The sequence below is a fragment of the Erwinia psychrophila genome (assembly GCF_039023475.1).
Classification (GTDB): domain Bacteria; phylum Pseudomonadota; class Gammaproteobacteria; order Enterobacterales; family Enterobacteriaceae; genus Erwinia.
In genome coordinates, this window is the sequence record NZ_JBCHVB010000001.1 from 285,730 (window position 1) to 342,679 (window position 56,950).

The following is a 56,950-nucleotide window of genomic DNA, read 5'->3' on the forward strand; positions in this document are numbered from 1 at the left end:
GGACTGCTGACGGCCCGGCTTGGCATCAAAGCGATGGAGCTATGTCGTCCGCTTCCCTGGCTGGAGGGCGACAAGCCACGCCTGGGCGACTTCCGCCGCGATTTAATCGTGCAGCTGAAAGAAACGCTGCAAAAAGGGCCGGTCACCCCGGATAAGTAGCTAACTGTCAACTTTTCCTTCCGGATCTCTTCTGGCGTACGCGGTGATAGAGTATCATCAGCGGACGCCAGTTATTGAAGAAGGTTGCCACGCATGCGTCTGGAAGTATTCTGCCAGGACCGACTCGGTCTTACCCGCGAACTGCTTGATTTATTGGTGGAACGGAACATCGATCTCCGCGGTATCGAGATTGCCCCGATCGGCCGCATCTACCTGAATTTCTCGCCGGTTGAATTTCAACAGTTCAGCCAGCTGATGGCGGAAATCCGTCGTATTCCCAGCGTTACAGACGTCAGAACCGTCTCCTTTTTACCCTCCGAGCGCGAGCACCGGGCGCTGAGCGCCCTGCTGGTGGCGCTGCCGGAGCCGGTATTTTCGATTGACCTGAAAAGTAAGGTCGAGCTGGCTAACCCGGCGGCGCAGGCGCTGTTTTCCCTTAATGAAGAGAAAATGCGGAATTATGGCGCCGGAGCGCTGATTAGCGGCTTTAACTTTCAGCGCTGGCTGGAGAGCGAACAGATCGAACCGCAGGCGCATCATGTCGTTATTCAGAGCCGGGATTTCCTGATGGAAGTCACGCCGATATACGCCTCCAGCGTGGAGCAACAGCCTGAGGTGCCCGTTGGCGCAGTGGTGATGCTGAAGTCGACCGCGCGTATGGGGCAGCAGCTACAGAACCTGGCGGTAAATGATGACAGCGAATTTCAGCATATTGTGGCGGTGACGCCCAAAATGCGGCAGGTGATCGATCAGGCGCGCAAGCTGGCGATGCTCGATGCGCCGCTGTTAATCGTGGGCGATACGGGAACGGGCAAAGATATGCTGGCCCGCGCCTGTCATTTGCGCAGCGCGCGCGGGCAGAAGCCTTTCCTGGCGCTGAACTGCGCCTCGCTGCCGGACGACGTGGCGGAAAGCGAGCTGTTTGGCCATGCCGCCGGCGCGTATCCTAATGCGCTTGAGGGCAAAAAAGGCTTTTTTGAGCAGGCCAACGGCGGCTCGGTGCTGCTGGATGAAATTGGTGAAATGTCGCCGAGGATGCAGACCAAGCTGCTGCGCTTTCTTAACGACGGCACTTTCCGTCGGGTCGGCGAAGAGCACGAGGTGCATGTTGATGTACGGGTAATTTGCGCCACGCAGAAAAACCTGACGGAAATGGTGCATCGCGGCGAATTCCGTGAAGATCTCTTTTACCGTCTCAACGTTCTGACCCTGAATTTGCCGCCGCTGCGCGATCGTCCTCAGGATATTCTGCCGCTCACCGAGATGTTCGTGGCGCGCTTTGCGGATGAGCAGGGCGTGGCGAGGCCAAAGCTTTCGCCGCAGCTGAATGCGTTTCTGATGCGCTATACCTGGCCCGGCAACGTTCGCCAGCTAAAAAATGCGCTCTATCGTGCGCTGACGCAGCTGGAGGGGCATGAACTGCGTCCCCAGGATGTGATCCTGCCGGAATTCACGATGGAGCTGCCGCTGGGCGAGGATGCGATAGAAGGCTCACTGGATGAAATCACCAGCCGCTTCGAGCGCTCTGTCCTGACCCGTCTCTACCTTTCCTACCCCAGCACCCGCAAACTGGCGAAGCGCCTTGGTGTTTCCCATACGGCCATTGCGAACAAGCTGCGCGAATATGGACTGAGTCAGAAAAAGAGTCAGGAAGAGGGCTGATTTCATTACAGCTAAATCCAGGCCGCAGGAGTAATACGCCCGGCTAAGGGCCGGTAAACAATCCTGCGGCTGTTCAGCATTCCGGAGACCTTCCTGTTTCCGGATTCTTTATGCGTCTTTCTCCGGCTCTTAATGTTGCTCTTCATTACGTTCCTGCCGTAATTCACTTAATTCTTTAAGCGCTGCTTCAGACACTGGAATCGCCAACCGTCGTCCCGCCGGGGCTGGCGTCGTGCACGCTGTGAATGTGCCATAACAGCCGCCTCTGCCAGGTATTGATTTATCAGAGCATGCAACTACTATATGTACAGATGTACTTATAAGGAGGGGGAATGGCTGGCGAAGCTGAGGAAAACGTGAAAAGGACTCGTCGCTACGATCCTGCACGCAAAGAGAAAATTCTCGATAAAGCTTTTGAGACGGTTGCCGAGTTCGGTGTTGCAGGGGTTACGCACCGCCGCATTGCTGCGCTCGCCGGCGTGCCTCTGGGATCAATGACCTACCATTTTAAAAGTATGGACGAACTGCTGTTCATGGTTTTCAGCCGCTTTGCACAGGATGGCGCTGATTTTATTAAAACCAGGATGGAAAAAGCGGAGACGCCTGAGGATGCGATCGAAATTTTTGCCTCCATCATGACTGACAGAGAGTGGGTGAACAGTCAGAACATGGCTGTACTCTATGAGTTTTACTCTCTGGCGACCCGCGAGCCGGCCTGCCGCCAGATATTGACAGACTGGTCCAGTTCAACCAGACAGTGCCTTGAGCGTTTTTTTTCACCGGCTGCGGCCCGCGCATTTGACGTCTGCATTGAAGGGGTTTTGCTACAGAACTTTCTCAATCCTGACGGCGGCCTGCCACAGGACGAAATCATTGCGCTTCTGCGGCGCATATCCCTCACCGATATCCCCGCTAATGCTCAGGCCTCACAACAGCATCCCTGACCCTCATTTAAAAAAATCAACTCAGGAGAGACAATGAAACGAGAAACGCTGTTCAAATATGCCCGTGAGCACTACAAAGCAGAGCCAGAGTATTTATGGAGCAAACTTCCCGGCTATGCTGTTCTGCGGCATAACGACGGAGAAAAATGGTTTGCCGTAGTTATGAACGTGCCCGGTACAAAGCTGGGCCTCAGGACAGAAGATGTTGTGGACGTGCTGGAGGTCAAGGTCAGGCCAGAACATATCGGTTCCCTGAGGAAAAAAGAGGGCATTTTACCCGCCTACCATATGAATAAAGCGCACTGGATCAGCATTGTTCTCTCTGGTCCGTTATCGCCCCAGGAAATCCACGATCTCTTATCTGAAAGTCATGAACTGACCACAGGTTGAATGTCGAACGCCGCTCCAGGGCGACGTTATCACACCTAAGGGCTTAAGGCGTTGCCGCCAGGTAAGCCAATGTTGTTAAAATAGTCCATACGGGGCGTTAAAGCGGTTTCCTGCATCAAACCGCTTTTTCATGACCCGCAGTTTATTCAGCGACTCTCCATAAAATTTCCGGGCCCGTTCCTGACCATCAGATCCCGTCACGGCGGGATAGGCGCTGCCATCGCTGAAAGGCGCTATTATGTTCTGAATTTCCGAAATCCACTGATTACCCTGCGTTTTTTCTGCATCCGTTTGCCAGCCTGCCACAATCTGCATGTTGTAGTGATCGCGGCGATGAGAGAAAGCGGTTGCGTCTGAGGCAACGCGTGCAGCCCTGCCGCGAAAGTCGTGCAGCATGATACAGTTTTGCCCGGAGGGCATACGCAGACAGCAGTCAATGACTGCCCCGGCGGTCTCTTCGTCCAGACGGTTAAGGTTAAAAGCATCCATCTGATAGCCCCGGCCTTTGGGCCAGGCAGACCGATCGGAAGCGTCGTCGTAAATGTCTCTGTATTCAGACCAGCTCTTTTTAACCACGCTAGCACCCGGCAGGGATGATAGTTGCCGGATATACTCTTCCCCTGCGGCTTCATCTCCGGTCCACAGCGGTTCGAGGATCAGTCCTCTTCCTTTACCGGGAAGCGCGGAGAAGGTCGAGAAAACACTCAGCCTGTCGCCAGCCTCATCCAGGATTTCCTGCAGGTTCCGTAGCCCCTTCTGTGCGTATTCAGGTTTAATAAACAGGGTGGCGCTCAGCACCGGAGATAATCTGTGAATGGCAAACTCTGCCGATGCCAGTACACCGAAGTTTTTACCGGCGCCCTTTAGTGCCCAGAATAAATCCGGATTCTCTTTTTCGCTGACGGTGGCGAGAGAGCCATCCGCCAGCACCACTTGCGCTTTCCTGAGGTTATCGGCAACCAGCCCAAACCGGGCGTTGAGCTTTCCGTACCCTCCGCCCAGTGCCAGACCGGCCAGGCCGACCTGAGTATGCACTCCGGTAACCAGCGCATAGCCTTCCGGCAGAACGTCGATGGCATTTTTGACAATTGCGCCACCCGCAGCAGTTAGCGCTGAATTTTCACGGCTGACCGAAACCTGGCGCATTGCGCGGAGATCGAGAGTAATTCCTTCCTGAGAAACGGATCGCCTGTACCAGTCATGGCCGCCGCCCAGCACGGAGACGGGCATATCATATTCAGCCGCGATGCGAATCGCATTCTGTAAGTCAGATAGACCGGTACAGCAGACGGAGAGGGCAGCGTTTACCTCATCAATACCGTTCCACAGGCCGGTCCGCAGTTTTTGTCCGGCTTCCCGCCCTGAATGGATGTGTCCCTCAATATGTTTTTCAAGCTTGCTGATGATCCGGGCGTTCATTTTTACTCCCCTTATATGTACAAACGTACGTATAAACTTAGCAGAGTCAAACTGGAACGCCATCAAGAGGACGTTCTGTAAACGGAGCCTTAACCACGGAGATAAAATGCCCGTCACCAAGGCTGAGAAGAGGGTCTGTTACCCTGCATGATGCCTATTTTGTTCATCGCCCTGACCACATAGCGTGGCGCCATCGTATTGTCCCGGTGTCAAACCCTGGCGCTGAAATGGTGCTTTCAGGGCGCTATCCTTTAGCCCCGAAAGCAGAACGGCAAAAATGTCCGCCGCGCGAAGGCAAAGCGAATTGTTCTTAACTACGCTTTGAAACTGTGTTTACCAATCGCTTTACTGCTCTGAGCCAGCCTTCCACAGCCGTGGAATATCCAGCGTTACTCCATCCTTCCCACCCAGGGGGTTAGATCATGTCATTTGTCACCACGAAAGATAATGTCAGCATCTTCTTTAAAGATTGGGGCCCTAAGGACGCACAGCCGATCTTCTTTCACCACGGATGGCCATTAAGCGCCGACGACTGGGATACGCAAATGCTGTTTTTCCTGTCGAAAGGCTTTCGCGTGATCGCTTCTGACCGACGTGGGCATGGCCGTTCAAGCCAGGTCAGCGAAGGGCACGACATGGATCATTATGCGGCGGACGCCTCCGCCGTGGCAGAACATCTGGATCTGAAAAATGCGGTGCATATCGGACACTCCACCGGCGGCGGGCAGGTTGCACGTTATGTGGCGAAGTATGGTCAGCCGCAGGGGCGAGTGGCGAAAGCAGTGCTGATAAGCGCGGTGCCGCCGCTGATGGTAAAAACGGAAAATAATCCTGACGGCACGCCGCTTGAGGTGTTTGATGGCTTCCGCCAGGCGCTTGCCGCCAACCGGGCGCAGTTTTTCCTCGATGTCGCATCCGGCCCTTTTTACGGCTATAACCGTCCAGGCACCGAGGCCTCACAAGGCATCATTGAAAACTGGTGGCGGCAGGGCATGACGGGAAGCGCCAAAGCGCACTATGAGGGCATCAAAGCCTTTTCTCAAACCGATCAAACTGAAGATCTCAAGGCAATTACCGTGCCGACGCTCATCCTGCACGGCGACGACGACCAGGTTGTACCTTACAAAACGGCGGCGCTATTACAGGAAAAACTTCTCCCCAACAACAAAATGAAGATTTATCCCGGCTACCCGCACGGTATGCCGACGACGCACGCCGACGTTATTAATAACGATATTCTTGAGTTTATTCGTAGTTAAGCCATAAGCGGACAACGGGGCTTATCGCATGAATGGTATGCCCCATATCTGATTGCCAGATAAGCTTAAACAGCACACGGATGGGCTTCAGATTAACAAGGAGTCCGCCTGGAAAAGGGAAAATATCCTACGTAACGCCTGTTTCCTAAACAGATATGACGGTCCGCTCTGTGCCAGGAGCGGACATCATGTATCAGTTGCAACGCCGTCAGACAGTTTGAACATAGCCTTGCATTTTTATTAAGGAATTTTGGCTGTAAGCCGCCTCCACTTACAGTCGAAATGTCTGCTGCATGGCACGCGCCAGAAGTTCTACGGCTTCATCCCCATGAGATGCGGCGCTGCGTATGAATATAATGCTATGGTCTGAAATGACAGGCATCCCCTCGATGATCTGCATGCGCCCTGAGACCTTTGCACGATCAATCAGGCTAACGGCCAACCCTGCCTCGACACACGCTTTAACTGCCTGACTGGAGTGACTTTCAAGGACGATGCGCGAACGCCTGCCTGACGCTTTAAGTGATTCGGTTATGGCCTCGCGGTAAACGCAGGGTGCTGCGTAAACGGCAAGAGGCAATGGATCGTTGAGCGCCACGTCTGTGTTCAATGGACCAACCCACACTGGTGTGGTCGTCATTAACACCTGCGTATCCGGGCTGATTTCTTCCTGGGGCTGAACGACAACGGCCGTATCTAATTTACCGCGCTGGATCCACTCTCTCAGTACATAACTTGGTCCCATTTTGAGCTCAAGTACAACGTTTGGCCAGGCCGAGGTAAATGTCGGCAGTATCTCTCTGATGACTTGAGTAGCATATTCGTCAGGGACGCCCAATGTGATACGCCCGGCGAGGTTAGTGCCATAAAGGTCAGCCAATATCCGATCGTGTATGCGTAATAGTTCAGCGGTAGAGTCCAGGAGGCGTTTACCCAACATCGTAAGGGTGACGGACTGATTATCGCGATGCAGCAGCTGACCACCTGCTACTGCCTCCAGACGCTGAATATGGATGCTAACTGCCGCAGGGCTTTTGTGAAGATGATCGGCTGCCGCGCGAAACTTTCCAATTCGGACCACTGCATGAAAGGTGCGTAGCAGGTCAATATGAAGAATGCCGATCATGATTTAATCCTATTAAACTACTGCTGCATATAATTTTGATTTACCAGACTACACCTATTCCGTAGCCTTTGGAAATGAGCAAATTCAGCCGACTTCTAAAAGAAAAATCCCTGCGCCGTCATTGGCTTTATGCCGTCCCGCTGCCTTTGCTTGAAGCAGGGTTATTATTATCCTGGAGTTCGGGATTCATCGGTGCACGTTTTTCAATCCTGTATGCCCCGGCATTACTGGTAGTGTTCTGGCGCTTTGTGGTGTTAACACTTCTCCTGTTACCTTTTGTCTACAGACCGCTACTGAAGACACCTCTTTGGGTCCTGCTAAAAAATGCTGGAATTGGCCTGCTGGCGATGGTCGGCTATATGACAGGAGTGACGCAGGGTATCGCTTTTGGTGTTCCGGCAGGGCTCGCCGCGCTGTGCGCAGACCTGCTGCCGCTGGGAATGGCATTGCTGGCAGCAGCTTTTTTTGGCGAACGGTTAACGAGCCAGGTCTGGCTTGGATTGCTCGTCGGACTTCTCGGTGTGATATGGGTAACTCATGGCGTGCTGGCGTTGGGCAACGCGCCGCTGTGGGCCTACGGCTTGCCTGTAGCCGGCATGTTGTCGCTTGCAGTGGCAACATTATGGCAGAAGCGCAGCAATGCCTCACAATCAATGGGAATCCTGCCCAATCTCTGGCTTCAGTGTCTCGTCGCGAGTTTCGCCTTCGCCGTTATTGAGGGCAGTCAGGGAAGCCTGGCTCCGATACCCACGATGGGCTTTACTCTCAGCGTGTTATGGACGGCAAGTCTGCCTACCTTTGGTGGTTATGGGCTGTATTGGATCTGCCTGCGCCGAAGCTCGGCAACCCGTGTTGCCACCGTTCTGTTTCTTAGCCCACCGATCACAATGCTGTGGGCCTGGGCTATGTTCAATGAACCACTGTCCTGGCAGATGGCGACCGGGATGGTAATTTCCTTTATCGGCATCAGGATGGTATTGCGTGCCGAGGCACGGCAGGCCGACCTTCCATCATGACCGCCATATCGATAAAGCCTTATATGTGTTCAGTAGGGCATTCTGAAATTGCACTTCACAGCAGCACAATGGCTAAGGAGAACGGAGTATTTTGTAATCCAGGCACTTCTATATCATGTCTAATGTATAAAAAATTTCTGCTATTCGCTCATAGCGCGCGTTGACCAGCGCCTGTCCGCACTGTGCCAGGAGCGGACGTTGTTGTACTTAATATCTGATGAATCACCGTGGCTCTTTTACGAAAGCTAGCTATGGCTAAAGTAAGGCCTTAGTACGTTTATACCACCCCAAACAGGTAATATTCGCTGCCTTCAGACACACCTAACCCTATGTGATATAATGAATGTTTGCATTTGTTACATGAGGGCAGGTTGTGAACACATACATTTTGCTTGGTGGGGCCATCGTAGCTGAAGTTATTGGTACAACCCTGATGAAATACTCTGAAGGATTTACACGCCTGTGGCCATCTGTAGCAACGATTGTTTGCTACTGTGCTGCTTTCTATCTTCTCGCCCAGACGTTGTCGACCATCCCTACAGGTATTGCGTACGCAATCTGGTCAGGTGCCGGAATCGTATTAATTAGCCTTCTGGGCTGGTTGGTGAGTGGGCAAAAGCTTGATTTCCCGGCGATAGCCGGCATGTTCCTGATTGTAGCTGGCGTTCTGGTTATTAATCTTTTTTCAAGATCCTCACCTCATTAAATCTCTTTGATGCGCGTCAGATATCTGGCTCGCTTCGGTATTGTCTTTAGTTAACTGAAAAGCCTGCAAATTCATTTCCCCTATGTCCGCTCCTCGCTCAAAGTGGACAGTTGCCCCGGACGCCGGTCCGCTTCGTGCCAGAAGCGCACGTTGGCGTTTTAGGTTACCTCCCTACGACTGTCGCATATGGCCTTGATGCCCGGATTTAACCAGCGATAGCAGCTAAGGAGGCCTTTGCTCATCAAGCCCGGAAGCTCTCCACAAACTGCAGGCAGTTGAGTTTATGCTACCCTACAATTCAGGGTTTTTGTGTGTTAAAAACTTTGTTAACCGTATTTTTCACAGGCTTATGTGTGCTAACCCTTTGAGCCGCAGATAACCGGGAAGACCCGGTTACTGAATTTTCATTACTGATATGACAACTCAATTTGTTGTCTGAATATAAGGGAAAATAATGTTAATGATATTCGATGAGTTATCTGGTACGCCTGCATGGGTGCCTGCTTTATTGCTCGTCACGCTTTCATTCTTAGTAGGGTTTTTGGCCAGGTTTGTATTTCTCATGTTCATTCGTTACTGGCAGAACCGTGACCGCAAGCTATTCAAATCACTTGAAAAGCATCTTCGTGGATCGATGTTCCTTTTCATTCCTTTGCTGTTGGTAAATATCGGGGTTAATTATATTAACCTGCAACCGCACTCCCTTTATTTCATTACCAACGTTGTTAACATCTTCATTATATTGTCGATTTGCTCCGTTTTGATTCGATTGACTAATGTGGCGCAGGATATGCTTTTTATCCGCTATGACATTAATCTTTCAAATAATCTTCGTGCCCGTAAAGTTCGTACGCAGATAATGTATGTAAAAAAGGTGGCTATCGTACTACTCGTCACATTTTGTCTTTCTCTGATTCTACTCAGTTTTCCCGGTGTCCGGAAATTCGGCACAACCATCCTGGCCGGTGCTGGGGTTGCTGGAATAATAATCGGTTTTGCCCTTCAGAAGTCGCTTGTTAACCTGTTTGCTGGCATTCAGATAGCCTTCACCCAACCTATAAAAATTGATGATGCTGTGGTGGTTGAAAAGGAATGGGGCTGGATTGAGGAGATAAACCTGACTTATGTTGTTGTGCGTATCTGGGATCTGCGCCGGCTGGTCCTGCCGATTACCTACTTTACAGAGAATGCCTTCCAGAACTGGACGCGTAATAACGCACAAATATTAGGCTCTGTTTTCCTTTACGTCGATTATTCAATGCCATTAGATCCCCTCCGCAAGCATTTTGAAAAAGTTCTCAGTGAAACAAAACTCTGGGATCAACAGACTCAGGTACTTCAGGTTACCGATACTAATGAAAAAACCATGACTATCAGATTGTTGATGACCGCTCAGAATTCCCCAATAGCCTGGGATTTACGCTGCTATGTCCGTGAAAAGATGATTGAGTTTATTCAACAAAATTATCCGCAAAGCCTGCCTCACGTCAGGGCTACACTGACCGATGCCGGTGATTGATAGTCCGTCAATTGCTTTTGTTTCTTGAAATATACAGCGGAACGTACAGTTACTCTTCGCGTGCTGTCTAAGCATCAGGATAACTGGACTTCCGCTTTTCGCTGTGAGGTCATTATTGTGAACCCCCGAGTCTCTGGATCTCGCAGCTGAAAGTCGAGAAAGCTAATGATAAGTTGTCAGCTATTTCCCAAATGCTGCGTTTTCTGTACTTCATTACAACGTCCCCTTTGTCCGGGGATGGTCTGGCATCGACCACTTCCACCCGCAGACTTAAGTAAATACTGGTACTAAAAATCTCTGACAAACTGCGATTGACATTATAGTTGATTTTAATTTATACCCGTGATTAACATCTGGAATTTTTATAATTTTAAAAGCACGTTATAACAACACTTATGTAAATAGGTTTCCTATAATAGCTGGTTTTTAACGATCGGGAAGAGGCATGTTTAATCATCCATTATTTGGGGTCAGGCTGGCATTTATTGTCTCTCTGGCTACTTTTGTATTATGGTGCGTGGCACCCACGGAAGCCCTCATTCATGTAATGGAAGAGGGGCAGCTAGTTGAGACGTTAACTTTATATCTTTACGCTGTTACGCTGCTGTATTTTATCTTTCGGCCTAATCTTCCCATTGCTTTGCTTACCCGTTGCTCAATAATTTTAGCGCTGTTTGCCATGTTGGCCAGAGAGGCGGATTTACACAAAGTTATCGATAACATGAGCCTGCTTAAATTGCGATTCTGGACCGGGGACCTGCCTCTGTCTGATAAGCTGTTAGCCCTTATGATCATGTTACCCATTGTTGCAGCCTGCCTTTACCTGCTTAAAAAGCATGCGAAAAATGTCTGGGTTCAGGCGAAGCGGCGTAAAGCTTATGCCGTTACCACGATGACATTTATTATATTGATACCGCTGACCAATATTGCTGACCGCTCGCTGGGTTTGCTGAAAGAGAGTTTTGGCTGGCATGCGCCCTTATGGCTAGTCGCGTTGCAGACGTCACAAGAGGAGCTGCTGGAGATGTCTCTGCCGGTATTAGCGCTGGTTGCGGCTTGGCAATTTCGCCGCGACAGAAACGCAAAGGGCGTTGAGCAGACTCACAATTAACTCAGTATCCATGAGGCAATATGCGTTTATTGCCTCTCTGTTTTTTCCTTACCCACCTGGTCTGTAGGTTATTTATGCTACATAAAAATAAATATAATGACTTTACGCTGTACTTTAAAGAAAGTCAGAGTCGCTATAGTCAGGTTTTTGAAAGTTTTGTTAAGTACCAGCTGCCGGTTATCAAGGTGTTACGCAGTCAGAATAAGACCAAGGTTATATTGACTGAGCATGATAAAAAACTCTATATATTGAAAGTATTCAAGCCCAACGGCAAGAGAGTGGAAAGGTTGTATAAGTCCTTTTTCAAAAAGGATTATTTCGTTAATCTGATTAAAAGAAACGATGTTCTCTGGGCTAAGGGAATGCGTTTTCAGAATGATGTTTACCTGTTAGCACAGCGCAAGAGAAGGCACTGTACCAATCTTTATATCATGCTGAATGAGTATATTCCGGGCAAAGTGCTGAACGAGTTTGACGAGGTTCCCGATGGCGTTAAACAGGACGTAAAGCGCAATATGTCGCTTTTGCACCAGCATAAACTCGTTTCTGGTGACGCGCATAAAGGCAACTTTATCCTTTCCAGAGAGGGGGTGCGCATCATTGATTTGTGCGGTAAAAAATTTACCCGGCGCAGAGTGGCTGAAGATCGTCTGGCGCTTGAGAACCGGCTCCATATTACCGATTTTGACAAGGATTTCGCCTATTACCTGCTAAAAGCAAAGTTCAATATCCGCAATAAAATTAAAACGGGTAAAAACAGGATAGTGAAGGTTTTTAGCTAATAGACAGTTGGCCATTATAACTGCGTAGCTATGGGGGTAGGATTTATCTGAAAAGTTCCGGGCTTCTTTTTAAGTGTAATGAAGATTTGGTTGGCCCGGTGGCGAATATGCGCGGAGGATCTCTACGGAAGGGGGGCGAAGGGGCATCATGCACACCATGATGAATCATGGATAAGGGCAGATAGTGAAGCCGGCTATCAATCATGTATCGGCAGCGTTGCGGGCTCGAAAAACTGATATGACCCATCACGTCGTGCTTTCGCCTGGTACATCGCTTTATCGGCATTTTCAAATAACATGTTGGCAGATGTTGTCCCGAACCGTGCAAGGCTGATGCCAATAGCCGCACCAATCTTTACCTCCATACTGTTGATAGCAAATGGCTCTTTCAGACTATCAATAAGGCGCTGGGCGATTGCCGACGCCGCCTCGCGATTGCTGCATTTCGCTGCTACCACAAACTCGTCTCCGCCCATGCGCGCCACCGAGTCGCCCGGGCGCATGCAGCGCTGTAGCCGTTTGCTAACCTGCTGCAGTAAGAGATCCCCCGTCGCGTGACCCATCGAATCATTGACTGCCTTGAAGCCATTCAGATCGATAAACAGGACAGTCGTATATGTCAGATCTTCGTCCTGCGCGAGCATGCAGCCGATCTGGTCATTTATCCAGGCCCGATTAGGCAATCCGGTCAACGTGTCGCGGGTTGCCAGCTGCTCGAGCTTCCGGAGCTTTTCCTTGTCATGAGTGATGTCGCGCGAAACCAGCACTGCACCGATGTTGTTGCCTGTGGAAGGATCGCTGACGCTGCAGGCCTTGGTGCCAAGCGTAACGTAGTGGCCGTCACGATGCAGCTTACGCACCTCGACTACGTCCGGCCGTACGCCACCGTTGAAGATGTTTAACAGTGCATCCGTGGCGGATGCGCGGTCGTCGGGATGCAGGAAATCCACCACCAGCTGACCTGTCATCTCATCGGCTGACCAGCCGATCATTTTGCTATAAGACGGCGAGATTGAAACGTACCTGCCGTCCGAGTCGCAATGGGCGATCAGGTCAGTGCTGTTTTCAATCAACAGACGGTATTCCGCCGCCGTGCGCAGCGCCTCCTCAAGCGCTTTGCGCTGCCCGGTGACATCAAGAATGAAGCCGCTGTACTGCAGATGAGAAGCAGTAGACTGGCAATCCGGCAGGCCTGAAACAATCACACGCCGCGTCGTCCCGTCCAGACAATGGATCGGCACTTCGATATGAAAAGGGGTCACAAATTCCAACGCCGCAGTCAGTTGCTGCGCGATCTTCGCATCATCTTCGGCCTGGGCAAACTTCAGCCATGCACTTAGCGTTACGCCTTTGAGTGCGGGCAGCAGGCCAGCGGGGCTTTCCTGACTGGCGATGCATATGCCCTGGGCATCCGTGGACCAAACGGCCGAAAGAGTAGGTTTGATCACAGTGTTCATGATGGTCGGATCCGTTGTTTGCTGATGATACTGAACAAGCTTAATACTAGTCGTTACAGCTCTCCCGATCGCCGCAATTGCCGCTCCCATAAAGCTGGAAGATGCTTCGGTGAGACGCCCTCAGTTACATCAGTGTCAGTCATAAGCGGTGGCTGACGCTACATCAGTTTCTACGGTGCCATTTTGCCCGCAGATATGAGCGGGAAACTATCTATGACGAGATTCAATGTCAGAAGTATTAGTCTGTGTTTATCGGCTGACTGGGCCACAATCTTTAGTGAATCCTTATGTAGTCTGCAACTGCTGTGCACCGTTCCCGGCAATTTATGAGATCTTTTATTGGCCAGCATTCTCTTTCGGAGGGTAACGATGGCGTGTGTATTCCTTACCCAGTACAAGAAGATTCACAAAAAATGAGAGCAAGAACACTGCGTTGATGTAACGAAATGACATGTGAACTGGCTTACATTTTTGACCTCCGTCACAATCTATAGTTACTGCAAATTAAACAGAGGCACAAAAACTCCTTATGGCATCCCTGAAAGACGTAGCAAAAAAAGCCAGAGTATCTACCGCTACCGTATCGCGCGTACTGAATAACCATCCGGGGGTAAACCAGGATACACGCCAGGCGGTAAAGGATGCCATGGATTTCCTCTGCTATGTGCCGATGAAAAGCGCTGTTCAGCTCAGCGGCAAATGTTCTGGCCTGATCGGTGTGGTTTTACCCAATCTGGTGAATCCACATTTTTGCGAATTACTGGCCACTTTTGAAGATGAGGCCAGATATACCGGCAAATCGGTGGTCGTTAAAACGCATCAGAATCAGCCGCAACAGGATAAACAAATCATTCATAGCCTGATTGGAATGGGGATCGACAGCCTGCTGTGGGTGCCTACCGAAGCGGAGGCGGAGTTGTCTGAATGGCTTTGCGTCACGAAAATACCGGTGGCGGTAGTGACGCAGGTGTCGAGGTTCTTCAATTCTGTCTCCATTAACCAGACCAGAGGTGCGGAGAATATCGCGGAGCATTTTATCCATACCGGGCATACCGCCTTTGGTTTCATCGCGCAGGAGGGTGTGGATAATCGCAAAGTCTCCGCCTACAGCAAAAAAATTACCGGGCATGGGCTGCGGCTGGTGCAGGCGCACCAGTTCTGGATCGGTAAAGGCGAGGGGGAGAAAACCTCCGGACATATTCATAACCTGGACGTGATCATCGATAAGTTGAAAAAAGACCCGGCCCGCTGTAGTTGCCTGCTGGTTTATAACGATGTTGCCGCCTGCTACGTTATCGACGGCCTGAAAGCGCAGGGCCTGTCTGTTCCGGACGATATCGCCATTGCCAGCTTTGATAATACGGTGCTGGCGCAAACCCAAAAAATAACCAGCGTCGCGCAGCCAGTAAATGAAATTGCGCACCTGGCATTTCAGATGGTGAAAAATAAAAGCCAGCAGGAAAGTATCGATATGTACGAAATTGTCTCGCGGTTAATTATCCGCGAGAGCAGCGTCAGGCTTAATATCACCACGCTGTGATGCGGTTATTCATTTACGCCTGACATTATTTATCCATGACATTTAACCCGCACGGTACAGGTCTGAAGACCCGTGCCCGGCGTTCACGACTGCGCAAAAAGAGGTAGGCTAAATTATGTCTGTACCAACAACACAAAAGCACAGCGCTTATGAAAAGCTTAGCCTGAGAGAAAAGGCGGGCTACGGTATGGGCGATGCCGGCTCCTGTATGATCTGGAGCGTGCTGGCACTTTATCTGACCTGGTTTTATACCGATGTCTATGGACTGGATGCTGGGGTGGTGGGAACCCTGTTTCTGGTGATCCGTATATTTGATGCCTTTAGCGATCCGGTGATGGGCGCAATATGCGATCGCACCAAATCCCGCTGGGGTAAATTTCGCCCGTGGCTGCTGTGGATGGCAGTGCCTTTTGGTCTGGGGGCGGTAGTCATGTTTACCACACCGGAGCTCACAATGAGCGGCAAAATTATCTACGCCTGGGTAACCTATCTGGTGATGTCGCTGATTTATACCGCCATTAATATTCCTTACTGTTCGGTGGCCGGGGTGATCACGCTCAATCAGAAAGAGCGGCTGGGCTGTCTGTCATGGCGCTTCTTTCTCAACGGGCTGGCGACGCTGATTGTTTCCTCATCCATTCTGCCGCTGACGGAGTGGCTGGGGAAGGGCGATCGCGCCTCTGGCTTTCAGCTGACCATGATGATTATGGGCGGTGCCGCGACGTTAATGTTTTTGTTCTGCTTCGCCAGCATTAAAGAGCGTGTGATATCGGTAAGAGCCAATGATTCATTAATGCGGGATCTGAAAGACATCATCAAAAATGACCAGTGGCTGCTGATGATCTCCATTACTTTTCTTAACGTCTTTCCGGCATTTATTCGCGGGGCAGTGACCATTTATTACGCCACCTATGTGATGCAGGCCCCGGTAGGATTTGTGACCTTTTTTATGGCGCTTGGCGTCGCCTGCAATATGCTTGGTAGCGTCATTGCCAAACCGCTGACTGACCGCTTCGATAAGATTAAGCTGTTCCGCATTATCAATATTATTCTCGGCATTCTGTCATTCGCGCTGTGGTTTGTTGATCCACAATCGCTGACGCCGCTGCTCACGCTATTTATCGTCATCAATATTCTGCATTTAATCCAGTCCGGCCCCATCCTGTGGGCAATGATGTCCGATGTGGATGATTACGGTGACTGGAAATATGGCAAACGCCTGACCGGCATCGCCTTTGCGGGCAATCTGTTTATGTTGAAAATGGGACTGGCGGTCGCCGGGGCGATTGTCGCCTGGACTCTCTCCTTTACCGGCTACGTCGCCAACCAGCCGCAACAAAATCCGCTAACTCTCCAGGGCATTATTATCATGTTCTCATTACTGCCGATGGTGAGCTATTTCATCAGCGCCTGGATGGTGCGTTATTTCAAACTCGACAATCAGCTTCTTGAAAAAATCAAAGTCGACCTGGCAAAACGCGAACTTTCTGTCATTTAACTGAGGATGTACTGATGACGTGTAATAACCATTACGATGTAACCCAGTGGCACACCGGCAATCCGTATAGCGATATTGGTGAGGTGATCAACAGCATCATCGCCGATATCAAAAGCCGGCAAACGCAAACCGACAGTAACAGCGGCGGAAAGCCGGGCGCGGTGATCGCTATTCCACCCGGTGATTACCACCTCACCAGCCAGGTGGTGATCGACATCAGCTATCTGAAAATCATGGGTGCCGGACATGGCTTTACCTCGTCCAGTATCCGCTTCAACGCGCCGGAGAATGAATGGCCGAACTGGCATGAAATCTGGCCGGGCGGCAGCCGGATTCTGGTGGATATTGCCGCCCGCAACGGCGAGGAGGAGCACAGGGGCGCAGCGTTCTACGTGGCGCGCAGCGGCGAGCCGCGCGTCAGTTCGGTGGAATTTTCCGGCTTCTGCATTGATGGACTGCATTTCGTCGATGACGGACTGGGTCATAACGATCCTGAAAACAGCTATGTGAATGGCAAGACGGGCATTTACATTGCCACCGCGCAGGACTCGTTCAGAATCACCGGCATGGGCTTCGTCTATCTGGAGCATGGCGTAACCATTTACAACGCCGATGCGCTGTCGGTGCATGATAATTTCATTGCCGAGTGCGGAAACTGCGTGGAGCTGCGCGGCGCGGGGCAGGCTTCCAAAATTACCGATAACCTGATGGGTGCCGGCTATAAGGGCTACACCATTTATGCGCAGAACTTTGGCGGGTTGCTGATTGCCGCTAACAATATCTTTCCACGGGGGAAAAGCAGCGTGCATTTCTCGGGCGTGGCACGATCGAGCATTACCGGCAATCGCTTCCACTCCTTCTATCCGGGCATGGTGATCTTCGGGGAGAATTGTACTGAAAACCTGATTTCAGCCAATCATCTGTTGCGCGATCGTGAGCCATGGCCCCCGATGCAGGGCTATGACAACGGCCTTGATGACACCTTCGGCATTATTCACCTCAATGGTGATAGCAACTCCGTGATCGGTAATCATATTTCTGAGTCCACTGATACGCCGTTTATCACCCCGCCCGGTGCCAGGCCAGTGATCATCCATGTCGTCACAGGCCGGGGGAATTACGTTGCTGGTAATCACATTGTCGCTACCCGTGACGCGGCTGATGTGCAGAATGCTGATGCCGCATCGTGCTTTACCACGCAGGTGGGGGCACTGCTGGCAACGGATCCCCGAACGGCACTCGATGTCACGGCCGTGCTGGTGGCGCCCGCAGCATCACAGAATACGGTGCTTGATTCGGGCAGCGAATCGCAGGTGATCCTCGATAAAAGCGTTAATGCCTTCCGTGCCACGCCGGAGCCTGCTCAGGCTTTTTAGTAGCTGAAACGATAAAGCTAATCGTGCATAGCCCCGCAGTTTTGACGCAATAGTGCGGGGTGTTTTCATTATAAACGCGATCCCTACCACAAACATTCTGTTGAAAAAGCGACTTTTCGCGCCAGGTGAACCCCGTCACATTACTTTGCCGGGCTAATCAGTAGATTTTTATCCGTCAAGCAAAAATCGATTCAGCAAAAAGGAAAAAAAATGAAAATCAAACTGGCTTTAACGGTACTTGCAGTGATGGTTTCTGGTCAGGCAGCGGCGAAAACATGGGTGCTGACAAGCGCTGAACAAGGCATGGATAAAGGAAACTGGAAGATTTCCAGCAGTGAGCTGAAAATTGATGGTCAAACGTTCAGCATCGAGCAAAAAGTCCTGCACGGCGGGAAGCAGGAGGGCAGTAAAATCCTTGTCATCACCAGTCAGAAGGGGTTGACCATTGAGCTGAGCCCGACGCGCGGCATGAACCTGCTGCGCATTGAAGGTTTCGGCTCAAAAATGGGCTGGGATTCGCCGGTGAAAGAGGTGGTCAACCCGGCGTTTATCAATCTGGAGAGCCGCAACGGCGTGGGCTGGCTGGAAGGTTTCAATGAAATGATGGTGCGCTGTGGCTATGAGTGGACCGGGCACCCGGTGACCGCTGACGGGCAAATCTATACCCTGCACGGTAAAGCCGGGAATACGCCAGCCTCGCAGGTCGAGGTCGAGGTGGCTGACGCCGCTCCGCATGAGATCCGCATTCGCGGACTGGTGAAAGAGAGCACCTTCAAAAAAGCGGATTTGCAGACGATGACCGAATTGCGCTATGTGCCCGGCAGCAACAGTTTCAGCCTGCATGATGTGTTGACCAACCATGCGGACTATCCGCACGATTACCAGATCATCTACCATAGCAACTTCGGGATGCCGATCCTCGAAGAGGGCGCGCGCTTCCTTGCCCCAGTGACGAGCATCAGTCCGTTTAATGACTATGCCAAAGAGGGGCTGAAGACATGGCAGACCTATGCCGGTCCGACCAAAGGCTTCGATGAGATGGTCTTTAACCTCCAGCCGCTTGCAGGTAAAGATCACCAGACGCTGGCGGCGGTCGTGAATAAAGCAGGTGACAAGGGTGCATCTATCCAGTTCGACACCCGCCAGCTGCCGGTGCTAACGTTATGGAAAAATACCGATACAGTTAAGCAGGGCTATGTGACCGGAATCGAACCGGGCACCAGTTACGCCTATCCGGTCACTATTGAACGCGAGCAGAAACGCGTGAAGCAGCTGCAACCGGGTGCCAGCACGCAGTTTGATCTCACCTACACCATGCTGCACAGCAGTGAACAGGTGACGGCCGTTGAGAAGAAAATCGCCGCTATTCAGGGCGAGACGAAAATCGAAGAGAACGCCACGCCGATAGCAAAAGAGTAATCTGCCTTTACCGCGCTTCCGGCCACGTTTTCCGGGAGCGCACTTTTACAGCGACTCGCGCAGCAACAGCGGGCTTTGCACGCGAACGGTATCGCTGTGTGTTTCCTGATTAATGATATGCAGCGCGCTCAGCCGGCCAATTTCATAATGCGGCAGCTGTACCGTTGAGAGCGGCGGGACGAACAGATCGCCGATACCCACCATATTATCGTAACCCATCACCGCGACGTCCTGCGGGATGCGTAATCCCTGTGCCAGCAGCGTCTGGTACACCATAAACGCAATGCGGTCGTTACCGCAGATCACGGAGTCGAACAGCGGCTTACCGTGACGCATATGCGCCAGCAGCAGGCCGGGCATATCGCGATAGTGCTTATCACCATATTCCATATAAACCTGGTCGAACGTTTCCGGATCGATGTTTGCTTCGCGGCACGCGCGCTCCAGCCCCTGCCGGCGACGGATAGTTGCCAGATGCTTTGCCGGTAGGTGCAGGCAGAGCGGACGACGATAGCCTGCGGCGAACAGTGCCTTCACCGCCGCATACTGGCCCAGTTCATCATCCGGAATATAGCTTGCCACCGGCTCGTGCAGGCTTTCACAGTTCGCCAGCACACAGGGCAGCGTCAGCAGCTTGGCGGGCAGTGGCACCTGACGCAGACCCATGGTGGTATAGATGATGCCGTCCGGGCGGTGAGAGAGCAGCAGGTCGACCATGGTTTCCGGGCTGTCATCAGAAAACATATTGACCACAAAACTGTTCCAGCCGTGGGCGCGGGCGGTTTCTTCGATAGAGAGGGTGATTTCCACCGAGAAGGGCGTGGTCACCGTATCCAGAGCCAGTACGCCAATGGTATTGGGTGTGTCATGAGCGCCGCGGATCTTCTTCGCGGACAGATCAGGCACGTAGCTGGTCTGCTCGATAGCCTGCTGCACACGGGCCAGAGTTTCAGGTTTCAGTCGTTCCGGGCTGTTCAGCGCCCGGGAGACAGTCATCAGTGATACGTTTGCCAGTTTTGCCACATCTTTCAGGGAGGCCATTCGTCTTACTCCATCACTGCCGCGTTGCTAAAGGAAGCCTAACTAAGTTGCTGATGTAAAAGGATCATACGCTATTCCTTTTCCGGTGTGTCGAAGGCTTTTAGCCGGAAATGTTGATCCCGATCTCATCTTCATTATGTTAACGTTAACCTTTGTGATTAACATCATAAATCGCAGCAAAACGACATGATGCGTGGCTTTTGTTAACGTTAACATATGATCATTACTTTACCATGAGATCGCCATGATGAAAGTCCATCACTCTCACAGTTACCCGTTACTCAGTGCTCTGCTGTTTTTCTTCTTTGTCACCTGGTCTTCCTCAGGCTCGCTGCTTTCCATCTGGCTACATCAGGAAGTCGGGCTGAAAGCGGGGGACTCGGGGATTATTTTTGCAGTGCTCTCGGTCTCGGCGCTGTTCGCGCAGATCTGTTACGGCTTTATTCAGGACAAACTCGGCCTGCGTAAGCATCTGCTGTGGTATCTCACGGCGATGCTCATCCTCTCCGGCCCGGCCTATCTGCTGTTCGGGCATCTGCTGAAGATCAACATTTTGCTCGGCAGCGTTTTCGGCGGCCTCTTTATCGGCCTGACCTTCAACGGCGGTATCGGTGTGCTGGAGTCCTATACCGAACGCGTGGCGCGTCAGAGCCAGTTTGAATTTGGTAAAGCGCGGATGTGGGGATCGCTGGGCTGGGCGGTGGCGGCGTTTTTCGCCGGGTTGCTGTTTAACATCGATCCGAAGCTGAACTTCGCGGTTGCCAGCTGCTCCGGGCTGGTGTTTCTGGTGCTGCTGGCGCGGCTACGGGTCTCTTCTGCGCCCCATGCTATGCAGGAGGCGGTGGCGGGCGGCAAGGTGACGCTTGAGGATGCGCTGCGTCTACTGACTCTGCCGCGCTTCTGGGCGCTAGTGTTCTTCGTCGTCGGCACCTGTATTTACAGCGTGTACGATCAGCAATTCCCGGTCTATTTCTCATCCCAGTTCGCCACGCCGGAGGAAGGGAATGCGATGTATGGCTATCTGAACTCGTTCCAGGTTTTCCTTGAAGCCGCCGGTATGTTTTGTGCGCCCTGGCTGGTAAATCGCGTGGGGGCTAAAAAAGGCCTGATATTCGCCGGCATGGTGATGGCGATGCGCATGATCGCCTCCGGGCTGGTGGAAGGACCACTGCTTATCTCGATGACCAAACTGCTGCACGCCGTGGAGCTGCCGGTGCTGCTGGTGGCGATCTTTAAATACAACAGCCTGAATTTCGATAAACGCCTGTCATCCACGCTCTATCTTGTGGGCTTCGCCTGCACCAGTTCAGTGATCGCCTCGGTGCTGTCGCCACTGGCAGGCTACTGCTACGAAAAATATGGCTTCGCCGAATCTTATCTGTTTATGGGAATACTGGTGTTCTGCATCACCTTTATCTCTATGTTTTTACTGCGATCCGGCAATGCCTCAGCGGATCCGCAAGTACCACAACTTTCCACTATCTGAATGAAAAGAGTGAAACCTATGACCTACTCAATTGCTGACGCTGAACAGGTACTTAAAATGAAGCGCGATGCGCTCAACCTGCGCTGGTATCCGCGCTATCATCTTGCCGCCAGGGCGGGCTGGATGAACGATCCCAACGGGCTGGTGTGGTTCGACGGCTGGTATCACGCCTTTTACCAGCATCATCCGTACTCTACCCAATGGGGACCGATGCACTGGGGGCATGCGCGGAGTCAGGATTTGGTGCACTGGGAACATTTGCCGGTGGCGATCGCTCCGGAAGGGCCGGAAGACAAAGAGGGCTGCTTTTCCGGCTCGGCGGTGGTGGACGGCGACACGCTGGCGCTAATTTACACCGGGCATAAATTTCACGGTGACGCCAGTAATGAGGAGAACCTCTACCAGGTACAGTGCCTGGCAACCAGCCGCGATGGCATTCACTTTAAGCGTCAGGGGATTGTGGTAGATACGCCGCCGGGTGTGCATCACTTTCGCGATCCGAAGGTCTGGCGAGAGGGGGAGAGCTGGTACATGATCGTCGGCGCACGCCAGGGCGAGATCGGGCAGGTGCGGCTCTATCGCTCAGCAGACCTGCGCAAGTGGCAGGAAGAAGGCGTTCTTGATGAAGCAGAAGCCGGGATGGGCTTCATGTGGGAGTGTCCGGATTTCTTCACCCTGAATGACAAACGCGTGCTGATGTTCTCTCCGCAGGGCATGGCCGCTCAGGGCTTTAAAAATCGCAATCTGTTCCAGAGCGGCTATCTGGTGGGCAACTGGCAGCCCGGGCAGCCGTTTGTCCGCGCCGGTGAGTTTGTCGAAATGGATCACGGTCACGACTTTTATGCACCACAGAGCTTTCTGACGCCAGACAGACGACGCATTGTGATTGGCTGGCTGGATATGTGGGAGACGCCGCTACCGGAGCAACAGGATGGCTGGGCCGGCATGCTGTCTCTGCCACGAGAACTGAGCCTGAGTACGGACAACCGTCTACAGATGCGCCCGGCAAAAGAGGTGGAAGGCCTGCGTCATGGCTGGTTTCCGTGGCCGGTCAGCACGCTGAATAATCAGCAGATTAACGTGGCGGAAAACGCCGGTGCGATGGAAGTGGTGCTTAACTGGAACGACGCCGACAGTAATGCTGAACAGTATGGCCTGAGTCTGGGCGACGGCCTGCGGGTGTATGTTGATGCCCAGATGCAGCGCCTGGTGCTGGAGCGCCACTATCCACAGCACGGCTTGTGCGGGACGCGCAGCGTGCCGTTAATTCCCGGCCGCGATCTACAGCTGCGTCTGTTTATTGACAGCTCATCCGTTGAAGTCTTTGTGAATGACGGCGAGGCATGCCTCAGCAGCCGGATATATCCGGATGACGGACGGCGGGAATTACATCTTTTCGCCTGGAGCGGTAGCGCGTCATTAACTGATGGCGGAGCCTGGCAGCTGGAATAAATAAAATCTGCATGGTTAATAACCCGTTCCTGGCGATGGGCGGGTTATTGCTGTCCTTATCGCTGGCTTGTAGCCCTACGTAATAAATGACTGGTTAACTCGATAATTAAAAGGTCCCCGATGAAAATAATCTGGATCGGTTGCATGTTGACGTCTGTATTCAGCGGCATGGTCTGTGCGCAAGATAACCTTTCTCTTGAAGCGCGGCTGGCGCAAATGGAAAACCGGTTGAAAGACACCGAAGCGCGTGCGGCCAGCGCGGAAGCCGAGATCCGCGCCTTAAAACGGCAACAGGTATCCGGCGTCGTTGCCCCCACCGTACCGGCTAAACCCTCGCTGCAGGTTAACGATACTGGCGATTTAAAATTCTATGGGGATGTGGAATTTAATATGGATGGTGCCAGCCGCACCGGCGGTCTTACTTCACTCAAAACCAGCGCCGATAAAAACTGGACGCCGGGTGAAAAGGCGCGCTGGGATATTAACGGGCGCATTCTTCTCGGCTTTGATGGTATACGAAAAGGTGCTGACGGCAAATATGCCGGTTTCAGCGTGCAGCCGCTGGCGGATATGAGCGGCAAAATGAATCTCGACGACGCGGCTTTTTTCTTCGGTCAGCAGGATGACTGGAAAATTAAAATTGGCCGCTTCGAGGCCTGGGATATGTTCCCGTTAAATCAGGATACCTTTATTGAGTATTCCGGTAATACCGCCAACGATCTCTACAGCGACGGTTACGGCTATATCTATATGATGAAAGAAGGGCGAGGTCGCAGCAACAGCGGCGGCAATTTTCTGCTCAGTAAAAATCTTGATAACTGGTATTTCGAAGTTAATACGCTGGTCGAAGATGGCAGTTCGCTCTTCGTTGAACAGACCTATCACGGTAACGCGTTGGATAACCGTAAAAACGTGGTGTATGTACGTCCGGTGGCGGCCTGGCAGTCCGGCCCGTGGTCAGTGGCAGCCGCGCTGGAGAGCAATCTGGTAAATAACGCCTACGGCTATCAGCAGGAGAATGGCCGATTCCAGGATCAGTCCAGCCGCACAGGTTATGGCATGACCATGAGCTGGAACACGCTTAAGACCGATGCGGAAAACGGTGCGGTGGTTAACCTGAGCTCCGCCTATCTTGATGCCGCCGACGAAAAAGACTTTAGCGCCGGTATCAATGCGTTATGGCATCGCGTCGAGCTGGGCTACATCTATGCGCACAACAAAATCGATCGGTTCAATATGGCAGGGGTAAAAGCCGACTGTAACAGCGATTGTGCAATTCTCGCACCAGGTCGTTACGACATTCACACCATCCATACCTCATGGCAGCTGCCGGACATCATGAATATGCCTGATTTCAATATTTACCTCGGGGCTTACGCCTCCTGGCTGGATGCAGCGGCGTCTGAAAGCGGCAGCAATGACGAACGCTATGGCGCGCGGGTTCGCTTTAAGTATCTGTTCTGATTGCTGATTTATGTTAAGGGGAGTTTATGAAGATCTGGACATTAGGTGACGCGGTGATCGACTTATTGCCGCAGGGGGAAATGCAGTACAGCGCCTGTGCGGGCGGTGCGCCGGTCAATGTCGCCGTCGGTGCCGCACGCCTGGGATGCGCCAGCGGATTTATCGGTCGAACCGGCGACGATCCGTTCGGCCATTTTCTGCAAAGCTCGCTGGCTGAGCAGGGCGTGGATACTCAGCATATGCAGCTTGATACGCAACACCGGACCAGTACGGTGCTGGTTTCCCTCGGTGACGAGGGCGATCGCAGTTTTACCTTTTTGGTCGATCCCTCAGCCGATCAGTTTTTGACAGCTGACCATCTTCCGGAGTTTGGTCACGACATTTTGCATTTTTGCTCGCTGGCGCTGGTCGCTACGACGTGCCGCGAAACGCTGGTACGGGCTATCGGCAGCATCAGGCAGCGCGGCGGCCTGTTGAGCTTTGACATCAATCTGCGTGAGCAGATGTGGCCCGATGCGCAGGAGATGTCAGACACCGTGCGGCATTTTGCGCGTCAGGCGGATATTCTCAAACTTTCTCAGGAGGAGCTTTACTGGTTAGCTGGCACCACGCAGCATGAAAAAGCGCTGTGGAACTTACGCGACTATCCGGCACGCCTGAAGGTGGTGACGTGCGGTTCAGAAGGGTCAGTTGTGTTATGGCAGGATCAAGTGATTCAGGTGAGCGCATACGATGTGGCAAGTCTGGATACGACCGGCGCGGGTGATGCTTTTATGGCAGGGTTACTGGCAACGCTGGCACAGGGCAATAAGTTAGAGGGTCTGGCACAGCTCAAACAGGCCATGACGCAAGCCAGTGCCTGTGGTGCGCTGGCAACCACTGCAAAAGGGGCGTTAGCAGCGTTGCCTGATGCGCAGGGGGTGATGGCGTTCAGGGAGTCAGCACAGGAGTTGCTGTTTAACATAGTGGAAACTCGCTAGCCTGCGCGCCAGTAAAAACAGGGAGCCTTGCGTGGCTCCCTGAGTAATATGCCGGCTGATTAGCGCCAGACGCGAACGCTGCAAACATTATGATGGGAGCAGGTCACCGCAGCGCCTGCTCCGGCACGCTTACTCTTCTTCAAGTCTCTCTATTCTGGCACCCGCCCGGCGGGCGGTAACCGGCATAATATCCAGCTTGCTGATGTAACCGTCGGGATCAAGACCACGATTGTGTGCCCTGGCCTGCTGTAAAATCGACTCATCCCAGTACAGACGTTTTCGCTGATCGCCCTGCGTGGTGAGGATAAACTCCACGCCGCCGTTCAGGGCGCGATAGCGTCGCCAGCTGTTGGCCGGCACCGACACCACCGAGCGCTCTGGCGCAATGATGCTGACCTCTTCACCCTCCTGGTTCCAGGTCACCTCCAGTGAGCCTTTAAACACCATGATGACTTGAATATCGGGGCACAAATGGCGTCCGACCTGATGTGCATCCCGCAGGCGCAGCCACTCTACCGAAAAGCCGTGCGGCTGGGTAACAGGCGGTGCGCTGTGGCGATCCTGCGAGATGCCGTAGCCAATGACTGGCGCGATTTCCCCGCCGTGACCTGGGATTACCGAATCCAGTAATCCCTCTGACGTCCAGCGACGATCCTCGCCGGTTACCGCCCGCTGGCGCATCTCCTCAACGGAGTAGTCGCGCAGCGCGGCAATCTCCTCTGCCGCCAGCGGCGCCAGCAGGGCCGACGCCTCCGGCAGCGTATCGCCCGCGTTCACATCGATCAGCATATTGTCTTTACTCAGATAGAGTCCGTACTCGCTGGCGGCCTCCAGTATCGACGGGTGCCAGATGATCCCGCCGGTATTATTGCCACCCAGCACGGTATAGACCATGCCGCAGGTATCCTCTTTGCTGACGTTGGTGAAGCCCCGGAAAATCCAGGTCGGAATGGTGAGGATCGCAGGCGCGCTGAACTCCGCGCTGTGCTCGCCGTTCGACCCCCAGCGAAAGCGCCAGCTTCCCTCATGAATCAAAAACACCTCGGCGGTAAAGTGCAGGTGCAGGTTATTGGTCACTCCTTTCGGCATTGCCGCCGCGCCGATATTAAAGCCGTGTGGTTCAGGAATGTTCACCACCTGCGCCGAAGACTGGGTAACGCCGGGGCCTATAAACGAATAGTTCTGCTTGAGGTGTGAACCTGGCAGCTTACAGTCGATGAATGCCAGGTTGCAGGAAACCATCTCTTCTGGCGCCACCAGGCGACTGCGGGCCTGAGCTGAGGTTAAGGTAATTGCTTTCATATTAACTCCTGTTAATAACCGGACGCGCCGGTAGAGGGGATTTCATTGCCACGGGCAAGCGCAATCGCCTCGCGCGCGGCGCGGCCTAACTGCATCACGTCGTTCGCCGGAGTGACAAACTGGAAACCCTGGGCGATGCGGTTTGCCGCCGCCGCGCCGGAGGTGCAGAAAATACCGGCAATCTTCTGCTTCTGGCGGCAGCGGCTGACCACGAGTTCAATGGCGGAGAGCATATCCGGGTGAGTGGATTCGGCGCTGGCAGCGCCGGTAAGCGTCAGGGAGAGATCGTTCGGGCCGATAAAGACGCCGTCCAGCCCGTCGGTATCCAGGATCGCATCGATATTGGCGAGTCCCTCGCGGGTTTCAATCATCGCCAGAGTGAGGATTTCGCGATTAGCATGGTGCGGATAGTCAGCGCCGCCGTAGAGCAGGCCGCGCGCCGGGCCGAAGGAGCGAATGCCCTGTGGCGGATAGCGGCAGGCCGAGACGAAGCGCCGCGCCTGCTCCGGCGTGGAGATCATCGGGCAGATCACGCCGTAAGCGCCTGCGTCCAGCACCTGCATAATCTGCGCGGGCGAGTTGTCGGCGACGCGCACCAGCGGCACGGCGGGGGTGGCGGAGAGCGCCTGGAGCATCGGCAGGACGCTGGCGAAGTCGATCATCCCGTGCTGGAGGTCGACCGTCACGGCATCATAACCCTGATGCCCCATGATCTCGGCGCTATAGCTGGAGGGGATGGCCAGCCAGCCGTTGATAATCGGACGGTTTTCCGACACCGCCGTTTTGATGTTATTTAGTCGCATTTCAGGCACTCCTTAATCCATTTTCTGAGCGGGACGGCGGCACAATCCGCCGCTTCAAGGACCAAAAAGTGTCCCGCTCTACTGAGGGTGATCCACGTAGCGCTGGCCGCGCTTGCGGCGGCCAGGCGGTGGTGTTCTGGGGTGCAGATGGGATCGTGCTCGCCGCTAAGGATCAGCACCGGACCGGTGAAGCGGCTTAGCGCCCCACGGTTATCGCCGCGGCTGATGGCAATTTCGGTCTGCCTGGCGAACGTCTCGCTTTCCGTCTCCTCAGCCATCAGGCAGAGAAGATCGTGCAGCGCCTGGTTACCGAGATTCGTTGGCGCCACGTAATTGCGCCACAAGGTGGAGGAAAGCCAGCTGCCGTGGCTCTGTTTGCGGGCGGCCTGTACCGCCTCCCGTCGGGTGACGGCATTCTCCGGGCTATCGGGCAGGGGGTTCACCGACAGCAGCGCCAGCCCCGCCAGACGTCCGGGCGCGTCGGCAACCATTTGTAGCGCGACGATGGCCCCCAGCGAGAACCCCACCAGCAGGAAGCGGGGAGGCAGGGTCTCCAGCAGCCGCCGGGAGGCAGCCTGGGCCGACTCATCGCGGACTAAAGTTATGCAGATAACCGCCGGGACGTTCAGCCGCGCAATCAGGGGCTGCCAGAGGCGGGCATTGCAGAGCGTGCCGCCAATCAGCACCAGCGGCAGATCGCTGTTATCAATCAGGGCGTGATTCATGTCGCGGTCCAGCCTCCGTCCACCATCAGCGCGCTGCCGGTGATCATCGCCGCTGCGTCAGAGGCAAGAAACACCACCGGTCCCATCACATCCTCCACGCTGCCGAGGCGCGGCAGCTTGATGTTATCCATCACGTAGCGTCGAAAGACCGGATCGCGCAGCGACTGGCGCGACAGCTCGGTTTCAATAAAGGTCGGGCACAGCGTGTTGACCCGAATTCCCGCCTCGCCAAGCTCAAGCGACATGGTGCGCGTCAGCCCTTCGAGGGCGAATTTTGACGCGCAGTAGACGCTGCGCTGCGGACCGCCGACGTGGCCCATTTGCGAAGAAATATGGATGATGGATCCTGCGATCCTCTCATCGCGCATCCGCCGCGCCACCTGCTGGCTGAGAAAAAAGGTGGCCCGCAGGTTGAGCGCCATTACTGCGTCAAAGTTCGCTTCGCTGACCTCAAGGAACGGCTGATGGCGGGCCAGCCCGGCGCTGTTGACCAGAATATCCAGTCCGGGTAGCTGACCGAGCGTCTTCTCCACCTGCGGTGTCTGGGTGATGTCCAGCCCCAGCGGATGCAGCGTCAGATCCTCGCCGGCGGCAAGCGCGACCGCGCTGGCCAGATCGTCACGGTCGCGGGCGGCGATCCAGACCTGCGCGCCAGCCCGGGCAAGCGCGACCGCGCAGGCAAAGCCCAGCCCCTTTGAGCCGCCGGTCACCAGCGCCCGCTTGTCGCTAAGAGAAAACGAGGGTGTATGCGGAAGGATCACAGGCTACACCTTCTCTCTGACCGGGGCCGGGGAGGCGTAGGGCACCTCCGTCTGGCCGTAGCGGCGCACGCGGATATTGGCCTGCTCAGCGTGTCCGGCAAATCCCTCCAGCAGCGAGAGGCGCGAGCAGTAGCTGCCGATTTCCGCCGTGGCTTCATCGCTCAGCACCTTCTGCCAGGTGCAGGTTTTCATAAATTTGCCGACCCATAACCCGCCGGTGTAGCGTGCGGCTTTCTGCGTGGGCAGGGTGTGGTTAGTGCCGATCACCTTATCGCCGTAAGCCACGTTGGTGCGTGGGCCGAGGAACAGCGCGCCGTAATTGGTCATATTCGCGAGGAACCAGTCGTCACGCTCAGTCATTACCTGCACGTGTTCGGAGGCGATACGATCGGCCTCTTTCAGCATCTCTTCATAGTCGTCGCAGACAATCACTTCGCCGTAGTCCTGCCAGGCGCAGCGGGCGATATCGGCGGTTGGCAGCTTCGCCAGCAGCCGCTCAACTTCTGCCATCGTCTCTCTGGCAAGCTTTTCGGAGTTGGTCAGAAGAATGGCGGGCGTCGTTACGCCGTGCTCCGCCTGGCCCAGCAGGTCGGTAGCGCAGATTTCAGCATCCACGCTCTCGTCGGCAATAATCAGCGTTTCAGTCGGCCCGGCCAACAGGTCAATGCCGACGCGGCCAAACAGCTGGCGTTTGGCTTCGGCCACGAAGGCGTTGCCCGGTCCCACCAGCATATCGACCGGGAGCAGGGTATCCGTACCGAGCGCCATCGCGCCGATAGCCTGAATGCCGCCCAGGGCGTAAATTTCCGTTGCGCCCGCCATTTTCTGAGCGGCAACGATAGCGGGCGCTGGCTCCCCATTAAACGGAGGTGCGCAGCTGATAATCCGCGAGCAGCCCGCAACGTTGGCCGTAATGATCGACATATGTGCCGAGGCCAGCAGCGGATATTTGCCCCCCGGCACATAGCAGCCGACCGCATTGATCGGAATATTTTTATGCCCAAGGATCACGCCGGGGCGCGTTTCGACCTCCAGATCCAGCAGGCAGGCTTTTTGCTGGCGGGCAAAATTAAATACCTGCTCCTGAGCAAATTCAATATCCAAAATATCCTGACGGCTCAGCTTACGGAGGCAGCTATTAATTTCGGCGTCGCTCAGGCGATAATCCTTGCGATCGTAATTATCGAATTTAATGGTTAATTCGCGAATCGCTTTATTACCACGCGCTTCAATATCCAGAAGAATAAGCTCAACGGTTTCTCTTATCTGCCGCTGTGCTTCCTGACGTTCCTGTACAGGTTTACTGCTTTTTAGATGACGAGCCACAATATACTCCTTACAAAATTGAGAATGAGCGAGTCCTTCCCGCTAAAGCAGGAGGGAAGGGTTATTAGCGAATAATTACTGGTCGCGGACGGGGGCTAGTTGCCCGTTCGCAGTTAAATTACCTGAAGGTTCCACCTGTCGGGAATAAACCCAGCGAGCAGATAGCGGCGTCATAATGACGGCCACGACGCAGAGCACGGCAATGACGATATAGCCGGAGGCCAGATTAATATGCTGCATCATCACGCCCATAATGACCGGTCCGATAAACATGCCCAGCGAATAAATGGTCTGAAAAAGTCCCATGCGGGTGGACTGCTCGTCGGACGTGGTATTGACCACGCTCAGGGACATAAAGGCGGCAAAAGCCATGCCGAATGAGAAACCAGCCAGCGCCTGCAGGGCGTAGATCACCAACATATTGCTGGTAAAGGGAATACCGAGGGTAGAGAGTACCTGCAAAATAATGCCCAGTACTGCCGTTTTCACCACTCCCAGACGCTTATAGAACACGCCACTGCACAGGGCGACCGCCAGCGCATAGAAGATCAGATGAATATTGCTCAACAGCGACAGGATCCCCGCCCGCGCGCCGAGTTGTTCGGCGTAGATGGGCGTCAGCGTATCGCGGGTGGCGAACGGCACCAGAATAACGATCGTTGCCAGCAGGCCAATCATCCATACCGAGCGATCGCAAAGCTGCCTGCTCGCGCCTGCCATACAGGCCTGAAGCGTCGGGGCGCGGAGCGAATCGTGCACGTCGCTGATGCGGGTGGTCAGTGCCAGTGCCAGCAGGCCGGAGACGCAGGAGAGGAAAAATGCGATGTTGTTCTCAAAATAGTGAATTAACAAACCGCCGACGCAGTTGCCGATAAACACGCCCACCGGCCCGGCCAGCGCCAGCAGTGCCACGGCGGCGGGGGCCTCTTTGCGGTCAAAGTAACGAATAAACAGGATGTTATAAAGAACCCAAGTGGCGGCTGTCACGCCGTCTGCCGCTTTCGCCAGATAGAGCGTCACCGCGTTGGGTTCCAGCCACGCCAGCGGCCAGGTAAAAATGGGAAGCAGCAGGCTGATTTGAATAAAGATTTTGCGGCTTTTCACCACGTCGGAGATGATACCCAGCGGAAAGCGTATCAGCAGCGTGGCCAGCCCGCTGGCGCCCATAACCAGCCCCATTATCTGCGGTTCTATGCCTTGCTCCAGCATCATCGGCGCCAGAAAGGCGTCAATACTGTGAATGCAGATGAAGAACAGGACGCTGATAATGAAAAAGAGCCGGGCTTCAGGTCGGCGTAATAGTGCTCGAAACATGGTTGTTAACCTCTGATAAGTGATGGTTTTAACCAATCAAGAACGGCATTTACCGGCTCTTCCTTCGGGTTGCTGCTCCCTTTGCCCGGTATCATTGACGGCGTTAAGTTGTGATGAATACGTATTCAATTATCGAAGTTACGAAAAGGTTTCAATTTTGTAAAGTGATGCAGTCGACATTGTGAGAAAAATAATTTTGCTGGTTGCATACGTATGCATGAATGGTGTAAGTATAAGAAACACTCTCTTGTCGGGGCGTGCCTGGCGGGGTACAAACGGAGCCGGCACTTAAACGACAAGCGTTAGAGATAAGGAATTGGGGTAATGAAGCGTAAGAGTTTTGCAGCGGTCACGTCGCAGCAGGTGGCGCAACTGGCGGGTGTGTCGCAGTCGGCGGTATCACGGAGTTTTACGCCTGGGGCGAGCATCTCTCCGGCGACCCGTGAAAAAGTGCTGAAGGCGGCCAGGGAGCTTGGCTATCGCCCGAACGCGATTGCCCGCTCCCTCAATACCGCCCGGTCACGCATCATCGGGGTGGTGATCTCCTATTTCGATAATCAGTTTTACCCGCAGGTTCTGGAGGCGCTGGCGCAAAAACTGGATACCCTCAACTATCACCTGCTGCTGTTTGTGGGTGACAGAGATGGCAACGTCGACCGGATTTTCGATCAGATCATGCAGTACCGGGTTGACGGCATCGTGCTCGCCTCCGTCGTCCTTTCGCTGGATCTCTCTGAAGAGTGTCTGGCCGCCGGTATTCCGGTCGTCCTGTTTAACCGCAGCGAAGAGAGCGGCATGGCCTCAAGCGTGAACAGCAATAACGAGGCGGCGGCCCGGCAGATTGCCGAGTTCCTGATGGCCGGAGGGCACCAGCGCTATGCCTACGTCGGCGGGGTAGCCGATTCGTCGGTGAATATTGCCCGCCAGCGCGGCTACCTGGCGGCGCTGCACGAGCAGGGATTCGACGATGTGCAAGTGGTCAATGGCAACTACGATACCCGGCAGACTATCCGCGCCGCCTATAGCCTTTTTTCAGCGATGCCGGTGCCCGACGCGATTTTTGTCGCCAACGATCACATGGCGCTGACGGTGATGGACGTGGCCCGCTACGAGTTTGGCCTGAAAATTCCGCAGGACGTTTCGGTGATTGGCTATGACGATACCGGCCCGTCCGGCTGGCCCTCATACGCTCTGACCTCGGTGTCGCAGCCGGTGCAGGAGATGGTGGAAGCGGCGATTACGCTGCTGATGAAGCAAATTGAGAGCGACACCATTGAGCCTGAGCAGATTACCGTGCCGGGCATTCTGGTGGTGCGCCACTCCGCCCGGCGTCCGCGCAGCGGCGTCATCGAAAAAGAGGGAATATCCCTGTTTCAGCCTCAGGAGGACAAATGAACAAATTGCCCGGTTTCAGCCCTCAGTTCGACTCTATCCAGCAGTTTATTCTGACGCTGACCCACGTCGTCTGGGAGCAGAAGGATATTGGCCAGCTGGCCGATTTTTACGCCACGCCGGTGGTGTTCATTACGCCTGAGAAACAGCTTACCGATCTGTCACAGTTTATGCGCCATACCCTGGAGGCGATGTACAGCTTTCCGCAGCGCAGCGTGCTGACGGAAGATATCCTCTGCACCGAAGCGCCCGGCGGCGAGTATTACGCCTCTCAGCGCACCGTGGCCGCCATTCGCCATCAGGGCGAGGGCTTTTTCGGCCCGCCGACGGGCAGGAGCGTGTGGGTACGCACCTGGGCGGATCGCATCTGCGCCGGAGGGGCGATTCGCCAGGAGTGGCTTTTGCAGGATCGTGCGGCCATCGTTGCCCAGCTGGGGCTGGACGTGCGTGAGTTTGCCCGTAGCCTTGGCGACGTCCGGGAACAGTTGGGGCTGGAAAACGCCCCGGCGGAGGAGCTGGACGCGCGCTGGGCCGGCGGCCCCGACGGGGATGACGTCGACGGCCCGGTGGCGGGGGTTATCGAACGCTATCTGACCATGTGGGCAGGCGGCAACGGCGGAACGGTACCCGGCCTCTATCACCCGGCCGCCACGCTGTATGCCCCGGGGCACTGTATGGGCACCGGCGAGGCGGAGATCGGTGCTCTGCTCTCCGGCTATCGCGCCTCGTTTGCCGACAGCGAAACCCAGCTGCACCACTTAATCGTGCGTAAAGACGCCAATGAGCCGGTGCGTATTTCGCTGCGCTGGTCGCTATTAACCTGGCATGACGGCTATGGAAAATTTGGTGTGCCGACGCGAAAACCTGTTTCCATTACCGGCATCAGCCAGCTTGAATTACGCGACGGCTTAATTATCCGTGAATATCTGGGTATCGATGAATTAGCCATTTGGTCGCAAATCGTTAAGTAATAAAAAAGTAATCATAAAATAATACCGGCCGCAATATCTGTTGTGGCCTGACATCATCCATTTACGTGGGTGCAGAAACCCTATTGTCTGAATATCACTGAACATCAATGCAGGAGGTCCTATGTCTTCAACTGAAGTAACAAATAAAGCTCCAGCAGTACCCGAGAAAAACAGTAATAAAACCCAGCGTGACGAGCCGGTATTACAGGTGGAACGCCGCGACTTTATTGATTTAGTGCCGGAGAAACGTCCGCGGGTACAATCATTACGCGGGTTTGATGATTGTTATACGGATATTGTCGATTATATTGTGCGCTGCACCCATAAAATATGGGACGAACGCGACGTAGGATTAATCTATACCCACTATACGCACAACTGCGTTCTTTATAACGCGCTCGGCACCCTTTATACCCGCGAAGAGGTGGTGCAGGACACGCTTAAAAGGCTGGTGGCCTTCCCGGAACGTCGGGGCATGGCGACGCAGGTTATCTGGAACGGCAACGACGTTGACGGTTTTTATACCTCGCATCTGGTAACCGGTACGGGGCGCCATACCCAGTTCAGCCACCTTGGCAAACCGACTAACCGCACTTATGTAACGCGCACCGTCGCCGACTGCATGATCCATGAGAACAAGATTTATCGCGAGTGGGTGGTAAGCGACAACATGTCCCTGATGAAGCAGCTGGGGCTGGATACCAACGACATCGCCTGGAATATGGCGAAAGAGCAGTTTGATAAGGGTTTTCGCGTAACCGACATCGGTGAGAACGGTCGCATGCTGGGTCAGTATCCCCCGGAGATGACGTGCGACGTCTCTCTCGCCCATACCGACACCGAAGAGCAGTGCCTGCGCTGGATGCACGAAATCTACAACGGCAGGATGCTGGGCAAAATCAAGGAGGTTTACGCCCCTAACGTGCAGTGGCACGGCCCGCTGATGAAAGAGCTTTACGGCGTGGCGTCCGTCACCCATCAGACGCTGGCGCTGATCGGCATGATCCCGGATGGCGCCTGGCTTCCCCAGCATATCTGCTCGAACCCCTGCGACGAGGGCGGCGTGAAGGTGGCGATCCGCTGGATTATAGAAGGGCATCACCTGGGCTACGGCGAGCTGGGCAAGCCGACCGGTGAACGGCTGTTCGTGATGGGTATGTCGCACTATCACATCGTGAACGGCAAGATTGTTGATGAGTGGGTGATTTACGATCACCTGGCGCTGCTGGCGCAAATCAAACTTGGACAGATGGAGAACGCATAATGTCTGCACAGTCGATTGTTAATCAGGTTCGCTGGATCAAACGTCCGCAGGGACAGGACGAGAAGGCGGACCGTACGCTGACCGATACCGTCAGCGCTATTATCGCGCGAGTGAAGCAGGGCGGCGATGCGGCGCTGCGCGACTATTCGCAGCAGTTTGATAAGGTCGTACCGCAGCAGTTTGAGGTCACGGCCCAGGAAATTGAGCAGGCGCTGGCCGGGATGGATCCGCAGACCCGTCGCGACAGCGAGTTTGCCATCCAGCAGGTGCGCCGCTTTGCCCAGGCTCAGTTTGCCACCATGCTGCCGCTGGAGGTGGAAACCCTGCCGGGCGTGCACCTTGGACACCGCATTATCCCGGTAGAGACCGTAGGCTGTTATGTGCCTGGCGGCCGCTATCCCATCCTTTCCGCGCCGGTGATGTCGATAGTGCCCGCCACGGTGGCGGGCTGCGGGCAGATTGTCGCCTGTCTGCCTCCGGCTGCGCATCCGTCCATGATCGCCATCTGCCACCTGGCGGGGGCGCACCGTATCTTTAAGATCGGCGGGGCGCAGGCCATCGCCGCGATGGCGTGGGGAACGGAAAGCGTACCCGCGGTAGATAAAATTGTTGGTCCCGGCAACGCCTTCGTTAACGAGGCCAAGCGCCAGGTATTTGGTAAGGTGGGCATCGACGCGCTTGCCGGACCGAGCGAGATCTTTACCGTGGCTGACGACAGCGCCGATCCGCGCATTCTTGCCGCCGATCTGCTGGCGCAGGCAGAGCACGATATCCATACCCGCGTCGGGCTGGCCACCACCAGCGCGGATATTGCGACGCGTACGCTGGCCGAGATTGAGCGTCAGCTGGGCAACCTTCCGACCGCCGCCACGGCCGGTGAAGCCTGGCATCGTCAGGGCGAGATTGTCGTCTGCGACACGGAAGAGCAACTGATCGCCTTTGCTGACCATATGGCGACCGAACATCTGCAGGTTCATACCCGCGATCCGCACGCCACCGCCGCGAAGATCCGTAACTACGGTTCACTGTTTATCGGACAAAATGCCAGCGTCGTCTTCTCGGATAAATGCTGTGGAACTAACCACACGCTGCCGACGATGGCCGCGGCGCGATATACCGGCGGACTCTGGGTGGGGGCATATGTGAAAGTGTGCACCCATCAGTGGATTGATGAGCAGGGCATCCCGGCGATTGCGGAGCCGGCTATCCGCCAGAGCCGCACCGAGGGCATGCAGGCCCACCGCCGCGCGGCGGAAATTCGCTTGCGCCCGCAGGATATTGATGCGATCACCGCCGGCTCGCGGGATTAAGTCAGAAACAAAGGCAGGCTGAAAGGCCTGCCACACCATTCAGGAACTTACCCTATGCGCGCAATGCGTCTTGTTCCTCCGCTGGCGTGCTGCGAAGAGGTGGCACGGCGGCTTCAGGTTATCACCGACCATCAACATCTTAACGCTATCCTTGGGGTTAATGCCGATGCCATGGCGCAGGCTGAACGCTGCCAGAAGCTGCGGCGTAGCGGCACTCTGATTGGGCCTCTGCATGGCGTACCGCTGATCGTGAAGGACAACATCGCCTGCGCAGCCTCGCCAGTCACCCTTGGCTGTAAAGGGCTGGCATCGTTAAGGGCTGAGTCCGACGCGCAGGTTATCCGGCGTCTGCGGGCTGCGGGGGCCATTATTCTCGCCAGGGCGAACATGTCTGAGTTTGCTTTTGATGTTCGCTCACGTAGCTCTCTGGGCGGCGATGTGCGCAATCCTCTGGATCCCAGAGTAACCGCAGGCGGATCCAGCGGCGGCTGCGCTGCTGCCGTGGCAGCCGGTATGACCGACGGCGCGCTGGGAACGGATACCGGCGGTTCGGTTCGCATACCCTGTAGTTACACCGGACTTGTGGGGCTACGGCCCGCCTTCCGGCGTCAGATACTTGCAGGCGTTGCACCGTTGTCGATGAGTAAGGACACCGTCGGCCCTATGGCCCACAGCGTACGGGATGCGTCACTTTTACACGCCATTATGCACGGCGAGCCGCCGACGGAACCGCAGGCCGTATCGCTAAATTCGCTACGGCTGGGAGTGATTAGCGCGCTGCAAGGCGAAGATCCGGCTCAGCTTAAGGTCTGGCATTGTGCGCTGGAGAGGCTCCGGCACGCCGGCGTGACGATGGTTGAGGTGGAGCTGCCAATTCTTAAGGAAGTGGCATCTCAGCGCTGCCTCAGCCTCTCTGAGTTTCAGGTCGCCATCAACGGCTGGCTGGCGCTTCAGCAAAACGGGCCAGCCAGCCTGCGGGAAATTATTGCCTCCGGCAAATATCTCCCCGAGTTATTACCCCTGCTGGAACAGATGCTGACGTCGGGCAGTCTGAAAACGCCGCAGTGGCTCAACGGACGCCGCTTCCAGCGCCGCTTGCGTCAGGTTCTGAACCTTACCGCAGAACAATACCGTATCGACGCCTTTATCTATCCCACGGTCTGCCGCCAGCCGGTAAGCCTTGAAAAAATGCCGCCGGGGATCGCGCCCGAGCTGGCGGCCATCAGCGGTCTGCCTGCTATTACGTTGCCCTGTGGTAAGGCAGAAGGGGGGTTACCGGTTGGAATGGAGTTACTGGCAAAGACGCGGGATGAGCATTTTTTACTCTCCCTGGCATTGGGGTGTGAAAACGTCTTTTATCAGGAGTAAGTCATGCCTTATCTGTGCAATGCAGATGGTGAGACCTGCCTCAGGAATAAGGTGAAAGTTACCTCGGGAGGGTGCTCATTTCGTCATCACGGTGGGCGTTAATCTGCTTTTTGTTCACCGGAGTCTGATAACGTCCTTGAAGATGGTTATGTGGCAGTAAAGGATATTGCAACTCTTAGTGCGTAAACAGAATGCAGATCGGTGCGTGGATCTCCGCTCAGATACATTCATGATGAATGTGTCACGCAGTTGTTTTGCCTGAAACAGCTTTACCTGTCAGCCGGGACTTTAAATTTTCCTCTTAAGGTAAAATTCACTCGCAAGATAAAAAGTGACGGCAATGAAAGTTATGCTCCCTCCCATTAGCGTATATCGGGTCGGCAGTTCGCTGAAGAAAAGCCAGACCCAGAAAGGACCCAGCACGATGTCGACTTGCGCAATCAGGCTAGCCTCCGCAGGGACCACGAGCCGGCTTCCAGTCATAAAGAGTAGATAACTCAGACTCTGGGTGGCAAGCGCAAAAACCAGCAGCCATCCCATATCCTGTAGTCCCGGAAAAGGAAGACCGCGAGGCATCATGATATAGCAGAATATGCCGCAGAGTGCGCAGGCCAGTGTCGTGACCGCTGGCAGATTCATCCCGGGCCACTTACCTGACATCACGATGCTTGCAGCAAAACCTGCCGTCATCGCCAGAGCCAGCAGATTACCTGAAATGTCGCCCGGGCCCGTCGCTGAAGTGGCCATAAGGATGACACCTCCCAGGCTCACAGCGGCAGACAGCAACGCGCGTTTTGTGATTTTTTCCCGCAGCATTATCCAACCCAGTCCCATAGCAAAAAAAGGAATGGTGGCATAGACCGTCATCACACCAGCAACGCTGGTGAGCTTCAGCGCCGCCACATAACAAAACATTGACGAAGCCATAACCACAGCGGTGAGTAAACCCGGTAATCCCAGATCGCGCCGGAACGAAAAGTGGCGCATATAACCGCCCGCCGCTAGCAGCAGGCCAAGTGAGACGAAAGCAAACAGCGAGCGCCAGGCAACCATGGCCCAGGTGTTCATATCGAGTTGCCGCACGAAAATGCCGGCCGTACTCCACAGGATGGCTGACGAAAACACCAAAATGAGTCCGGAAGCGCGCGGTGTTACTGCTTTACAGAGTGGCATTGCTTCTCCTCATCCTTTATAATTTTTATTAAATAAGTAAATCGGTCTAATTATTATGGCAAAGAATGAGACGCGCAAACGACTGGTGAATTCAGGCATTAACGTTTTTCTTAAGCACGGGTATGAGGGCGGAGGAGTGACTGCCATTCTGAGCGAGGCGGGTATGCCAAAAGGGTCCTTTTACAATCTTTTTCCTAGCAAAGAGGCGTTTGCCTGTGCAGCGCTGGATGCCTATTTTGCATCATTTACAGAACTGAGAGCCGCGACGCTTTGCAACAGCAGCCTGACGCCCCGTGAACGTTTGATGAGCTGGCTTGCGGGACACAGGGGGTGTATTGAGCATCAGCCGGAAGCAGCGGGTTGTCTTGCAGGAATTCTTGGTCAGACGGGCGCGGTACGCAGTGAGAAAATCAGGCAAAGATTACTGGCGCTCTTTGCTTGCTGGGAACGCGATCTTATCGACTTGTTTCGCGATGCTCAGCTAATGCAGACGCTGTCACCCTCAATGACGCCTGAAGGTGCGGCCGCGTTGGTTATTAATCTCTATGAAGGCGTTATGATACGAATCCGGGTGGAGGCAACGACCCGCCCTTATGATTTTCTGACGCAAATCCTGCCGGATATTATTTTTATTCAGCGAAATCCACCTGACAAAAATGAATAGCATTTTTATAAAGTTAATTGTTATGGAGAATTTTTAATATTATCGGGCACTGGTACAGTTACGCTATAGAGTTCAATATGACCAGGGTGGGTAGCATATAGAAAACAGGGAGAATGTTTATGACAGATAATTTTATCTCATTGCTGGCGATTGGCTCAGCTATTCTATTTGGCGCAATGAGCCCCGGTGCCAGTTTCCTTCTTGTTGCCCGTACGGCTATGTCCAGTTCACGTGTGGCAGCACTATCCGTAGCGGCTGGTATGGGTCTTGGTGCACTTGTCTAGGCTGGTATCGCGTTAGCTGGCCTGCATGCTCTCTTTACTTTGATTCCATCACTTTACACAGGCCTGAAAATTGCTGGCGGTTGTTATCTTTTATGGCTGGCGTTGAAAATGTTCCGCCGCCCTCCAGACAGGCTTATTGACTCAGCCGTTTTAGGGGAGGTGAGCGCGTTAAAAGCCTTTGCTACCGGTCTGATCACACAAATCAGTAATCCCCATACGGCTCTGGTATTTGCCAGTATTTTCTCCGCAGCGCTCACCAGGAGCATCCAGCCCGCCATGTATATTATTTTGCCCTTAATGGCATTCACCATTGATATACTCTGGTATGCACTCGTCGCAGTTTTATTATCAACTGACAGACCCCGCCAGGCTTACGTTAAGTACCGTAAAATTATAGACAGATTAAGCGGGGGGCTAATGGCCTGGCTGGGGGTGCGGTTGCTTTTAAAGTGATTATGACGACTAATACCGGGGCCTTCAGTGTAGAGCACTAGCGTCCGCTTTTCGGTGTGAGTTCAACCGATGTTTGCGCCCTATAGCATATCGAACGGCTGCTGCGGGTCAACTCTGGTCGTCAACGCGAAGAGTAAGTGCTGCACATAGGCGAGCATCATACGGCATACTTACAGTAGAGATCGTCCTGTGCCTTCAACACTGAACTCCCTCCGTGGCTGTCTGCAACAATTTGAACAAGGGTAGTCCAGGTCGCCGGACACTGTACCCACCGCGCGACCTGTTGACTTACCTGCTGGACTGCCTGATTACATCGACATCTGCTGGGCGGACTTCAGGTGCTGCTCAACGACCGGCGTGTGCGCGTCGGCCAGGGCTTTCACATCCGGATCCTTGATCTTGCTGGCGTCACTCTGCAGCGTCGACAGCACCATCTTGTGGTCCTTGAGGCCAGCGTTTTCCATATACATCTTGTCAAATGTGCCGTCGCTCTGCTTTTCCAGCTCGGCGGCCATGGCCTTGTGTTTGGCGTCCGGCTCAGTCGGGAGTGCCACGCCCTTTTGCTCGGCGACCGCCTGTACTTTGGTCAAGGCAGCGCCGTGATCGTCGACCATCTGCTGAGCGAATGTTTTGACTTCGCTGCTTTGGGCTTTGCTCAGCGCGATCTTGGCGGCGGCGATTTCATTAATATCGGCCTGAGCCATATCCTTCAGCGCTTTTTCGTCGCCGGAGCTGAGTTTAGCGCCCGATTCGGTCTGGCCTGCGGCGCTATTCTGCGCGGCGCTCGTCTTAGGCGTCTGGGCTTGCACGCCAACAGTACTGAACATAACTGCGAATGCCGATACGGCTAACAGCCCTTTCAAGTTTTTACTCTTTTGCATTTTGTTCTCCTGAGGGTCATGGGTAAGGCCAGGTAATTAACCGTGTCCAGCCTCGTAGGTAAATTACAACTGCAAGGGTCAGTATAGTAGATCAACGATTTGAGCCATCAGTTTGAGTTATGGTTCTTAACGAAGGAGGGCAGGAAATGACGGAAGCAAAGAAGCGGAAATTGCACAGCGCGGAGTTCAGGGCGAAAATCAAATCTTTGAAGGGGTAAGGGAATTGCTTTAGCGGCATAGCCGCCTTGACTGATATGACATTATGTTACCTTTTCATTCATTGCGGACCTCCATCGCCACTCGCTTGTCCGCTTCGTGCCAGAAGCAGTCATCGCGAACTTTACGGCAAGTTAGGTGCGACATCTAAAAACGCATGGCCGACCTGAGTGGGATACTTACGCAGCTGCAACACTGTTTTTTCCTTTAGCGTCAGCTAATTCAATTTTTATCTGATCGTCAGCGAGCGTCTGTCGTACTTCCCATAACATAACTCGCTTTAAAGACATCACGTCAATGCTGTGCCATAGCTTCAGGACATGTTGTACAAGCTTGACTGAACAGCGCCACAGAAAAATGCTCATGCATCCTGCTACTATGGCGCTTTCATGCGGCCTGTTTTCAGACCGTCTGGCATCAGCCCTGCCAGTGTGACTGGCGGATGATGCTGCAGAAGTTCACAGGCTTGAAGTGGGCGTCCTTGTCTGCCAGCACATCAGCCTTCACATTACCAAATGTTGTCTGTGGCTTATGTTTAATACCCTCATAAAAGGCCTGAATGATGTCTTCCTTAAAATCAGGCGTACGCGGGTACTGCTGGATAACTGCGCTAATCTCGTCCTGTGAGAATTTTTGATAATCAATTCCCAGCACGTCCATTTCAACGCCTGCAGTGAGCAGAGCAATTTCAGGCGCCATAAACTCAGGAATACCAGGAGTGGTATGCAGGGCGATAGCGGTCCATACCTTATCGATATCCTGCGTTTCTATGCCATACCCTTCCAGAAACTTCCGGGCTTCGTTCGCCCCGTCTACTTCAAAGCGTTTATCGCAACTGCAATATTCGTGAGTCAGGCCAAGGTCATGGAACATACACCCGATGTATAAAAGTTCAGCATCGGCTTTGATTCCTCTTTTCTGGCCTGCCAGGGCTGCCCAGTGGTACACGCGGCTGGAATGGTTAAAAAGCAGATCGGATTCCGTGTCACGAATAAACTCCGTGGCCTCACGGGCCATTTTAGTGTCCGGAATGCTGATACCTTCGATTGTACGGCTCATCAAATTTCCTCTTATCTGTTGTAGGTCTACACAATAAAGCTTAACATTCATGTCCTAAAGTGTATTTTTAAGACTATTCAGGACATAAAGATGATTCAGGACTCCGGGAATATAAAATGAGCCATAACGTCGCAATTCTTGCGGTGCCGGGTGCTCAGATGCTTGACGTCTGTGGACCAATAGATGTCTTTGCTGAGGCTAACAGAGTACTTAAGCGCAGCTTTTACACGCTGCACGTTGTTTCCGTCACCGGCTCCATTATTCAGTCCTCGTCCGGGGTGAAGCTGTCGGCAGATGCAACACTGTCAGACTGCGGCAGGTTTTCGGCTGATACTTTCCTTGTTGCCGGGGCGCCGGATATTGCTCGTTACCAGCCGGACACTCGCGTGCTGGATGGAATTAACGCACTCTGCGAGTCAAGTAAACGGTTTGGTTCTGTTTGTACGGGCGCATTACTCCTGGCGCTTACCGGGAAACTCAATGGGAAAAGAGTGACCACGCACTGGGCGTGTGCGGATACTCTTTCCGTCAGGCATCCTGAAGTCATCGTAGAAGCAGATGCTTTGTATGTTGACGATGGCAGGGTCAGAACGGCTGCAGGCGTTACTTCTGGCCTTGATATGGCGCTGCGACTCGTAGAGGAAGACCTTGGCAGGAGTGTGGCGGCAGAAGTGGCCGATCAGCTGGTCATGTTTTTCCGACGGCCGGTTAACCAGTCTCACTTTATGAGGAGTAATACGCTTTCGCTTGATGGCCGCACTGCTCTTCAGGATCTACAGAGATGGGCTATTGCGAATATTAAAGACGTTACTACGGTCGCCATGATGGCAGAGCACATAAACTTCAGCCAGAGGCACCTTACGCGGATATTCCGGCAGGAAACCAGCCTTACTCCGGCGCAATGGCTGGAACGCGAGCGCGTATCAAAAGCAAAATTGCTGATTGAAAAAGAAAAATTGCCAGCGAAACAACTTGCTGCTAAATGCGGTTTTTCCGGACCCGATGTAATGAGACGTGTATTCAGTCGCCTGACCGGAATTACACCTAATGATTACCAGAAAATGATGAGCCGTGATTAGCTTTTGCGGACTGGAGGCACTGACCCGCTTCCTGTTAAATAACACATGAAAAAAGTAGTAATTTTCCTAATCAGGTATGACAGCATTTGCGAACGTCTGGTTTTCGCTCATCGCGGACGGTAAGTAAGATGCTGGGCTACTCTGGCTTCTCTTATACGCCGTGAAGAAAAATACGGCAGGTGTTATGCCTGCCGATGAATCACTTCTCGGTGTAATGAATTTTACTCACTACACCATCGTTATTGAATTCCAACAACAGAAGCTGATCTCTGTCCCTGAATATGGGGATAAATAAATAGAGACGGCGATCCACGACGGTCGAGGCATAAATCCAGTTACTGGCGGTTTTAAACTCTTTTGGCGTGGTAGGAGCACCAAGTAAAAGCAGCATATCTTTTTTAGTGGATTTACCCACTACGATACTCTTGCGGATGTCTTTCTCTGAATAATTATCTAAATCGGAGGCTTTTGTTCTATCCACATTGGCAATACAACCATTCAGCGCAATCGTAGTGAATGCCAGAAAAAGAAAATTTTTCACATTCACTTTACATCATCCTCGTAATAAATGCCCATATCAGCGTCGAATTTTATTTCTTTAGCATAAATGACGCAGTAACCTGTTTTATCTCCGTAGCTGTAATGAATCTCATATAACGATTTTTTCTTTGGAATGATATTCAAATCAACGGTGCAACCACCGTATAAAGAGTGATGGATGGTTGTCTGACGATCCGGGAGTAGCATCGTTTCGAAAAAGGTGTCGCTGTAATCTTTATTCTTCAGTTTGGGGAATCCTAGGTCTCGGGTATTTCCAAGTAGGATATTGACGTAAGCGCTATGCTCCTGAACCCAGCCGCCGATTTTTTTACCGTCGCTATCTTTTTGATACAGAGCATAGCTCATAGGCGCGCCCATCAGGCGAATTTTCGCGACATCTGGTGTATTCTCTGGGGGAACATACAGAGTAGGTTTAGGGAATAAGGTACTACAGCCAGCTAATAGTAAAGTCGCAGATAGTACAGCAGCCTTAATAGTACCAGTGCCATTAATAGAATAATTCATCGTTTTAAAAACCCTTATAACGCCTGCATTAATTTGTCTGTTTTATGAAAAATAGGTGGAGGAAGCGTATAAATAATATGTATCGGCAGTCTTCTATTTTTCTTTAGAAAAAATGAATGTGTTAACTGTTTCAATGGTCTAATTTTCAGCCCTTACCATGCAGGTATAACGTCCGCTCCTCGCTCATTGCAGACCTCACCTGAAGACGCCCCAAAACAGCCAGGGAACCGGCTAATTGTTACCCAATAAAAAGACTGCTATTCCGGATGAAATAGCAGTCTGAAATCATCTGTACCAACGTTGGCGGACAGGCATCAGGCCGCAGGACCTGATTTTTTCACCGTGGCCGGAGTTACTTCAGCGCGGCAAGGGCCGCGTCGTAGTCCGGTTCCGTAGTAATTTCGCTGACCAGCTGGCTGTAGAGCACGTTATCTTTTTCATCCAGCACCACAACGGCACGGGCTGCCAGACCTTTCAGCGGGCCTTCCGCAATTGCCACGCCGTAATCCTGTTTGAAATCGCTGCCGCGTAAGGTGGAGAGCGTCACCACATTACTCAGGCCATCGGAGCCGCAAAAGCGCGACTGAGCAAACGGCAGGTCGGCAGAGATGCAGAGCACCACGCTATTTTCCGCGTCGCCCGCTAACTGATTAAACTTACGCACGGAAGTGGCGCAGACGCCGGTATCAACGCTGGGGAAGATATTAAGAATTTTACGCTTGCCAGCGTAGTTAGAAAGCGAGACTTCAGAAAGGTCTTTGGCAACCAGCGTGAAGGGTTTGGCCTGCTGGCCGGCCTGTGGCAGCTCGCCAGCAACAGCAACCGGATTGCCCTGAAAATGAACGGTCTGAGACATGATCTTTCCTTATTAGCGCGTTTAACAGTGCACTGAGTGTATGACATGCGCGGCAGGACAGACAGAAAAATCAGTAACCAGGGTTAACGCATTGCCAAAGCTGGCCGGGAATGGCTATGGTGTCTGTGTGGTTTTCTCCATTCACCCGAAAGGAAGAGTTAATGAGATCAGTGAAGGTATACCCGGAAGCCTGGCCGCTGCATACCCCCTTTGTGATTGCACGCGGAGCACGTCGTGAGGCGGGGGTGGTCGTGGTGGAGCTGGAGGAAGAGGGGATTAAAGGCGTGGGCGAGTGCACACCTTATCCCCGCTACGGTGAAAGTGAAGCCTCCGTTCTGGCGCAGATTACCGCGATGCTGGGGGAAATCGAACAGGGATTAACCCGCGAGCAGCTGCAACAGCGCCTGCCTGCCGGCGCCGCACGCAACGCCATCGATTCTGCGCTGTGGGATTTGCAGTCGCGTAAACGGGGTGAAGATCTCTGGGCGCTGACCGGCACGCCGATGCCGCAAGCGATCGAAATGGCGCAGACGGTGAGCATCGATACGCCCGAAATGATGGCCAGCGGCGCGCTGGCGCTGTGGCAGAACGGCGCCAGGCTACTGAAAATCAAAATGGATAACTCGCTGATCGCCGAGCGGCTGGTCGCGGTACGCGCGGCGGTGCCGGAGGCGACGCTGATTGTGGATGCCAACGAGTCATGGCATGCGGAGGGGCTGGCGGCACGCTGCCAGCTGCTGGCCGATCTGGGGGTGGTGATGCTGGAACAGCCGCTGCCTGCCGGTGACGACGCCATGCTGGAGAACTTTATCCATCCGCTGCCTGTCTGCGCCGATGAGAGCTGCCATACGCGGGAAAGCCTGCCAGCGCTGGCAGGGCGCTATGAGATGGTCAACATCAAACTGGATAAAACCGGCGGCCTGACGGAAGCGCTGGCGCTGGCCGGGGCGGCAAAAGCCGCGGGGCTTGAGGTGATGCTTGGCTGTATGCTCTGCACGTCGAGGGCGATTAGCGCGGCGTTACCGCTGGCCGATGTGGCCCGCTTTGTCGATCTCGACGGCCCGACCTGGCTCGCGGCGGACGTGGAGCCGGGCCTGCCGTTCAGCTGTGGGCGCATTACGCTTTCCGGCACGGCTGCGCGTTAGGGCGCGCAACCGTCTCACGGCTGCCAGGTGAGTAAATCAACCATCGCGCCGAGATACTTCTCTGTGGATTCGTCGGCGGAAACGGGAGGCAGCTCGGCGGTGATCACCGGCAAACCGAGATCGGCGCACCAGCTGCCGAATGAGCCCGGCGTGGCGTAGCCGACGGTGGTGACCAGCGGCAGCGCCATTTTCCCGGCCAGCCACTCTCCCAGCGGGCTTTTATGCGGATCTTCAATGCAGGCCAGCGGCTCATGGAAAGTCACTATCCATGTTGGAGCTAACCGGTGGATCAGCTCGCACAGCGCCCGGGTTTCCGGCTCGGAAGCGGGATGTTCACCTGTAGAAAGCCGCACGTCGCGCGCATCCGCCATGCTGTTCCAGCGGTATACCGTCTCCCCGTTTTGCCAGTTCGCCGCAGGGAAATTCCTGTTCAGATCCACGCCGCGTGAATTGGCCCGCAGCCCGAGCTGACAGCCGTCCGGATTGACCGCCAGCACCACATGATGGCGACGATGGCTCTCCTGCAATGTCCGCATGGCGCAGGAAAGGGTGACCACGGCGGCATTTTCATCGCCATGGGTTCCGGCCAGAATCAAACCGCTCTGCGCATCTGCGGCCGGAGCAGGAAACCACAGCAGTGGCGCTCCCAGCACCGAGGCGCCGTAAACCTGACTTGCAGCATCCAGCCTGCCGCGCAATGGGCGCGGATGTATCAATGACATGACGTTAACTCCGGAGTGTTTTTCTAAAGCTAGCGTAAAAGCGAGGGGAACAAAAGTGCCGCACACATCACTCTTCTGCCTCGCCGGGCGTCGCGAAGTGAAATAGGCTGTTGCCCACACAACAATTTGCGCTAAAGTGCCTGACAAAGTCGGTTCCGTTAATCTGACCAGGACTGTTAAAAGGTATCCCGATGAGCAACAAAGTTCACTTCACGCTGGCGGCCATCGCGCTGGCAGTCAGCCCGTCACTCTTTGCCGCTGAGGTGCCGTCCGGTACCGAACTGGCCGCACGTCAGGAAATTGTGCGTCATATCAAAGATGAACCTGCCTCACTCGATCCGGCTAAAGCCGTTGGCCTGCCGGAAATTCAGGTCATCCGCGATCTGTTTGAAGGGCTGACTAATCAGGATGCGAAGGGCAATATTGTGCCGGGCGTGGCCACCCAGTGGCAGTCGATGGACAATAAAACCTGGATTTTCACCCTGCGTAAAGAGGCGCGCTGGTCCGACGGCAGCCCGGTCACGGCGGACGATTTTGTCTACAGCTGGCGCAGGCTGGTCGATCCCGGCGTTGCGTCCACCTTCGCCTGGTTTGCTGAACTGGCGGGCATCCAGAATGCGAAAGCTATCGCCAGGGGCGAAATGGTGCCGGAAAAGCTGGGCGTTACGGCGCTGGATGCTCACCGGCTGAAGGTTACGCTTGATAAGCCGGTTCCCTGGTTTGTCAGCCTTACCGCCAATTTCAGCCTCTATCCAGTGCCGCGGCAGGCGATTGAAAAAGCCGGCGCGGACTGGACGCAACCCGGCAACCTGGTTGGTAACGGGGCCTATCAGCTACAGGATCGCGTGGTGAATGAAAAGCTGGTGCTGGTGCGCAATGACCATTACTGGAACAATGACCGCTCGGTCTTAACCAAAGTCACCTTTGTGCCGATCAATGAGGAATCCAGCGCCACCAAGCGCTTTCGCTCAGACGATATCGACATCACCGAATCTTTTCCGAAAAATATGTACCGGCTGTTAAAGAAACAGATCCCCGATCAGGTTTATACGCCAGACCAGCTGGGCACCTATTATTACGCGTTTAACACCCTGAAAGGGCCGACGGCGGACGTCCGGGTGCGTAAGGCGCTCTCATGGAGCATCGATCGCAAAATTATCGCTGAAAAAGTGTTAGGAACGGGTGAGAAACCGGCCTGGCACTTTACGCCGGATGTGACCGCTGGTTTCAGGCCGACTAAAGGGTTTCTGCAACAGCACGCCCAGGATGAGCTGAATGCCCAGGCGAAGGGACTGCTGGCGGCCGCAGGTTATGGGCCGACGCATCCGCTCAAACTGACGCTGCTCTACAACACCTCTGAGAATCATCAGAAAATTGCAATTGCGGTCGCCTCAATGTGGAAGAAAAATCTGGGCGTAGAGGTCAGACTGCAAAATCAGGAGTGGAAAACCTATATCGACAGCCGCAACAGCGGCAACTTTGATGTTATCCGCGCTTCCTGGGTAGGGGACTATAATGAGCCATCCACTTTCCTCAGCCTGCTGACCTCCACGCACAGCGGAAATATCGCTAAATTCTCCAATGCGGATTACGACGAAGTCCTGAAAAAAGCAGGCCGGGAAACCAGTCCCGAGGTGCGTAATGAAGATTATAATCGCGCCGAGCAGATCATTGCCGACCAGGTGCCCATCGCGCCGATTTATCAGTATACCAACGGTCGCCTGATCAAGCCCTGGGTGAAAGGTTATCCGATCGCTAACCCGGAAGACGTGGCCTACAGCCGCGAGTTGTATATCCTCAAACACTGACCGCACGGCGGGCCTTCTGGCCCGCCCGCATTGATGCCCGGATAAGGCCCCGTTAAGCCACTCTGCTTCCCCCATCACGCCTGACGCTTTCGCGCAATAATCCACCATCCTCCTTTATTGCCGGAAAAGTTATGGTCAAAATAATCTGTTTGCTGGGGAGCTGTCTGCTGCTCTCCGGTTGTGTGCTCAAGCATTATCCTGCCTCTCCGCCGATCGACGATCTGCAGGCCAGCCAGCTTGACTGCGGCGGCGTGCAGCAGGCGATTGCCCGTCAGCGGGACGTTGACGCGCAGATTGATAAAACCGGCGAATTTGATGGGCTGACCGTTCTGGCGTTTATGGGTGACTTTGGCATCGGTAACGGCGTGGCCAAAGGCCTTGCACGCAAACACGCCACGGCGAGAAGTGCGCAGCTTTCTTCGCTGGCGCAGCAGAAATGCGCAACGGGCAGCGTGGCCGCGATTAGCGCATTTCCATCATAACGCCTGCGTTTGCGACAGGGTTTCTGAATAACCGTTCCCCCTTGTCCGCCATGCCGTTTTGCATCGGCGGAGTGGCAAGCTAGACTGTAGCCCTTTGAGAATATTTAAAAGCGGAGCAGCCGTGGACGCTATTGCCGGTAAAGCTTTACAGATTTCAGACGCCATTATCGCCTGTCAGCTGGACGGAAAGGGCGGATTAATCCCCATCAGTGACAAAGACGTGCTGGAGTGCGATCGCCCCTGCTGGCTACACCTCAATTATACGCACCGGGAAAGCGCCGAGTGGCTGATGTCTACGCCGCTTATCCCGGATGCCGTACGCGACGCGCTGGGCGGCGACAGTATGCGACCCAGGCTGAGCCGCATGGGTGATGGCTCCATGATTACGTTACGCAGCGTCAACCTGAACAGCGAATCGCGCCCCGATCAGCTGGTGGTCATCCGCGTGTTTATCAATGAGAAGCTGATCGTCTCCACCCGGCAGAGAAAGGTCTTTGCCATCGATGAGGTACTGACCGACCTGCAAAACGGCAACGGGCCGGTCAGCGGCGGAAGCTGGCTGGTTGAGGTCTGTGAGGCGCTTAACGAGCACACCAGTGAATTTATTGAGGATCTGCACGATAAGATTATTGGCTTAGAAGATGCGGTGGTGGAGCAGCAGATCCCGCCGCGCGGCGAGCTGGCGCTGATCCGTAAGCAGCTGATCGTTATGCGCCGCTATATGGCTCCTCAGCGCGACGTTTTTTCCCGCATCGCCAGTGAACGCCTGCCGTGGATGAGCGACGATGACCGCCGCCGGATGCAGGACATCGCCGATCGCTTAGGGCGCGGGCTTGACGACCTTGATGCCAGCGTGGCGCGCACCACGGTGCTGGCTGACGAGATCAGTACGGTGATGGCCGAGGCGATGAACCGCCGGACCTACACCATGTCGCTGCTGGCGATGCTGTTTCTGCCAACCACTTTTCTGACCGGCCTGTTTGGCGTCAATCTGGGCGGCATCCCCGGCGGCGAATGGCGCTACGGTTTTGCCACCTTTTGTCTGCTGCTGGTGCTGCTGGCGTTAGGAGTCACCGTATGGTTACGGCGTCGTAACTGGCTGTAAGGCGAAGCGGGGCGGACGGGAAGGGAAGAAAGCGAGATAAAGCTGATCGACATCAATATTAACGTGCGGGCTCTCAGGCAAACTTCTTTCCGCAGGTGAATGCAACGTCAAGCGATGGGCGTTGCGCTCCATATTGTCTTACTTCCTTATTTTGAATTACTGCATAGCACTTTTAATTCACATGAACCGGCCTTGTGCCGGTTTTTTTTGCGCATTTGCCAGCGCCGTGACTGTTGCCTACGCTTAGGAGACATGCCAAGCAGAAGGAGCACAAGATGTTATCAGTAAGCCCAATGGATACTCCCCGTGCATCCGATCCGGTTCCGGTTGATCCGACACCCATTCCTGAGCCGATCCCCACGCCGCAACCGATGCCCGATCCGCCGCCAGGCGAACCCGATCCGATTCTCGATCCGCCACCGCATATGTGATGAAGGGGCAGGCCGGATTTCAGAAAACAGATCTGAACCGGCCTGAAGAGAAATTAACGGATTTGTACGACGTCCAGCCTTGCCGGGGCGTCGTCATCTTCTTCCGGCTGCCAGCCCGCAGGCTGTAACGGCATAGCCTCCCGATCGAAAGCCAGATCGCCGCCGTCCACCACCGCTGAACCGTGCGCAATACCTTTAAAATCAAACAGGTTGATATCCGCCAGATGAGAAGGCACTACGTTCTGCATGGCGCTGAACATGGTTTCAATCCGGCCAGGATAACGTTTGTCCCAGTCGCGCAGCATATCGGCAATCACCTGACGCTGAAGATTCGGCTGTGAACCACAAAGGTTGCACGGAATAATCGGGTATTCACGCGCAATGGCAAAACGCTCGATGTCTTTTTCACGGCAGTAGGCGAGGGGACGGATCACAATATGCTTGCCGTCATCGCTCATCAGCTTGGGCGGCATGCCTTTCATTTTGCCGCCGTAAAACATGTTCAGAAACAGGGTTTGCAGGATGTCATCGCGATGGTGGCCCAGTGCGATCTTAGTACAACCCAGCTCCGTTGCGGTGCGGTAAAGAATACCGCGACGCAGTCGTGAACAGAGAGAGCAGGTCGTTTTGCCTTCGGGGATCTTATCCTTAACGATGGCATAGGTGTTCTCTTCGACAATCTTATATTCCACACCCTGCGCTTCGAGGTATTCGGGCAGAATATGCTCAGGAAAGCCGGGCTGCTTCTGATCGAGGTTAACCGCGATCAGCGAGAAGTTGACCGGCGCGCTCTGCTGCAAGTTACGGAGGATTTCCAGCATGGTATAGCTGTCTTTGCCGCCGGAAAGACAGACCATAATGCGGTCGCCTTCCTCAATCATATTGTAATCCGCAATCGCTTCGCCCACGTTACGACGCAGTCGCTTCTGTAGCTTATTGAGGTTGTAGCGGGCTTTAGAATCTTGCTGTTTGTCTTGCATTGTAGTGTGGCTCACATTCGAAAGGGGCAACAGACGGGAACGCTAAACGCAGCAGCAGCCCGCTCCCAGGCCCTGGCATTTATGCCGCGAATCCCTGATGCGCGCGTGCGTTTTGCCCGTCTGTTCAACAATAAATAAAGGTTTACCGCTGTGATCTCCGCCAGCCGGTAAAAGTATGGCGTGTATGGTACGGATTACGGCGGGGAAAGCCAGTGGGTTTTGCTGTTGAACGCGGTTGATGATAAAGGATGACGCCTTTTCAGCCGCCGCTGCCCGTTGCGCCTGCAGAAATCATCTTCCTGCGGTCCGGAAGTAACTGCCTGAGGCGGTTGTCTGCTACACTCAGCGCCAACAGGCCCTGCCGATTTTATCAGAGAGTATTTTGTGACCGCTTTTTCAACCCTGACTTCCCTGCCAGCCAGCCAGATCGCTAATCTTACCGAACTGGGCTACCTGGCGATGACACCCGTTCAGGCGGCGTCGTTGCCCGCCATCCTTGAGGGACGCGACGTACGCGCCCAGGCAAAAACCGGCAGCGGTAAAACCGCCGCGTTCGGGCTTGGCGTGATGCACCGTATTGACCCGACCCGCTTTGTCACCCAGTCGCTGGTGCTTTGTCCGACGCGGGAACTGGCTGACCAGGTGGCAAAAGAGCTGCGCCGCCTGGCGCGCTTTGCCGCGAACATTAAAATTCTCACCCTGTGCGGCGGCCAGCCGATGGGCGCCCAGCGCGATTCGCTGGTGCATCCTCCGCATATCGTGGTGGGAACCCCGGGCCGTATCCTCGATCACCTGAAGCGCGAAACGCTCCAGCTGGATCAGGTTGCCACGCTGGTTCTTGACGAAGCTGACCGGATGCTGGAGATGGGCTTCCGGGAAGATATTGATGCGATCATCGCTTACTGCCCGCCGGCCCGGCAGACGCTGCTTTTCTCCGCGACATGGCCCACCGGTATTGCCCAAATCAGCCAGCGCATTCAGCGCGATCCGCTTTCCGTCGAGACGGACGATGTTTCAGATCTGCCCGCCATCGAGCAGACATTCTATGAGGCGTCGGCAAGAGAGAAACTCCCCGCGCTGATCGGCCTGCTTAGCGAGCAACAGCCTGCCTCCTGCGTGGTGTTTTGCAATACCAAACGCGAGTGTGATGATATTGCCCGGGCGCTGGAAAGCAGCCAGATTAGCGCGCTGGCGCTGCATGGCGATCTGGAACAGCGTGACCGCGACAGGGTGCTGATCCGTTTTGCGAACGGCAGCTGCCGTGTGCTGGTGGCAACCGACGTGGCCGCCCGCGGGCTGGACATTAAGTCGCTGGCAATGGTGGTCAACTATCAGCTCTCTTTCGATCCTGAAGTCCACGTTCACCGCATCGGGCGTACCGCGCGTGCGGGTGAAGAGGGCAGCGCGGTGAGCTTTGTCGCCCCCGACGAGATGATCCGGGCGCATGCGCTGGAAGACTACCTTCAGCAGAAGCTGAGCTGGAAAAGCGTTGCCGAACTGAAAGGCGTGACGCCACGACCGCTTCTGGCAGAGATGGCGACGCTCAGCCTGGAAGGCGGACGCAAAGCGAAGATCCGTCCGGGCGATATTCTCGGCGCCCTCACCGGCGAAGCGGGGCTGAGCGGCGATCTGATCGGTAAAATCGATATCGCGCCGACACATGCGTATGTCGCTATCCGCCAGGGGAGCGCGCGCAATGCCGTGAAGCAGCTTCAGCAGGTCAAAATCAAAGGCAAGTCCTGCCGTCCTCTTTTGCTTAAGTAAGCCAGAAAAATCGGGCCGGAAAGCCCATTAAAACCCGCCTTCACAGAAGGCGGCATTGTTTTGGCCCCCATAGAAACGTACTAAGCTCCAACCTAACCTTTATCCATGTGAAGCTGTAGTCTTACTATAGTCTCTGTTAAATATGGGGGATTGGCGATTATGATTCCTGTATGATGCGCTGGTTTTATAACCACTTCATTCATGAGGGATTATGATGATGGGATTTTTTCTGTATCACCAGGATAAAACAACCTGCGGCGGGCGCATTCTTTCTGGCGCGTCCGATGACACCTACGAAATCGGCGGGATTGTCCGCCAGCAGGTCCGGGTCGGCGACCCGGTGACCTGCGGGAAACACGAAGGGCGGTTCCGGGTCTGTGGCGGAATGGGCGACACCTATCAAGTAGGCGGTGCCCTGAAAGAGTGGGCGGGTTCACTGGACAGCTTCAGTTCCTGCCCGTGCCACGCCAGGTTCGTTCCGGGCGTGTTTTCCCACACCTACGAAAGCACCTGCAATGCCGGGCGAGTGGCTGAACGGCAGGAGACAGCCCGTAAAAAAAAACTGAGTGAGGCTAAGGATAAAGGGCTTGAGCCCATGCCCATCCCGGCGCTGATTTACCAGACCCAAAACCAGATGGATGACTATCAGGCCAGGGACATGCATCATGGCGATATAGATGTTCTGGCGCTGCGTAATGCGGTGCACATCGACGTGGACAATGTATCCGCCAGAGTGAACCCGTGGACGCTGAAACGCAAACCTGAACCGGCAACAGGAACCCTGTATTCACCTTATGCCATGCAGGATCTTGAGCAGCAGATGCCCCCCGTCAGCCGGGATGAAAGCGCACGCATAATGTTTGATGAGTTCCGGGAACTGGCGAAGCTGTTCTCCTTCCATGGTTTGTATAAAAACATCATTATTGAGATGATTGACCATATGCAGGAGAATACCGGCACGCCGTACAGCAGCCCGTTGCTGGATCAGGCACTGAAAGAGCAAATCCTGAATGACCATTCAGGAACAAGCTCACTATTGGGTGTTAATAAAGCACTAAAGTCAGCGATTAATACCGAATATGGTTTTATTCCATCAGTAGACAAAGAAAAATTTAATGATGAAATCAAGAAGACCGTATTGCCTAAATTTGACCGTCAAATAGATCGAACTAATGGTTTAGTTATTACTGTCCATGACACTTGGGCGACGCATATCACGCTGGAATTTCTGGAGGTTGAGGGGAACAATTACCAGGCAAAAGTGCATTACCGAATTCAGGATCATTTTGGGTTAGATAATGCCGATGTATTGAACCCTGTGTATCGTGAGTTTCGTATTTTTCGCTTGTGGTTCGCGCTTCAACGCTGGGATCTGTACGGGTATAAGCCATTTATCACAGAGATGAACGCCACCGTGGAAATCAACGGGAGGTTAGGTGAATAAGCGACTGATAGCGGGTATTGTGGCGGCTGCGGCCTGTGGCTGTATGCTGTGGCAGTATCTGATTCCCGTTGAGATTGTGGCGGTTCATGATGGTAATACGGTCTTAGTCAGGCATTTTCCATACCTTAAAAGTCGTCAGATAGACTGGTGGGAAGCCAATAAAGAGATGATCAAAGCTAAATATGGAGTGCCACACACCATATACAGTGATGGTGGTTATAGCGTGTTTATTGTGGGTTTTGATGACGGGTATCGTACAGAACCGAACGAAAGCCTGTTGTTTCCTACTGATGAAGTTTTCTGTTTTGATGATATCCAAACCGATGCTCGATGTATCGACCGCAACCCTCTTTTATCCGTGCGTTTTAGCCGGAATACCGGGCTGACATTTGAGAGTTACTAGCCATTAAGAAGTTGCGGGATCATTAAATCAAAAGGATCTTCTTGAGGTCCTTTTTTCTGCGCGTAATTCCTTGCTCTGTAAACAAAAAAACCGCCGCTACCAACGGTGGTTCGTTTGCCGGAATTCAGAGCTACCAACTCTTTATTCCGATGGTAACTGTTTTGTACGAGACGAGTCACCAAAACTGTCCTTCCAATAAAGCCGTACTCCGGCACCCACTTCAAGAATTTTAGACAAATCTTTCGCATATCCTGGTTACCAATGGCTACCGCCAATGGCGATTTTCGTGTCTTTCAGGCTTGAACTCAAGTGATTAGATTAGTTACCTGAACAGGCGCGGTAGTCGGACTAAACGGGGAGTTCGTACATATAGTCCAGCTTGGAGCGGCCCCCTTAGATATCAGCGTGAGGGATACGTCAGCATCGTTGCATGTGGTGACGATTTTCCGCGTAGTCATGCCTTTGGCGTAAACTTAACCATGAAAGTAAAAGGCGCATTAACTGCGCCATAAAGCGGATTACATCCCGATTTTAATCACTTCCGGCGGCATGGTAAGCAGCGGAACAGCGTCGGCCATCAGCGTCTGGAAGTGT

The 56,950-nt window shown here is 54.0% G+C and carries 54 protein-coding genes and 1 pseudogene (2 of these 55 running past the window's edge); 35 read left to right on the forward strand and 20 right to left on the reverse strand.

Features of this window, described 5'->3' with window-relative positions:
• The 4 genes from AAH446_RS01355 to AAH446_RS01370 all read left to right on the forward strand — a co-directional run.
• Positions 1-159: the 3' portion of a YcjF family protein gene (locus AAH446_RS01355; RefSeq protein WP_342904932.1), read on the forward strand. Its footprint begins 900 nt before the window's first position; only the last 159 of its 1,059 coding nucleotides appear in the window; its start codon lies beyond the left edge, outside the window; it ends in the stop codon at positions 157-159.
• A 93-nt stretch (positions 160-252) separates the two neighbouring features.
• Positions 253-1,821 (forward strand): transcriptional regulator TyrR, encoded by a 1,569-nt coding sequence (gene tyrR / locus AAH446_RS01360; RefSeq protein ID WP_342904933.1) that lies wholly within the window; start codon positions 253-255, stop codon positions 1,819-1,821.
• A gap of 332 nt (positions 1,822-2,153) precedes the next feature.
• Positions 2,154-2,765, forward strand: coding sequence for a TetR/AcrR family transcriptional regulator (locus AAH446_RS01365; protein ID WP_342904934.1), 612 nt, complete (start codon positions 2,154-2,156; stop codon positions 2,763-2,765).
• Between the two features lie 33 nt (positions 2,766-2,798).
• Positions 2,799-3,155, forward strand: coding sequence for an MmcQ/YjbR family DNA-binding protein (locus AAH446_RS01370; protein WP_342904935.1), 357 nt, complete (start codon positions 2,799-2,801; stop codon positions 3,153-3,155).
• A gap of 75 nt (positions 3,156-3,230) precedes the next feature.
• Here the strand turns inward: AAH446_RS01370 and AAH446_RS01375 are convergent, their stop codons facing one another.
• Positions 3,231-4,574, reverse strand: a complete 1,344-nt coding sequence (locus tag AAH446_RS01375; RefSeq protein WP_342904936.1) for an FAD-binding oxidoreductase — start codon at positions 4,572-4,574, stop codon at positions 3,231-3,233.
• A 422-nt stretch (positions 4,575-4,996) separates the two neighbouring features.
• Here AAH446_RS01375 and AAH446_RS01380 point away from each other — a divergent pair, with 422 nt between their 5' ends.
• Positions 4,997-5,833: an alpha/beta fold hydrolase gene (locus tag AAH446_RS01380; RefSeq protein WP_342904937.1), complete on the forward strand. Its 837-nt coding sequence runs from the start codon at positions 4,997-4,999 to the stop codon at positions 5,831-5,833.
• Between the two features lie 271 nt (positions 5,834-6,104).
• Here AAH446_RS01380 and AAH446_RS01385 read toward each other — a convergent pair whose 3' ends face one another.
• Positions 6,105-6,959 carry a LysR family transcriptional regulator gene (locus tag AAH446_RS01385; RefSeq protein WP_342904938.1) on the reverse strand — a complete coding sequence of 285 codons (855 nt, stop codon included), beginning with the start codon at positions 6,957-6,959 and terminating at the stop codon, positions 6,105-6,107.
• A 74-nt stretch (positions 6,960-7,033) separates the two neighbouring features.
• On the opposite strand from AAH446_RS01385, the gene AAH446_RS01390 reads away from it, so the two are divergent.
• The 5 genes from AAH446_RS01390 to AAH446_RS01410 all read left to right on the forward strand — a co-directional run bounded on the left by AAH446_RS01390 (position 7,034) and on the right by AAH446_RS01410 (position 12,093).
• Positions 7,034-7,975: a DMT family transporter gene (locus AAH446_RS01390; protein ID WP_342904939.1), complete on the forward strand. Its 942-nt coding sequence runs from the start codon at positions 7,034-7,036 to the stop codon at positions 7,973-7,975.
• A 373-nt stretch (positions 7,976-8,348) separates the two neighbouring features.
• Entirely contained in the window at positions 8,349-8,681 is a 333-nt protein-coding gene (locus AAH446_RS01395) for an EmrE family multidrug efflux SMR transporter (protein ID WP_342904940.1), read from the forward strand.
• Positions 8,682-9,135: 454 nt separating this feature from the next.
• On the forward strand, positions 9,136-10,200 hold the full coding sequence (locus AAH446_RS01400; protein WP_342904941.1) for a mechanosensitive ion channel family protein: 1,065 nt from the start codon (positions 9,136-9,138) through the stop codon (positions 10,198-10,200).
• 445 nt (positions 10,201-10,645) lie between these two features.
• A complete protein-coding gene (locus tag AAH446_RS01405) occupies positions 10,646-11,311 on the forward strand; it encodes a hypothetical protein (RefSeq protein ID WP_342904942.1) in 666 nt (221 codons plus the stop codon).
• Between the two features lie 20 nt (positions 11,312-11,331).
• Positions 11,332-12,093: a lipopolysaccharide core heptose(II) kinase RfaY gene (locus AAH446_RS01410; RefSeq protein ID WP_342904943.1), complete on the forward strand. Its 762-nt coding sequence runs from the start codon at positions 11,332-11,334 to the stop codon at positions 12,091-12,093.
• Positions 12,094-12,290: 197 nt separating this feature from the next.
• Here the strand turns inward: AAH446_RS01410 and AAH446_RS01415 are convergent, their stop codons facing one another.
• Positions 12,291-13,550: a diguanylate cyclase domain-containing protein gene (locus AAH446_RS01415; protein ID WP_342904944.1), complete on the reverse strand. Its 1,260-nt coding sequence runs from the start codon at positions 13,548-13,550 to the stop codon at positions 12,291-12,293.
• Positions 13,551-14,079: 529 nt separating this feature from the next.
• Between AAH446_RS01415 and AAH446_RS01420 the strand changes: the two genes are divergently transcribed.
• From AAH446_RS01420 to AAH446_RS01435, 4 genes are all read left to right on the forward strand, one after another.
• Complete coding sequence (locus AAH446_RS01420) at positions 14,080-15,090, forward strand: LacI family DNA-binding transcriptional regulator (RefSeq protein WP_342904945.1); 1,011 nt, start codon at positions 14,080-14,082, stop codon at positions 15,088-15,090.
• A gap of 115 nt (positions 15,091-15,205) precedes the next feature.
• Positions 15,206-16,588 (forward strand): MFS transporter, encoded by a 1,383-nt coding sequence (locus AAH446_RS01425; protein ID WP_342904946.1) that lies wholly within the window; start codon positions 15,206-15,208, stop codon positions 16,586-16,588.
• 14 nt (positions 16,589-16,602) lie between these two features.
• Positions 16,603-17,964, forward strand: a complete 1,362-nt coding sequence (locus AAH446_RS01430; protein WP_342904947.1) for a NosD domain-containing protein — start codon at positions 16,603-16,605, stop codon at positions 17,962-17,964.
• 210 nt (positions 17,965-18,174) lie between these two features.
• A complete protein-coding gene (locus tag AAH446_RS01435; RefSeq protein ID WP_342904948.1) occupies positions 18,175-19,383 on the forward strand; it encodes an aldose 1-epimerase family protein in 1,209 nt (402 codons plus the stop codon).
• 45 nt (positions 19,384-19,428) lie between these two features.
• Here AAH446_RS01435 and AAH446_RS01440 read toward each other — a convergent pair whose 3' ends face one another.
• Positions 19,429-20,424 carry a LacI family DNA-binding transcriptional regulator gene (locus AAH446_RS01440; RefSeq protein WP_342904949.1) on the reverse strand — a complete coding sequence of 332 codons (996 nt, stop codon included), beginning with the start codon at positions 20,422-20,424 and terminating at the stop codon, positions 19,429-19,431.
• 85 nt (positions 20,425-20,509) lie between these two features.
• Between AAH446_RS01440 and AAH446_RS01445 the strand changes: the two are divergent.
• From AAH446_RS01445 to AAH446_RS01465, 5 genes and pseudogenes are all read left to right on the forward strand, one after another.
• Positions 20,510-20,611, forward strand: a pseudogene (locus AAH446_RS01445) (hypothetical protein); the annotation flags it as partial.
• A gap of 57 nt (positions 20,612-20,668) precedes the next feature.
• Entirely contained in the window at positions 20,669-21,910 is a 1,242-nt protein-coding gene (locus tag AAH446_RS01450) for an MFS transporter (protein ID WP_342904950.1), read from the forward strand.
• 18 nt (positions 21,911-21,928) lie between these two features.
• On the forward strand, positions 21,929-23,362 hold the full coding sequence (locus AAH446_RS01455; protein ID WP_342904951.1) for a glycoside hydrolase family 32 protein: 1,434 nt from the start codon (positions 21,929-21,931) through the stop codon (positions 23,360-23,362).
• A 120-nt stretch (positions 23,363-23,482) separates the two neighbouring features.
• Entirely contained in the window at positions 23,483-24,826 is a 1,344-nt protein-coding gene (locus AAH446_RS01460) for a carbohydrate porin (protein ID WP_342904952.1), read from the forward strand.
• A 26-nt stretch (positions 24,827-24,852) separates the two neighbouring features.
• Positions 24,853-25,806, forward strand: a complete 954-nt coding sequence (locus AAH446_RS01465; protein ID WP_342904953.1) for an aminoimidazole riboside kinase — start codon at positions 24,853-24,855, stop codon at positions 25,804-25,806.
• Between the two features lie 129 nt (positions 25,807-25,935).
• On the opposite strand, the gene AAH446_RS01470 is transcribed toward AAH446_RS01465, so the two are convergent.
• From AAH446_RS01470 to AAH446_RS01495, 6 genes are all read right to left on the reverse strand, one after another.
• Complete coding sequence (locus tag AAH446_RS01470; protein ID WP_342904954.1) at positions 25,936-27,108, reverse strand: cupin domain-containing protein; 1,173 nt, start codon at positions 27,106-27,108, stop codon at positions 25,936-25,938.
• Between the two features lie 11 nt (positions 27,109-27,119).
• The gene (locus AAH446_RS01475) at positions 27,120-27,911 is read right to left on the reverse strand and encodes an HpcH/HpaI aldolase family protein (protein ID WP_342904955.1); all 792 of its coding nucleotides are present in this window, start codon (positions 27,909-27,911) and stop codon (positions 27,120-27,122) included.
• On the reverse strand, positions 27,902-28,636 hold the full coding sequence (locus AAH446_RS01480) for an alpha/beta fold hydrolase (RefSeq protein WP_342904956.1): 735 nt from the start codon (positions 28,634-28,636) through the stop codon (positions 27,902-27,904). Before AAH446_RS01480 ends, AAH446_RS01475 begins: the two co-directional genes overlap by 10 nt.
• The gene (locus AAH446_RS01485) at positions 28,633-29,397 is read right to left on the reverse strand and encodes an SDR family NAD(P)-dependent oxidoreductase (RefSeq protein WP_342904957.1); all 765 of its coding nucleotides are present in this window, start codon (positions 29,395-29,397) and stop codon (positions 28,633-28,635) included. The genes AAH446_RS01480 and AAH446_RS01485 overlap by 4 nt, the downstream gene beginning before the upstream one ends.
• Positions 29,398-29,400: 3 nt before the next feature.
• Positions 29,401-30,723: a histidinol dehydrogenase gene (hisD, locus tag AAH446_RS01490; protein WP_342904958.1), complete on the reverse strand. Its 1,323-nt coding sequence runs from the start codon at positions 30,721-30,723 to the stop codon at positions 29,401-29,403.
• 75 nt (positions 30,724-30,798) lie between these two features.
• Entirely contained in the window at positions 30,799-32,037 is a 1,239-nt protein-coding gene (locus tag AAH446_RS01495; protein WP_342904959.1) for an MFS transporter, read from the reverse strand.
• Positions 32,038-32,361: 324 nt separating this feature from the next.
• Between AAH446_RS01495 and AAH446_RS01500 the strand changes: the two genes are divergently transcribed.
• The 5 genes from AAH446_RS01500 to AAH446_RS01520 all read left to right on the forward strand — a co-directional run bounded on the left by AAH446_RS01500 (position 32,362) and on the right by AAH446_RS01520 (position 38,342).
• Positions 32,362-33,432 (forward strand): LacI family DNA-binding transcriptional regulator, encoded by a 1,071-nt coding sequence (locus tag AAH446_RS01500; RefSeq protein WP_342904960.1) that lies wholly within the window; start codon positions 32,362-32,364, stop codon positions 33,430-33,432.
• Positions 33,429-34,400: a nuclear transport factor 2 family protein gene (locus tag AAH446_RS01505; protein WP_342904961.1), complete on the forward strand. Its 972-nt coding sequence runs from the start codon at positions 33,429-33,431 to the stop codon at positions 34,398-34,400. Before AAH446_RS01500 ends, AAH446_RS01505 begins: the two co-directional genes overlap by 4 nt.
• Positions 34,401-34,521: 121 nt before the next feature.
• Positions 34,522-35,664, forward strand: coding sequence for a nuclear transport factor 2 family protein (locus tag AAH446_RS01510; protein WP_342904962.1), 1,143 nt, complete (start codon positions 34,522-34,524; stop codon positions 35,662-35,664).
• The gene (hisD, locus tag AAH446_RS01515) at positions 35,664-36,974 is read left to right on the forward strand and encodes a histidinol dehydrogenase (RefSeq protein ID WP_342904963.1); all 1,311 of its coding nucleotides are present in this window, start codon (positions 35,664-35,666) and stop codon (positions 36,972-36,974) included. Before AAH446_RS01510 ends, hisD (AAH446_RS01515) begins: the two co-directional genes overlap by 1 nt.
• Positions 36,975-37,028: 54 nt before the next feature.
• Positions 37,029-38,342, forward strand: a complete 1,314-nt coding sequence (locus tag AAH446_RS01520; RefSeq protein WP_342904964.1) for an amidase — start codon at positions 37,029-37,031, stop codon at positions 38,340-38,342.
• A gap of 288 nt (positions 38,343-38,630) precedes the next feature.
• Here AAH446_RS01520 and AAH446_RS01525 read toward each other — a convergent pair whose 3' ends face one another.
• Positions 38,631-39,515 (reverse strand): DMT family transporter, encoded by an 885-nt coding sequence (locus AAH446_RS01525; RefSeq protein WP_342904965.1) that lies wholly within the window; start codon positions 39,513-39,515, stop codon positions 38,631-38,633.
• A 55-nt stretch (positions 39,516-39,570) separates the two neighbouring features.
• Here AAH446_RS01525 and AAH446_RS01530 point away from each other — a divergent pair, with 55 nt between their 5' ends.
• Positions 39,571-40,179 (forward strand): TetR/AcrR family transcriptional regulator, encoded by a 609-nt coding sequence (locus tag AAH446_RS01530; protein WP_342904966.1) that lies wholly within the window; start codon positions 39,571-39,573, stop codon positions 40,177-40,179.
• Positions 40,180-40,469: 290 nt separating this feature from the next.
• Positions 40,470-40,916: a LysE family translocator gene (locus tag AAH446_RS01535; RefSeq protein ID WP_342905784.1), complete on the forward strand. Its 447-nt coding sequence runs from the start codon at positions 40,470-40,472 to the stop codon at positions 40,914-40,916.
• Between the two features lie 308 nt (positions 40,917-41,224).
• Here the strand turns inward: AAH446_RS01535 and AAH446_RS01540 are convergent, their stop codons facing one another.
• Together AAH446_RS01540 and AAH446_RS01545 are read right to left on the reverse strand one after the other, a co-directional pair.
• On the reverse strand, positions 41,225-41,797 hold the full coding sequence (locus AAH446_RS01540) for a DUF4142 domain-containing protein (RefSeq protein WP_342904967.1): 573 nt from the start codon (positions 41,795-41,797) through the stop codon (positions 41,225-41,227).
• Between the two features lie 633 nt (positions 41,798-42,430).
• Positions 42,431-43,072: an HD domain-containing protein gene (locus tag AAH446_RS01545; protein WP_342904968.1), complete on the reverse strand. Its 642-nt coding sequence runs from the start codon at positions 43,070-43,072 to the stop codon at positions 42,431-42,433.
• Positions 43,073-43,188: 116 nt separating this feature from the next.
• Between AAH446_RS01545 and AAH446_RS01550 the strand changes: the two genes are divergently transcribed.
• Entirely contained in the window at positions 43,189-44,151 is a 963-nt protein-coding gene (locus AAH446_RS01550) for a GlxA family transcriptional regulator (RefSeq protein WP_342904969.1), read from the forward strand.
• A gap of 199 nt (positions 44,152-44,350) precedes the next feature.
• Here AAH446_RS01550 and bamE read toward each other — a convergent pair whose 3' ends face one another.
• The 3 genes from bamE to tpx form a co-directional block, all read right to left on the reverse strand.
• Positions 44,351-44,698, reverse strand: coding sequence for an outer membrane protein assembly factor BamE domain-containing protein (bamE, locus tag AAH446_RS01555; RefSeq protein WP_342904970.1), 348 nt, complete (start codon positions 44,696-44,698; stop codon positions 44,351-44,353).
• Positions 44,695-45,216: a hypothetical protein gene (locus tag AAH446_RS01560; protein WP_342904971.1), complete on the reverse strand. Its 522-nt coding sequence runs from the start codon at positions 45,214-45,216 to the stop codon at positions 44,695-44,697. The genes bamE and AAH446_RS01560 overlap by 4 nt, the downstream gene beginning before the upstream one ends.
• A gap of 352 nt (positions 45,217-45,568) precedes the next feature.
• Positions 45,569-46,072, reverse strand: coding sequence for a thiol peroxidase (tpx, locus tag AAH446_RS01565; protein WP_342904972.1), 504 nt, complete (start codon positions 46,070-46,072; stop codon positions 45,569-45,571).
• 161 nt (positions 46,073-46,233) lie between these two features.
• Here tpx and ycjG point away from each other — a divergent pair, with 161 nt between their 5' ends.
• Positions 46,234-47,217 (forward strand): L-Ala-D/L-Glu epimerase, encoded by a 984-nt coding sequence (ycjG, locus tag AAH446_RS01570; protein WP_342904973.1) that lies wholly within the window; start codon positions 46,234-46,236, stop codon positions 47,215-47,217.
• A gap of 14 nt (positions 47,218-47,231) precedes the next feature.
• Here ycjG and mpaA read toward each other — a convergent pair whose 3' ends face one another.
• Positions 47,232-47,939 carry a murein tripeptide amidase MpaA gene (gene mpaA, locus AAH446_RS01575; RefSeq protein ID WP_342904974.1) on the reverse strand — a complete coding sequence of 236 codons (708 nt, stop codon included), beginning with the start codon at positions 47,937-47,939 and terminating at the stop codon, positions 47,232-47,234.
• A gap of 191 nt (positions 47,940-48,130) precedes the next feature.
• Here mpaA and AAH446_RS01580 point away from each other — a divergent pair, with 191 nt between their 5' ends.
• The 4 genes from AAH446_RS01580 to AAH446_RS01595 all read left to right on the forward strand — a co-directional run bounded on the left by AAH446_RS01580 (position 48,131) and on the right by AAH446_RS01595 (position 51,765).
• Complete coding sequence (locus AAH446_RS01580; protein ID WP_342904975.1) at positions 48,131-49,747, forward strand: peptide ABC transporter substrate-binding protein; 1,617 nt, start codon at positions 48,131-48,133, stop codon at positions 49,745-49,747.
• Between the two features lie 131 nt (positions 49,748-49,878).
• Positions 49,879-50,229, forward strand: coding sequence for a hypothetical protein (locus tag AAH446_RS01585; RefSeq protein ID WP_342904976.1), 351 nt, complete (start codon positions 49,879-49,881; stop codon positions 50,227-50,229).
• Between the two features lie 121 nt (positions 50,230-50,350).
• Positions 50,351-51,334, forward strand: a complete 984-nt coding sequence (zntB, locus tag AAH446_RS01590) for a zinc transporter ZntB (protein ID WP_342904977.1) — start codon at positions 50,351-50,353, stop codon at positions 51,332-51,334.
• A 275-nt stretch (positions 51,335-51,609) separates the two neighbouring features.
• On the forward strand, positions 51,610-51,765 hold the full coding sequence (locus AAH446_RS01595; RefSeq protein ID WP_342904978.1) for a hypothetical protein: 156 nt from the start codon (positions 51,610-51,612) through the stop codon (positions 51,763-51,765).
• Positions 51,766-51,818: 53 nt separating this feature from the next.
• On the opposite strand, the gene ttcA is transcribed toward AAH446_RS01595, so the two are convergent.
• Positions 51,819-52,745, reverse strand: coding sequence for a tRNA 2-thiocytidine(32) synthetase TtcA (ttcA, locus tag AAH446_RS01600; RefSeq protein ID WP_342904979.1), 927 nt, complete (start codon positions 52,743-52,745; stop codon positions 51,819-51,821).
• A 384-nt stretch (positions 52,746-53,129) separates the two neighbouring features.
• Between ttcA and dbpA the strand changes: the two genes are divergently transcribed.
• The 3 genes from dbpA (at position 53,130) to AAH446_RS01615 (ending at position 56,356) form a co-directional block, all read left to right on the forward strand.
• Entirely contained in the window at positions 53,130-54,509 is a 1,380-nt protein-coding gene (gene dbpA, locus AAH446_RS01605; protein ID WP_342904980.1) for an ATP-dependent RNA helicase DbpA, read from the forward strand.
• Positions 54,510-54,720: 211 nt separating this feature from the next.
• A complete protein-coding gene (locus AAH446_RS01610) occupies positions 54,721-55,953 on the forward strand; it encodes a PAAR domain-containing protein (protein ID WP_342904981.1) in 1,233 nt (410 codons plus the stop codon).
• Complete coding sequence (locus AAH446_RS01615) at positions 55,946-56,356, forward strand: DUF943 family protein (RefSeq protein ID WP_342904982.1); 411 nt, start codon at positions 55,946-55,948, stop codon at positions 56,354-56,356. The genes AAH446_RS01610 and AAH446_RS01615 overlap by 8 nt, the downstream gene beginning before the upstream one ends.
• Here the strand turns inward: AAH446_RS01615 and AAH446_RS01620 are convergent.
• A complete protein-coding gene (locus AAH446_RS01620; protein ID WP_342904983.1) occupies positions 56,353-56,535 on the reverse strand; it encodes a hypothetical protein in 183 nt (60 codons plus the stop codon). The two genes, AAH446_RS01615 and AAH446_RS01620, sit on opposite strands and share 4 nt — an antisense overlap.
• A gap of 339 nt (positions 56,536-56,874) precedes the next feature.
• A protein-coding gene (locus AAH446_RS01625) for a putative quinol monooxygenase (RefSeq protein WP_342904984.1) crosses the window boundary here: on the reverse strand, positions 56,875-56,950 show its 3' portion. The gene runs 218 nt beyond the window's last position; only the last 76 of its 294 coding nucleotides appear in the window; its start codon lies off the right edge, out of view; it ends in the stop codon at positions 56,875-56,877.

Excerpts from the sequence above, each read along its gene's own strand:
- AAH446_RS01375 (WP_342904936.1), bottom strand. The coding sequence starts at position 4,574 with ATGAACGCCCGGATCATCAGCAAGCTTGAAAAACATATTGAGGGACAC.
- AAH446_RS01500 (WP_342904960.1), top strand. The coding sequence starts at position 32,362 with ATGAAGCGTAAGAGTTTTGCAGCGGTCACGTCGCAGCAGGTGGCGCAA.
- ttcA (WP_342904979.1), bottom strand. The coding sequence starts at position 52,745 with ATGCAAGACAAACAGCAAGATTCTAAAGCCCGCTACAACCTCAATAAG.
- AAH446_RS01610 (WP_342904981.1), top strand. The coding sequence starts at position 54,721 with ATGATGATGGGATTTTTTCTGTATCACCAGGATAAAACAACCTGCGGC.
- AAH446_RS01585 (WP_342904976.1), top strand. The coding sequence starts at position 49,879 with ATGGTCAAAATAATCTGTTTGCTGGGGAGCTGTCTGCTGCTCTCCGGT.
- AAH446_RS01505 (WP_342904961.1), top strand. The coding sequence starts at position 33,429 with ATGAACAAATTGCCCGGTTTCAGCCCTCAGTTCGACTCTATCCAGCAG.
- AAH446_RS01480 (WP_342904956.1), bottom strand. The coding sequence starts at position 28,636 with ATGAATCACGCCCTGATTGATAACAGCGATCTGCCGCTGGTGCTGATT.
- mpaA (WP_342904974.1), bottom strand. The coding sequence starts at position 47,939 with ATGTCATTGATACATCCGCGCCCATTGCGCGGCAGGCTGGATGCTGCA.
- tpx (WP_342904972.1), bottom strand. The coding sequence starts at position 46,072 with ATGTCTCAGACCGTTCATTTTCAGGGCAATCCGGTTGCTGTTGCTGGC.
- AAH446_RS01540 (WP_342904967.1), bottom strand. The coding sequence starts at position 41,797 with ATGCAAAAGAGTAAAAACTTGAAAGGGCTGTTAGCCGTATCGGCATTC.
- AAH446_RS01460 (WP_342904952.1), top strand. The coding sequence starts at position 23,483 with ATGAAAATAATCTGGATCGGTTGCATGTTGACGTCTGTATTCAGCGGC.
- AAH446_RS01550 (WP_342904969.1), top strand. The coding sequence starts at position 43,189 with ATGAGCCATAACGTCGCAATTCTTGCGGTGCCGGGTGCTCAGATGCTT.
- AAH446_RS01510 (WP_342904962.1), top strand. The coding sequence starts at position 34,522 with ATGTCTTCAACTGAAGTAACAAATAAAGCTCCAGCAGTACCCGAGAAA.
- AAH446_RS01580 (WP_342904975.1), top strand. The coding sequence starts at position 48,131 with ATGAGCAACAAAGTTCACTTCACGCTGGCGGCCATCGCGCTGGCAGTC.
- AAH446_RS01545 (WP_342904968.1), bottom strand. The coding sequence starts at position 43,072 with ATGAGCCGTACAATCGAAGGTATCAGCATTCCGGACACTAAAATGGCC.
- AAH446_RS01370 (WP_342904935.1), top strand. The coding sequence starts at position 2,799 with ATGAAACGAGAAACGCTGTTCAAATATGCCCGTGAGCACTACAAAGCA.
- AAH446_RS01520 (WP_342904964.1), top strand. The coding sequence starts at position 37,029 with ATGCGCGCAATGCGTCTTGTTCCTCCGCTGGCGTGCTGCGAAGAGGTG.
- AAH446_RS01405 (WP_342904942.1), top strand. The coding sequence starts at position 10,646 with ATGTTTAATCATCCATTATTTGGGGTCAGGCTGGCATTTATTGTCTCT.
- AAH446_RS01410 (WP_342904943.1), top strand. The coding sequence starts at position 11,332 with ATGCGTTTATTGCCTCTCTGTTTTTTCCTTACCCACCTGGTCTGTAGG.
- AAH446_RS01450 (WP_342904950.1), top strand. The coding sequence starts at position 20,669 with ATGATGAAAGTCCATCACTCTCACAGTTACCCGTTACTCAGTGCTCTG.
- AAH446_RS01425 (WP_342904946.1), top strand. The coding sequence starts at position 15,206 with ATGTCTGTACCAACAACACAAAAGCACAGCGCTTATGAAAAGCTTAGC.
- ycjG (WP_342904973.1), top strand. The coding sequence starts at position 46,234 with ATGAGATCAGTGAAGGTATACCCGGAAGCCTGGCCGCTGCATACCCCC.
- AAH446_RS01400 (WP_342904941.1), top strand. The coding sequence starts at position 9,136 with ATGTTAATGATATTCGATGAGTTATCTGGTACGCCTGCATGGGTGCCT.
- AAH446_RS01380 (WP_342904937.1), top strand. The coding sequence starts at position 4,997 with ATGTCATTTGTCACCACGAAAGATAATGTCAGCATCTTCTTTAAAGAT.
- AAH446_RS01455 (WP_342904951.1), top strand. The coding sequence starts at position 21,929 with ATGACCTACTCAATTGCTGACGCTGAACAGGTACTTAAAATGAAGCGC.
- AAH446_RS01465 (WP_342904953.1), top strand. The coding sequence starts at position 24,853 with ATGAAGATCTGGACATTAGGTGACGCGGTGATCGACTTATTGCCGCAG.
- hisD (WP_342904963.1), top strand. The coding sequence starts at position 35,664 with ATGTCTGCACAGTCGATTGTTAATCAGGTTCGCTGGATCAAACGTCCG.
- AAH446_RS01560 (WP_342904971.1), bottom strand. The coding sequence starts at position 45,216 with ATGAATTATTCTATTAATGGCACTGGTACTATTAAGGCTGCTGTACTA.
- AAH446_RS01435 (WP_342904948.1), top strand. The coding sequence starts at position 18,175 with ATGAAAATCAAACTGGCTTTAACGGTACTTGCAGTGATGGTTTCTGGT.
- AAH446_RS01530 (WP_342904966.1), top strand. The coding sequence starts at position 39,571 with ATGGCAAAGAATGAGACGCGCAAACGACTGGTGAATTCAGGCATTAAC.
- AAH446_RS01595 (WP_342904978.1), top strand. The coding sequence starts at position 51,610 with ATGTTATCAGTAAGCCCAATGGATACTCCCCGTGCATCCGATCCGGTT.
- AAH446_RS01390 (WP_342904939.1), top strand. The coding sequence starts at position 7,034 with ATGAGCAAATTCAGCCGACTTCTAAAAGAAAAATCCCTGCGCCGTCAT.
- AAH446_RS01365 (WP_342904934.1), top strand. The coding sequence starts at position 2,154 with ATGGCTGGCGAAGCTGAGGAAAACGTGAAAAGGACTCGTCGCTACGAT.
- tyrR (WP_342904933.1), top strand. The coding sequence starts at position 253 with ATGCGTCTGGAAGTATTCTGCCAGGACCGACTCGGTCTTACCCGCGAA.
- AAH446_RS01440 (WP_342904949.1), bottom strand. The coding sequence starts at position 20,424 with ATGGCCTCCCTGAAAGATGTGGCAAAACTGGCAAACGTATCACTGATG.
- AAH446_RS01495 (WP_342904959.1), bottom strand. The coding sequence starts at position 32,037 with ATGTTTCGAGCACTATTACGCCGACCTGAAGCCCGGCTCTTTTTCATT.
- AAH446_RS01475 (WP_342904955.1), bottom strand. The coding sequence starts at position 27,911 with ATGCGACTAAATAACATCAAAACGGCGGTGTCGGAAAACCGTCCGATT.
- AAH446_RS01420 (WP_342904945.1), top strand. The coding sequence starts at position 14,080 with ATGGCATCCCTGAAAGACGTAGCAAAAAAAGCCAGAGTATCTACCGCT.
- AAH446_RS01430 (WP_342904947.1), top strand. The coding sequence starts at position 16,603 with ATGACGTGTAATAACCATTACGATGTAACCCAGTGGCACACCGGCAAT.
- AAH446_RS01470 (WP_342904954.1), bottom strand. The coding sequence starts at position 27,108 with ATGAAAGCAATTACCTTAACCTCAGCTCAGGCCCGCAGTCGCCTGGTG.
- AAH446_RS01525 (WP_342904965.1), bottom strand. The coding sequence starts at position 39,515 with ATGCCACTCTGTAAAGCAGTAACACCGCGCGCTTCCGGACTCATTTTG.
- AAH446_RS01415 (WP_342904944.1), bottom strand. The coding sequence starts at position 13,550 with ATGAACACTGTGATCAAACCTACTCTTTCGGCCGTTTGGTCCACGGAT.
- AAH446_RS01385 (WP_342904938.1), bottom strand. The coding sequence starts at position 6,959 with ATGATCGGCATTCTTCATATTGACCTGCTACGCACCTTTCATGCAGTG.